General features: G+C 66.3%; 54 protein-coding genes, 1 tRNA gene and 1 pseudogene. 18 read left to right on the plus strand and 38 right to left on the minus strand.

The annotated features are described in order from the left end of the window. From H7828_RS00150 to H7828_RS00190, 9 genes and pseudogenes are all read right to left on the minus strand, one after another. A partial coding sequence (locus tag H7828_RS00150) for an ATP-binding cassette domain-containing protein (protein ID WP_226778912.1) occupies positions 1-221 on the minus strand: 221 nt, incomplete at its 3' end. Between the two features lie 2 nt (positions 222-223). Next, complete coding sequence (locus H7828_RS00155; protein ID WP_226778913.1) at positions 224-832, minus strand: ZrgA family zinc uptake protein; 609 nt, start codon at positions 830-832, stop codon at positions 224-226. A 39-nt stretch (positions 833-871) separates the two neighbouring features. Next, positions 872-1,792, minus strand: a complete 921-nt coding sequence (locus tag H7828_RS00160) for an ATP-binding cassette domain-containing protein (RefSeq protein WP_226778914.1) — start codon at positions 1,790-1,792, stop codon at positions 872-874. After that, positions 1,793-2,035 carry a hypothetical protein gene (locus H7828_RS00165; RefSeq protein WP_226778915.1) on the minus strand — a complete coding sequence of 81 codons (243 nt, stop codon included), beginning with the start codon at positions 2,033-2,035 and terminating at the stop codon, positions 1,793-1,795. After that, positions 2,032-2,301 (minus strand): DUF6525 family protein, encoded by a 270-nt coding sequence (locus tag H7828_RS00170; RefSeq protein WP_226778916.1) that lies wholly within the window; start codon positions 2,299-2,301, stop codon positions 2,032-2,034. Before H7828_RS00170 ends, H7828_RS00165 begins: the two co-directional genes overlap by 4 nt. Further along, a complete protein-coding gene (locus H7828_RS00175; protein WP_226778917.1) occupies positions 2,298-3,506 on the minus strand; it encodes a GTP-binding protein in 1,209 nt (402 codons plus the stop codon). Before H7828_RS00175 ends, H7828_RS00170 begins: the two co-directional genes overlap by 4 nt. Further along, the gene (locus tag H7828_RS00180; protein ID WP_226778918.1) at positions 3,503-3,817 is read right to left on the minus strand and encodes a hypothetical protein; all 315 of its coding nucleotides are present in this window, start codon (positions 3,815-3,817) and stop codon (positions 3,503-3,505) included. Before H7828_RS00180 ends, H7828_RS00175 begins: the two co-directional genes overlap by 4 nt. 437 nt (positions 3,818-4,254) lie before the next feature. Continuing rightward, positions 4,255-4,611, minus strand: a pseudogene (locus tag H7828_RS00185) (IS3-like element IS1133 family transposase); the annotation flags it as partial. A gap of 197 nt (positions 4,612-4,808) precedes the next feature. Continuing rightward, positions 4,809-4,898, minus strand: a tRNA-Ser gene (locus H7828_RS00190). Positions 4,899-5,128: 230 nt separating this feature from the next. Here H7828_RS00190 and H7828_RS00195 point away from each other — a divergent pair. From H7828_RS00195 to gph, 9 genes are all read left to right on the plus strand, one after another. Next, positions 5,129-5,965 (plus strand): SPOR domain-containing protein, encoded by an 837-nt coding sequence (locus H7828_RS00195; RefSeq protein ID WP_226778919.1) that lies wholly within the window; start codon positions 5,129-5,131, stop codon positions 5,963-5,965. A gap of 49 nt (positions 5,966-6,014) precedes the next feature. Then, the gene (locus H7828_RS00200) at positions 6,015-7,181 is read left to right on the plus strand and encodes a D-alanyl-D-alanine carboxypeptidase family protein (protein ID WP_226778920.1); all 1,167 of its coding nucleotides are present in this window, start codon (positions 6,015-6,017) and stop codon (positions 7,179-7,181) included. Further along, on the plus strand, positions 7,178-7,810 hold the full coding sequence (gene tmk / locus H7828_RS00205) for a dTMP kinase (protein WP_226778921.1): 633 nt from the start codon (positions 7,178-7,180) through the stop codon (positions 7,808-7,810). The genes H7828_RS00200 and tmk overlap by 4 nt, the downstream gene beginning before the upstream one ends. Next, a complete protein-coding gene (locus tag H7828_RS00210; protein ID WP_226778922.1) occupies positions 7,803-8,927 on the plus strand; it encodes a DNA polymerase III subunit delta' in 1,125 nt (374 codons plus the stop codon). The genes tmk and H7828_RS00210 overlap by 8 nt, the downstream gene beginning before the upstream one ends. A 7-nt stretch (positions 8,928-8,934) precedes the next feature. After that, complete coding sequence (locus H7828_RS00215) at positions 8,935-9,732, plus strand: TatD family hydrolase (protein WP_226778923.1); 798 nt, start codon at positions 8,935-8,937, stop codon at positions 9,730-9,732. Beyond that, a complete protein-coding gene (locus H7828_RS00220; protein WP_226778924.1) occupies positions 9,729-10,529 on the plus strand; it encodes an MBL fold metallo-hydrolase in 801 nt (266 codons plus the stop codon). The genes H7828_RS00215 and H7828_RS00220 overlap by 4 nt, the downstream gene beginning before the upstream one ends. A gap of 43 nt (positions 10,530-10,572) precedes the next feature. Further along, entirely contained in the window at positions 10,573-11,502 is a 930-nt protein-coding gene (locus tag H7828_RS00225; RefSeq protein WP_226778925.1) for an AEC family transporter, read from the plus strand. Positions 11,503-11,670: 168 nt separating this feature from the next. After that, a complete protein-coding gene (locus H7828_RS00230) occupies positions 11,671-12,210 on the plus strand; it encodes a thioredoxin family protein (protein WP_226778926.1) in 540 nt (179 codons plus the stop codon). Next, on the plus strand, positions 12,201-12,848 hold the full coding sequence (gph, locus tag H7828_RS00235; RefSeq protein WP_226778927.1) for a phosphoglycolate phosphatase: 648 nt from the start codon (positions 12,201-12,203) through the stop codon (positions 12,846-12,848). The genes H7828_RS00230 and gph overlap by 10 nt, the downstream gene beginning before the upstream one ends. Here the strand turns inward: gph and H7828_RS00240 are convergent, their stop codons facing one another. Then, the gene (locus H7828_RS00240; RefSeq protein WP_226778928.1) at positions 12,849-14,324 is read right to left on the minus strand and encodes a caspase family protein; all 1,476 of its coding nucleotides are present in this window, start codon (positions 14,322-14,324) and stop codon (positions 12,849-12,851) included. A gap of 103 nt (positions 14,325-14,427) precedes the next feature. Continuing rightward, positions 14,428-15,309 carry a M15 family metallopeptidase gene (locus H7828_RS00245; protein ID WP_226778929.1) on the minus strand — a complete coding sequence of 294 codons (882 nt, stop codon included), beginning with the start codon at positions 15,307-15,309 and terminating at the stop codon, positions 14,428-14,430. A gap of 169 nt (positions 15,310-15,478) precedes the next feature. On the opposite strand from H7828_RS00245, the gene H7828_RS00250 reads away from it, so the two are divergent. Continuing rightward, entirely contained in the window at positions 15,479-16,045 is a 567-nt protein-coding gene (locus H7828_RS00250; RefSeq protein WP_226778930.1) for an OmpA family protein, read from the plus strand. 43 nt (positions 16,046-16,088) lie between these two features. Further along, positions 16,089-18,215, plus strand: a complete 2,127-nt coding sequence (locus tag H7828_RS00255) for a serine/threonine-protein kinase (protein ID WP_226778931.1) — start codon at positions 16,089-16,091, stop codon at positions 18,213-18,215. Positions 18,216-18,275: 60 nt separating this feature from the next. Here the strand turns inward: H7828_RS00255 and H7828_RS00260 are convergent, their stop codons facing one another. The 18 genes from H7828_RS00260 to tssA form a co-directional block, all read right to left on the minus strand. Next, positions 18,276-18,989 (minus strand): PP2C family protein-serine/threonine phosphatase, encoded by a 714-nt coding sequence (locus H7828_RS00260; RefSeq protein WP_226778932.1) that lies wholly within the window; start codon positions 18,987-18,989, stop codon positions 18,276-18,278. After that, complete coding sequence (gene tagF / locus H7828_RS00265; protein ID WP_226778933.1) at positions 18,986-19,642, minus strand: type VI secretion system-associated protein TagF; 657 nt, start codon at positions 19,640-19,642, stop codon at positions 18,986-18,988. Before tagF ends, H7828_RS00260 begins: the two co-directional genes overlap by 4 nt. Continuing rightward, positions 19,624-23,202, minus strand: a complete 3,579-nt coding sequence (gene tssM, locus H7828_RS00270; RefSeq protein ID WP_226778934.1) for a type VI secretion system membrane subunit TssM — start codon at positions 23,200-23,202, stop codon at positions 19,624-19,626. Before tssM ends, tagF begins: the two co-directional genes overlap by 19 nt. Next, a complete protein-coding gene (icmH, locus tag H7828_RS00275; protein ID WP_226778935.1) occupies positions 23,199-24,575 on the minus strand; it encodes a type IVB secretion system protein IcmH/DotU in 1,377 nt (458 codons plus the stop codon). The genes tssM and icmH overlap by 4 nt, the downstream gene beginning before the upstream one ends. A gap of 63 nt (positions 24,576-24,638) precedes the next feature. Further along, positions 24,639-25,979 (minus strand): type VI secretion system baseplate subunit TssK, encoded by a 1,341-nt coding sequence (tssK, locus tag H7828_RS00280; RefSeq protein ID WP_226778936.1) that lies wholly within the window; start codon positions 25,977-25,979, stop codon positions 24,639-24,641. Positions 25,980-25,992: 13 nt separating this feature from the next. Beyond that, entirely contained in the window at positions 25,993-27,492 is a 1,500-nt protein-coding gene (gene tagH / locus H7828_RS00285) for a type VI secretion system-associated FHA domain protein TagH (RefSeq protein ID WP_226778937.1), read from the minus strand. An 8-nt stretch (positions 27,493-27,500) separates the two neighbouring features. Continuing rightward, the gene (locus H7828_RS00290; RefSeq protein ID WP_226778938.1) at positions 27,501-27,800 is read right to left on the minus strand and encodes a PAAR domain-containing protein; all 300 of its coding nucleotides are present in this window, start codon (positions 27,798-27,800) and stop codon (positions 27,501-27,503) included. Next, positions 27,797-28,408 (minus strand): DUF6931 family protein, encoded by a 612-nt coding sequence (locus H7828_RS00295; protein WP_226778939.1) that lies wholly within the window; start codon positions 28,406-28,408, stop codon positions 27,797-27,799. The genes H7828_RS00290 and H7828_RS00295 overlap by 4 nt, the downstream gene beginning before the upstream one ends. A 10-nt stretch (positions 28,409-28,418) precedes the next feature. Then, entirely contained in the window at positions 28,419-30,560 is a 2,142-nt protein-coding gene (locus tag H7828_RS00300) for a type VI secretion system Vgr family protein (protein ID WP_226778940.1), read from the minus strand. Positions 30,561-30,625: 65 nt separating this feature from the next. Further along, a complete protein-coding gene (tssH, locus tag H7828_RS00305) occupies positions 30,626-33,337 on the minus strand; it encodes a type VI secretion system ATPase TssH (protein WP_226778941.1) in 2,712 nt (903 codons plus the stop codon). Then, positions 33,334-34,389 carry a type VI secretion system baseplate subunit TssG gene (tssG, locus tag H7828_RS00310; protein WP_226778942.1) on the minus strand — a complete coding sequence of 352 codons (1,056 nt, stop codon included), beginning with the start codon at positions 34,387-34,389 and terminating at the stop codon, positions 33,334-33,336. Before tssG ends, tssH begins: the two co-directional genes overlap by 4 nt. Continuing rightward, the gene (gene tssF / locus H7828_RS00315) at positions 34,353-36,230 is read right to left on the minus strand and encodes a type VI secretion system baseplate subunit TssF (protein ID WP_226778943.1); all 1,878 of its coding nucleotides are present in this window, start codon (positions 36,228-36,230) and stop codon (positions 34,353-34,355) included. The genes tssG and tssF overlap by 37 nt, the downstream gene beginning before the upstream one ends. 5 nt (positions 36,231-36,235) lie before the next feature. Continuing rightward, complete coding sequence (tssE, locus tag H7828_RS00320) at positions 36,236-36,733, minus strand: type VI secretion system baseplate subunit TssE (protein WP_226778944.1); 498 nt, start codon at positions 36,731-36,733, stop codon at positions 36,236-36,238. Continuing rightward, positions 36,723-37,529 carry a type VI secretion system accessory protein TagJ gene (locus H7828_RS00325; RefSeq protein WP_226778945.1) on the minus strand — a complete coding sequence of 269 codons (807 nt, stop codon included), beginning with the start codon at positions 37,527-37,529 and terminating at the stop codon, positions 36,723-36,725. The genes tssE and H7828_RS00325 overlap by 11 nt, the downstream gene beginning before the upstream one ends. A gap of 78 nt (positions 37,530-37,607) precedes the next feature. Further along, positions 37,608-38,096, minus strand: a complete 489-nt coding sequence (locus H7828_RS00330) for an Hcp family type VI secretion system effector (protein ID WP_226778946.1) — start codon at positions 38,094-38,096, stop codon at positions 37,608-37,610. A gap of 87 nt (positions 38,097-38,183) precedes the next feature. Beyond that, complete coding sequence (gene tssC, locus H7828_RS00335; protein WP_226778947.1) at positions 38,184-39,677, minus strand: type VI secretion system contractile sheath large subunit; 1,494 nt, start codon at positions 39,675-39,677, stop codon at positions 38,184-38,186. Positions 39,678-39,689: 12 nt separating this feature from the next. Next, positions 39,690-40,202, minus strand: a complete 513-nt coding sequence (tssB, locus tag H7828_RS00340; protein WP_226778948.1) for a type VI secretion system contractile sheath small subunit — start codon at positions 40,200-40,202, stop codon at positions 39,690-39,692. A 68-nt stretch (positions 40,203-40,270) separates the two neighbouring features. Next, a complete protein-coding gene (gene tssA / locus H7828_RS00345) occupies positions 40,271-41,296 on the minus strand; it encodes a type VI secretion system protein TssA (RefSeq protein WP_226778949.1) in 1,026 nt (341 codons plus the stop codon). A 325-nt stretch (positions 41,297-41,621) separates the two neighbouring features. Here tssA and H7828_RS00350 point away from each other — a divergent pair, with 325 nt between their 5' ends. The 4 genes from H7828_RS00350 (at position 41,622) to H7828_RS00365 (ending at position 45,728) form a co-directional block, all read left to right on the plus strand. After that, complete coding sequence (locus H7828_RS00350; protein WP_226778950.1) at positions 41,622-42,374, plus strand: hypothetical protein; 753 nt, start codon at positions 41,622-41,624, stop codon at positions 42,372-42,374. 10 nt (positions 42,375-42,384) lie between these two features. After that, complete coding sequence (locus H7828_RS00355) at positions 42,385-43,035, plus strand: hypothetical protein (protein WP_226778951.1); 651 nt, start codon at positions 42,385-42,387, stop codon at positions 43,033-43,035. A 94-nt stretch (positions 43,036-43,129) separates the two neighbouring features. Further along, positions 43,130-44,215, plus strand: a complete 1,086-nt coding sequence (locus tag H7828_RS00360; RefSeq protein WP_226778952.1) for an OmpA family protein — start codon at positions 43,130-43,132, stop codon at positions 44,213-44,215. A 1-nt stretch (position 44,216) separates the two neighbouring features. Then, on the plus strand, positions 44,217-45,728 hold the full coding sequence (locus H7828_RS00365) for a caspase family protein (RefSeq protein WP_226778953.1): 1,512 nt from the start codon (positions 44,217-44,219) through the stop codon (positions 45,726-45,728). Position 45,729: 1 nt separating this feature from the next. On the opposite strand, the gene H7828_RS00370 is transcribed toward H7828_RS00365, so the two are convergent. From H7828_RS00370 to H7828_RS00390, 5 genes are read right to left on the minus strand one after another with little or no spacing between them, the layout of a single operon-like run. Then, positions 45,730-47,718 (minus strand): hypothetical protein, encoded by a 1,989-nt coding sequence (locus tag H7828_RS00370; protein WP_226778954.1) that lies wholly within the window; start codon positions 47,716-47,718, stop codon positions 45,730-45,732. Then, positions 47,715-48,119 (minus strand): ExbD/TolR family protein, encoded by a 405-nt coding sequence (locus H7828_RS00375; RefSeq protein ID WP_226778955.1) that lies wholly within the window; start codon positions 48,117-48,119, stop codon positions 47,715-47,717. The genes H7828_RS00370 and H7828_RS00375 overlap by 4 nt, the downstream gene beginning before the upstream one ends. Continuing rightward, entirely contained in the window at positions 48,116-48,517 is a 402-nt protein-coding gene (locus H7828_RS00380) for an ExbD/TolR family protein (RefSeq protein ID WP_226778956.1), read from the minus strand. Before H7828_RS00380 ends, H7828_RS00375 begins: the two co-directional genes overlap by 4 nt. Positions 48,518-48,530: 13 nt before the next feature. Further along, a complete protein-coding gene (locus H7828_RS00385) occupies positions 48,531-49,154 on the minus strand; it encodes a MotA/TolQ/ExbB proton channel family protein (protein ID WP_226778957.1) in 624 nt (207 codons plus the stop codon). Positions 49,155-49,158: 4 nt separating this feature from the next. Further along, complete coding sequence (locus tag H7828_RS00390; RefSeq protein WP_226778958.1) at positions 49,159-49,581, minus strand: hypothetical protein; 423 nt, start codon at positions 49,579-49,581, stop codon at positions 49,159-49,161. A 139-nt stretch (positions 49,582-49,720) separates the two neighbouring features. Between H7828_RS00390 and H7828_RS00395 the strand changes: the two genes are divergently transcribed. From H7828_RS00395 to H7828_RS00405, 3 genes are all read left to right on the plus strand, one after another. After that, entirely contained in the window at positions 49,721-50,467 is a 747-nt protein-coding gene (locus H7828_RS00395; RefSeq protein WP_226778959.1) for a glycoside hydrolase domain-containing protein, read from the plus strand. Positions 50,468-50,584: 117 nt separating this feature from the next. Further along, complete coding sequence (gene pth, locus H7828_RS00400) at positions 50,585-51,265, plus strand: aminoacyl-tRNA hydrolase (RefSeq protein ID WP_226778960.1); 681 nt, start codon at positions 50,585-50,587, stop codon at positions 51,263-51,265. A gap of 12 nt (positions 51,266-51,277) precedes the next feature. Beyond that, entirely contained in the window at positions 51,278-51,652 is a 375-nt protein-coding gene (locus tag H7828_RS00405; RefSeq protein WP_226778961.1) for a DUF2237 family protein, read from the plus strand. 62 nt (positions 51,653-51,714) lie between these two features. Here H7828_RS00405 and H7828_RS00410 read toward each other — a convergent pair whose 3' ends face one another. The 4 genes from H7828_RS00410 to H7828_RS00425 form a co-directional block, all read right to left on the minus strand. Further along, positions 51,715-52,227, minus strand: coding sequence for a CarD family transcriptional regulator (locus H7828_RS00410; protein ID WP_226778962.1), 513 nt, complete (start codon positions 52,225-52,227; stop codon positions 51,715-51,717). 286 nt (positions 52,228-52,513) lie between these two features. After that, on the minus strand, positions 52,514-52,852 hold the full coding sequence (fdxA, locus tag H7828_RS00415; RefSeq protein ID WP_226778963.1) for a ferredoxin FdxA: 339 nt from the start codon (positions 52,850-52,852) through the stop codon (positions 52,514-52,516). A 49-nt stretch (positions 52,853-52,901) separates the two neighbouring features. After that, positions 52,902-53,303: an RNA-binding S4 domain-containing protein gene (locus H7828_RS00420; protein ID WP_226778964.1), complete on the minus strand. Its 402-nt coding sequence runs from the start codon at positions 53,301-53,303 to the stop codon at positions 52,902-52,904. After that, positions 53,290-56,331, minus strand: a complete 3,042-nt coding sequence (locus H7828_RS00425) for a helicase-related protein (RefSeq protein WP_226778965.1) — start codon at positions 56,329-56,331, stop codon at positions 53,290-53,292. Before H7828_RS00425 ends, H7828_RS00420 begins: the two co-directional genes overlap by 14 nt. Positions 56,332-56,454 lie beyond the last annotated feature (123 nt).

Raw genomic sequence — 56,454 nt, forward strand, 5'->3', positions numbered from 1 at the left:
ATGGCGCCAAGGTCAGTCCCGTCGACGGATACGCGGCCCCTGTCCGCGGCAACGATGCCGCAGACCAGCGACAAAAGCGTGGATTTCCCCGACCCGCTTGCGCCAAGCAGCAGGACACTTTCGCCCGGGCCCATCTCGAATGTCGGACAGGCGAGCGAGAATCCGCCCCGCCCCGGCCAGGCGAATGCAACCTCTGTCAGGGCGATGGCGGGCTGGTGCATGGTCAGTTCAGCGTCAATTCCGGGGCGTCACGGCCAATCTCGGCCGATCCGGCGCCCGCGTCGGTGACATACTGCGCCTCGATCTGCTGCGCGCTCTTGAAATGGTCGAAGAACGGGAAGCCGATCGTCGTAATCTCTTCGGGATGCGTGCAGGCAAAGCTGTAGCTTGCGTGGAACTCGCTGTGCTCGGCGCTTTGCCCGTGGTCGTGATCCTCGCCTTCGGCATGCTCATCCTCGTGCGCATGATCTTCTCCCTCGGCGTGGTCGTGGTGTTCCTCATCTTCATGCTCATGATCACCAGAGTGCAAATGGGCCAGCACCTCGGTCAATCGGCACTCTGCCGCCTCGGGCAGCGTGACGATGTTCTCCGGCAAAAGCATGACACGAATTGCCGCCGCGACCGCATCCTTGTCGGCATCGGTGCCCGCCTCGTATTCAAAGCCGACGATGTCCATGCCGGGCGCGTGCAGGTTCATCTCGATGACGCTTCCCTCGACGGCAAGTTCAAGCGTGCTGACGCCATGGACATGGACGTCCATCTCGCGCCTTTCCTGCGCGAGAAGCGGCGTTGTGGCAACAGAGGTCAAAAGTGCAAGCTGGATGATCTTCATGGACGTCCCTTTCTTTCAACTAGACGATATATTTGCACATCAGTGCAACGGCGATGCGACATTGCATTCCGCCAAAACGGTGCCCGGGTCACTTTCAGTCTCCGGTGCCTCAAGCGCCAGAACTGTGTCGGCGGCATTCCGTATCAGGGCCGCATCGTGGCTGACCAACACAAGTGCAAACCCATCCCGTTCCGTTGTTTCCGACAAGAGGGCGATCACCCTCTCCTGAGTGATCGGGCCCCGGCGCGACGTCGGTTCATCAGCAAAGATGAAGCTGGGGGTCCTGAGCAGAACCCGGAGGAGCGACAGGCGCTGCCACTCGCCCCCCGAGACCGCATCGGGGCGACGCACCAGAAGGTCCGCCCGAAGGCCGAGCCGATCAAGCAAGGCTTCGATCTCACCCTTGCGCCTGTTTGAAATGGCGCCGGCCGGGTCGGGAATGGTGCCGCAATTGCGCGAGACGAGTCCCAGTTCAAGCGATCCGGCCGCGTGATCGGCAGGAATCCCGGACGAACTGGTGATGTTAATCGTCAGTTCAACGCCGATTGCGCGAAACTGCTGCTCCAGCGCGGCCGCGACAAGCGGCAGCGTGGGCCGGTCGCGGCGCGCACGCGGGTCGCTGAGTTCCGGAAGCGCCGTATTCATCTTCAACAGCTTCGTGCCGGGCATTAGCGTCGTCAGCAATTCGACCGCATCTGTCATGCCAAGGCGCTTCACGCTGGGCGGATCGAGACCAAAGACGAGGTCGGCGTCACCCGATTTATTGCTCAGCGCGCGTGTCTCCACGCGACTCTCGCTCAATGTCATGACAATCTCAATGTCCCGCTCCATCATACCGGTGATCGGCAGGCTGGCCTGCGGCCCCGGTTTGGATCGTGCAATTTCAAGCGCGTTGAATACGGCCTCTGGCGTCATCGGCGCGTCATTGTGAAACGTCACGCCTTCGCGCAGCTTGAACATCTAGGTCAACCTGTCGTCCGATACGCTCCACCAGGTCGCCAGCGCAGGAACCAGTTGGCCATCCGGGTTTGCGCGGACCAGCGTGTCGGCAATTCCCATGCGCCAAAAATCATAACCGACGGTTGAAGGTTCGGGTCCCTGGATCTCAAATTGAGCCAGGACATCAAGCGTGTCGTTCGCCTGCGTCGGCGCCGAGAGGAATGTGAGAGCCGCAACTGTGGCGAGCAAGGATCGTGTCTTCATGCGTTTTCCTGTTGCTGAAAACTGCGCCCGGAATTGCGAACCGGGCTGGTAGCTTTGTCTTTCGCAAGGCACTTTTCCTGCGCACGATCCAATTTTTGCAGGATCGACTCGACCGGCTCACCCCGCGCACTCTCACGCATCCAGATGTGACGACAGGATGCAGGCGACCACGGCAGCGCCGCCTCTGCCAGGCCAACCGTCCCGAGCACGCGCGGATCGTTGCTGCTGTTGATTGCCGTGGCAAAGCGGCGAAGAACCGTCGTCATGCCGCCTCCACGCGCCGCCAGACCGGAAATGGATCTGTCAGGTCGGGCAGCGCCTCCGGCCCCGGCGCCAGATGCTCGGCAACCAAGCACGAATCCAGGCGAGTTTTCAGGGCAGGCCAATCTATCCCCGCCCCGATGAAGACGATCTCCTGCCGCCGATCGCCCCAGGGCTCGGACCAATGCGCAGCCATGTAGGCGCGTGCACTTTCGTGATCCGGCCACTGCGCCTTGGGGACGGCCGCCCACCACGTACCGAGAGGCTTCACGGAAGACAGCGCCCCCGCGAGAGAGAATTCCGCCACCCAGTCAGGCCGCGTTGCGATCCAGAAATGCCCCTTGGCGCGGATAACGCCGGACAAGTCCCCGTTCAGGACCGCCAGAACCTTTTCGGGCTCGAAGGGCCGTCGGGCGCGGTAGACGTAGGATGCCACGCCGTATTCCTCGGTCTCGGGCACATGATCGGTAAAGCCGTAGAGCTCCTTTGCCCACATCGGATGTTCATGCGCCTTGTCGAAATCGAAAAGCCCGGTGTCGAGAATGGCATCCGCCGGCACTTGCGCATGATTTGCCTCGATGATCCGCGCATCCGCATTCAGGCTGCGAATGATCTTGCGGGCCGCGTCGGTGCGCTCGGGGCCTGCCTCCGCAACCTTGTTCAGGATCACGACGTCGGCGAACTCGATCTGCTCGACAAGGAGGTTCAGCAGCGTCCGCTCGTCCTCCTCGCCCAGCGTCTCGCCCCGGTCACGCAGGAAATCGTGGCTGGAATAGTCCTTCAGCAGGTTCACGGCGTCGACGACCGTTACCATCGTATCAAGGCGCGCGACGTCCGACAGGCTCTCGCCGTCTTCGTCCCGGAAGTCGAAGGTCGCGGCGACGGGAAGCGGTTCGGAAATGCCGGTGGACTCGATCAGCAAGTAGTCGAAACGACCCTCGGCAGCGAGACGGCGAACCTCCTGAAGCAGGTCGTCGCGCAGCGTGCAGCAGATACAGCCGTTCGACATCTCCACCAGTGTCTCGTCGGTGCGGGAAAGCTCGGTATCTGCCCGCACGAGATCCGCGTCGATGTTCACCTCGGACATGTCATTGACGATCACCGCGACGCGACGGCCCTCACGGTTGTTCAGCACGCGGTTCATCAGCGTCGTCTTGCCGGCACCGAGGAAGCCGGAAATCACTGTTACGGGAAGGCGGGTGTCGGTCATGCGGCAAACTCCTGTAGCGCAAAGAAATCGGGAAACCGCAGCGAGGCATAGCAGGCGCTGACCGCCTGTGGCCCGTCCGCGAGAGCGAAGTTGTTTCTGGTCATCGGGCGCGCCATGCCACTGGCCGCGAAACCGGCCTGCGCGCCCTTCGCGAGCTTTCCCGTGCCATCGCGAAGCTGAATAGTCGCGCTAGCCGCAGGGTCGTTCCGGAGCAGCGCCAGTGTTTCCCTCAGCGTGTCACCGCTCCATCCAGCCGCAGCATGCGCTGCGGGCACCAAGCGGTTGCGCGGGCGTTCTGCGTCGATCACCAAGGCCCACCCCTCCTCCATCAAAGCCGTAAGGGCCCGGTATACAGTCGCCGGCGCGAGCCCGGCTTCTTCGCTCGTAAGCGCGCCCAGAATCTCACAAGTCGCCACCGGGCGCCCAGTTTTCCGCGGCACAACAGGAAATTCCGTCGGCTGTTGATCGCTCTGTTCTCTCAAATGATCACCCCCGGGATCGCGATTGAAATGATATGTTATCTCATAACAGCTGTGCCCGCAATCCGGTTTTGAAGATCGCGCATCAATCGATCGGTCCGAAACCCGGAAACGCCAAATGATCCGTGCTTTCTGGGATTGCGGCGAGCGACATGCGACACGCCAGCACTTGGTCGACCAACACGGCGTCGTCGTTCAGCACCTCGCCAACCCGCCCCAGCTGTCGGCCGCGAGCGCGCGCGACCGGCGCGTCCAGCGGATGGTCAGGTCATGTCGCGACGCTGGCGATGTGATGGCGGCCTGCGACGCCACGCCCGTAGCCCACAGTCTGAAACCTGCATCAGGCGGCACAAATGCGCATGTGAAAGACCTCCGCGATACTCCGCAATGAATTGAAATCTCGTTGCTTTTGGCTCGCGAAGAAGGTTGCGGCCCTCTTTAACACCCCTCTCCTCCCGCAGAACGCGGTTCTGTTTGCGCAAACGCTCGTTCTCCCGGCGCAGCTCCGCGTCCTCGGCGGCAGCCGGATCGGTCGAGCAATCCCGCATCCACTTGCCCAAGGTCGAAAACCCTACGCCAAGGTCTGAGGCCACTTGTCGGCGTGTCAGGCCGCTGTTCGGCGGCAGAGGATTGAAATCTAATAAGAAAGTGGGCCGAACCGAAACAGGTGAGGTTCGCCCAAACTGAGACTGAGGGTCATTCTGAGCCCAGCTTCGGCTAGGCGGCGCGTCTATGAGGTTCGGTCGGTTTCCGCAAACCCCTTTGATAACACGGAAAAATCCGTGACCGTCAGGGCGGTGTCACTGGTTCGCAATGGGGATAATGGCGGAGAAGGTGGGATTCGAACCCACGGTACGCTTTCACGCACGACGGTTTTCAAGACCGTTGCAATCGACCACTCTGCCACTTCTCCGGTGCGAGGGACTTAGCGGTGCGCGTGCGATTCGGGAAGGGGACAGTGGGGACGGAAATTTGCCGGTGCTTGCGGGCGCACTTTCATTGCCGCGCTCCAGCGGCTAGACTGCGCGCCAGAAAGGTGCGTGACAGGCACCGCGAGTGAGCAGCAACGCCGGTGACCGGCACTTGTGCACGGCAACGTCCGTGCGACGATGGGGGCAACCTATGACATCCAACGTGGTCAGAATGGCCTTACTGACAAGCGCCCTGGCCCTTCTTGCGGCCTGCGAGGAAGGGTTTCGCCTGCCCGGGCAGGGCGCGGAGGCACCCGGGGACGAGGAGGCCGCGCCCCTGGCGCCGCGCACCACCCGGCTTGTCGAACGCGATGTCGAGGCGCCCGAGGTTTTCCAGAAGACAGAGTCGGGCCTCTGGGATGGTCGCCCCTCGCTGGGCGGTGTCTGGGTGGCCCATCCCGACGTGAAAGACCCCGAAAGGGTGATCATCCGCAACGAGGTCAATCAGAAGTTCGTGATCGGCGCCCTCTTCCGGCGCGAGCGTGACAACCCCGGCCCGCGGCTTCAGGTGTCGTCGGACGCGGCCGAGGCCCTGGGCCTTCTGGCCGGTCAGCCCGTCAAGCTGAACGTCACCGCGCTGCGCCGCGAAGAAGTTGACGAAACGCCCCCCGCCACGTCCGAGGCCACGGCGATACTGGAGCAGCCCGACGAGATCGAGGCGCTGTCCCTGGACAGCCCGCCCCGGCCCGAAGCGACCGAGATCGGCGATGCCGCCCCCGCCGCGATCGCGACGCCCGCGCCACCGCCCGCCCCCAAGCCCGCCAAGGCAAGCTCGCTTGACAAGGCCTATGTGCAGATCGGCATCTTCAGCGTGCAGGCCAATGCCGACAACACCGCCACCGCCCTGCGCGGGGCCGGGATGATCCCCACCGTCAGCAAGCAATCGTCCAAGGGCAAGACCTTCTTCAGCGTCATCGTCGGCCCGGCCAGCAATGCCACCGAACGCGCCGCCCTTCTCAGGAAAGTGAAGGGTCTGGGCTTCAACGATGCCTATTTCACCTCGAACTGACCGCCCTTTCCGTGTCACCTTGCCCCCCCGCCACAGCAGGATCGCAGACATGACCAAACGCCTTATCGCCCGCCTTGCCCTTGCGCTGACCATTGCCGTCACCGCCGCCCTGCCCGCCCGGGCCTTCGAAACGCTGGCCACCTCGGCCTATGTCTATGACCTGACCACTGACACGGTGCTTCTGAGCAAGGAGGCCAATGTGCCCCTGCCCCCGGCGTCGATGTCCAAGCTGATGACGATCAACATGCTGTTCGAGGCCCTGCGCGACGGGCGTGTCGACATGGACACCCGGTTCGGCGTGTCGTCACGGGCCACCGACATGGGCGGATCGTCCATGTATCTGAAGGTGACCGACCGCCCCACGGTCGAGGAACTGATCCAGGGCATCATCGTGCAGTCGGGCAACGATGCCTGCGTCGTGGTGGCCGAGGGGCTTTCGGGGTCCGAGGATGCCTTTGCGCGCACCATGAACCAGCGGGCACAGGCCCTGGGGATGACCAAGTCGACCTTCGCCAACGCCAGCGGCTGGCCCAATCCCAACCACCGGATGAGCATGGAGGACCTGGGCATCCTGGCCACCCGGCTGATCAAGGAATTCCCCGAATACTATGGCTATTTCGCGCAGAAGACGTTTGAATTCGACGGCCGCGTGCCCGCCAACCACAACAACCGCAACCCCCTGCTGCACCTCGGGATCGGCGCCGACGGCCTGAAGACGGGCCACACTTCCGAAGCGGGCTATGGCCTTGTCGGGTCGGCCAGCCAGGGCGCGCGCCGCATCGTCTTCGTGATCTCGGGGCTGCAAAGCGAAACCCATCGCGCCGAAGAGGCCGAGCGTCTGGTCAACTGGGCCTTCCGCCAGTTCGTGCAGAAGACCATCGTGAAAAAGGGCCAGGAAGTGACCCGCGCCGATGTCTGGCTGGGGCTTGACCGTCAGGTCGGGCTGGTGGCCGCCGAAGACATCGAGGTGCTGGTGCCCGCCCTGCAACAGGACGCGCTGACCGGCAATGCCATGTTCCGCGGCCCCTTCGAGGCGCCGGTCACCAAGGGCCAGGAGATGGGCGAACTGGTGATCAAGCTTGACGGTCTGCCCGATGCCAGCGTCGCCCTCCTGGCCGACAAGTCGGTCGCGAAAAGCGGGTTCCTGCCGCGGCTGAAACTGGCCGCCGAAACCCTGTTCCGCAAGTTCGCCAGCGAGGCGGCAGAGCTTCGGTGAGCGGGCGGGGTCTGTTCGTCACCTTCGAGGGCATCGACGGGTCGGGCAAGTCCACCCAGGCGCGGATGCTGGCCGAGGCGCTGCGCGCCGAGGGGCGCGACGTGGTGCTGACCCGCGAACCCGGCGGCAGCCCCGGCGCCGAGGAGATCCGCGCGCTGGTGCTTGAGGGCGCGACCGACCGCTGGTCGCCCGAATCCGAGATCCTGCTGTTTACCGCCGCCCGGCGCGACCATATGGAACGCACGATCCGCCCCGCGCTGGCGGCGGGCAAGGTGGTGATCTCTGACCGTTTCGCCGACAGCACCCGCATGTACCAGGGCCTGTCGCGGGGCGATCTGCGCGGGCTGGTCGACACGTTGCACGACCTGATGATCGGGCTCGAGCCTGACGTGACCGTCCTGATCGACATGGACCCGGCCACCGGCCTGTCGCGCGCCCTGTCGCGCCAGACCGCCGAGGAACGGTTCGAAGGCTTCGGCGCCGACCTTCAGGCGCGGATGCGCGCCGGCTTCCTGGCACTGGCGCAGGAGTTTCCCGACCGTTTCGTCACCATCCCCGGCGCGGGAACACCCGAAACCGTCGCCACCCGCGTGCGCGACGCGCTGGCTGGGGCCCTGCCCCATGGCTGACGACGCCCTGCCCGAAGCCGACCGTATCGAGGGCATCGCGCACCCGCGCGAAACCCTTGCCCTGCTGGGACAGACCCAGGCCGAGGCGGCCTTCCTTCAGGCCTGGAACGGCGATCACGCCCACCACGCATGGTTGATCACCGGGCCGCGCGGCGTGGGCAAGGCCACGCTGGCCTGGCGGATCGCGCGCTTCCTGCTGTCGCAACCGCCCCGCGACGGCGGCGGCATGTTCGCGCCCGAACGCCCCGAAACGCTTGATACCCCCGCCGATCACCCGGTGACCCGGCGCACGATGGCTCTGGGCGAACCGGGGCTGTTCCTGCTGCGCCGCGCTTGGGACGACAAGAAGAAGGCACTTAAAACCGTCATCACCGTGGACGAGGCGCGCAAGCTGAAGGATTTCTTCGGCATGTCGGCCCCGGGCGGCGGGCATCGCGTCGTCATCATCGACAGCGCCGACGAGATGAACACCAACACCGCCAATGCCATCTTGAAGCTGCTGGAGGAACCGCCCGACAACTGCACCCTGCTGCTGATCAGCCACGCCCCCGCCCGCCTTTTGCCCACGATCCGCTCGCGGTGTCGCACCCTGCGCTGCGCCCCCCTGTCTCCGGGCGACCTGACCCAGGTGCTGGCCCGGACCGGCGAACAGACCGACGCACCCGAGGCCCTGGGCGAACTGGCCGACGGTTCGGTAGGCGAGGCGCTGCGCCTGCTGCATATGGACGGCATGAAGATCTATCAGACGCTGGTGTCGCTGCTGGAGGGCGCGCCGCAGATGGACCGCCCCCGCCTTCTGGCGCTGGCGGGCACGATGACCGGGCGCGCCGCCGCCGAACGGCTGGACCTGACCCTGCGCCTTCTCGACCGGCTTCTGGCCCGCCTCGCCCGTACCGGTGCCGGGCTGCCCCCCGCGGTCGAGATCACGCGCGGCGAAACCGACATGTTGCACCGTCTGGCCCCCGACCCCTGGGCGGGGCGCGAATGGGCCGATCTGCAACAGGCGCTGTCGGCCCGCGCGGCCCATGGGCGGGCGGTCAACCTTGACCCTTCCGCGCTCATCCTTGATATGGGGCTGACCATCAATCAGACAGCGGCCCGCCTCGCCGGGCGCTAGAGGCGCCATGACCACCCCAGCGATCACCGACAGCCATTGCCACCTGGATTTCCCGGACTTCGAGGGCGAACTGCCCGAGATCATCACCCGGGCCGCCGAGGCCGGGGTGACGCGCATGGTCACGATCTGCACCAGGCTGCGCCAGGAACCCGAGGTGCGCGCCATCGCCGAGGCCCACGCGCCGGTGTTCTATGCCATGGGCACCCACCCGATGAGCGTGGCCAGCGAACCCATGGCGACAACCGAACAACTGGTCGCCCTCGCGGCCCATCCCAAATGCGTCGGCATCGGGGAAACCGGCCTTGATTATCACTACACCTCGGACTCGGCCGAAGCGCAGCAGCAAAGCCTGCGCATCCACATCGACGCCGCCCGCGAAACCGGCCTGCCGCTGATCATCCACGCCCGCGCCGCCGATGACGACATGGCCCGCATCCTGAGCGAGGAACACGCCAAGGGCGCCTATTCCTGCGTGATGCACTGTTTCTCAAGCTCGGCCAAGCTGGCCCGCGCCGCGCTTGACCTCGGGTTCTACCTGTCGATGTCGGGCATCACGGCCTTTCCGAAATCGCAGGAGCTGCGCGACATCTTCGCCGCCGCCCCGATCGACCGCATCCTTGTGGAAACCGACAGCCCCTATCTGGCCCCGCCGCCCCATCGTGGCAAACGCAACGAACCGGCCTTCACCGCCCATACAGCGGCGCGGGGGGCCGAGACCTTCGGCCTGCCCTACCCCGAATTCGCCGCCGCGACCCAGGCCAACTTCGACCGCCTCTTTGCCAAGGCCGCCGCGTGGCAGGCATGAGCGGATACCGCTTCACCATCCTGGGCTGCGGATCGTCCGGCGGGGTGCCGCGCCTTGGCGGGCACTGGGGCGATTGCGATCCGACGAACCCGAAGAACGCGCGCCGCCGCTGTTCGATGCTGGTGGAACGCGACGGGCCGCACGGCACCACCCGCGTGCTGATCGACGCCTCGCCCGACCTGCGCAACCAGCTTCTGGATGCCGGTGTCGGTGCGCTGGACGCCGTGGTCTTTACCCATGCCCATGCCGATCACACCCACGGCCTTGATGATCTGCGGATGATCGTCTTCAACATGCGCAGCCGCCTGCCCGTCTGGGCCGATGCCCCGACCCAGGCCGACCTGCTGGTGCGCTTCCGCTATGCCTTCGTGCAGGCCGAAGGCTCCAGCTATCCGCCGATCTGCGAGATGAACACCATCGACGGCCCGTTGACGATCGGCGGCAAGGGCGGCGCGATCACCCTTTCGCCCTTCCTGGTGAACCACGGCGCCATCGACGCGCTGGGGTTCCGCATCGCGGGCCTTGCCTATCTGCCCGACGTGGCCGACATCCCCGACGCTGCCTGGGCCAGCCTTGAAAACCTGGACATCTGGGTGGTCGATGCCCTGCGCCGCACGCCCCACCCGACCCACGCCCACCTGGCCCGCACGCTGGAATGGATCGAACGCGCCGCGCCCCGCCGCGCGGTGCTGACCAACATGCATATCGACCTCGATCACGACACGGTGGCGGGCGAAACCCCGCCCCATGTCACCCCCGCATACGACGGCATGGTGCTGACGCTTCCCGCCGACTGACGGTTCGGACGCGGCGCGGGCCACAAGCACAAAGGCGCAACGAATGCAGGCACTGCTTGACGTCATCCTGCCGGTCTTCCTGGTGATCGGCTTTGGCTATGTCGCGGTCTGGAAGGGCCTGTTCAGCGATGCCGGGGTCGAAGGGCTGATGAAGTTCACCCAGCATTTCGCCATTCCCTGCCTGCTGTTCCGCGCCATCGCCGGGCTGGACCTGGGGCAGGAGTTCGACCTGTCGCTGCTGTTCTCGTTCTACCTCGGGGCACTTGGCGGCTTTCTGGCCGGGCTTTTCGGCGCGCGGCTGCTGTTCCGCCGCCCCTGGCCCGATTGCGTCGCCATGGGGTTTTGCGGGCTGTTCTCGAACTCCGTCCTTCTTGGCCTGCCGATTGCCGAACGCGCCTTCGGCACCGCCGCGCTGCAATACAACTTTGCCATCATCGCCGTTCACGCGCCCTTCTGCTATGGCCTTGGGGTGACGGTGATGGAGATCGTGCGCAACCCCGGCGGCGCGCCCCTGGACACGGCCCGCAAGGTGGGGCGGGCGATGTTTCGCAACGCGCTGGTGATCGGCATCAGCCTGGGGTTTCTGGCGAATTTCACCGGGCTGGTCCTGCCCGACGTCTTTCAGAGCGCCCTTGACATGATGGTGCGCGCGGCCCTGCCCGCCGCCCTCTTCGGGCTGGGCGGGGCGCTGGTGCGCTATCGCCCCGAGGGCGACATGCGGGCGATCCTCTGGGTTTCGGGCTGTTCGCTGGTTCTGCATCCCGCCATCGTTTTCGTGACCGGAACGGCCCTTGGCCTGTCCACCGGCGCGCTGCGGGCGGCCGTCATCACCGCCGCCATGGCACCGGGGGTCAACACCTATATCTTCGCCGACATGTACGGTGCGGCGCGGCGGGTGGCCGCCTCGGGGGTTCTTCTGGGCACCGCGCTCAGCCTTGGGACGGTCTGGCTCTGGCTGCTGATCCTGCCCTAGGCGGGGCGCGGACCGCGGCCCCCGGCGCGCCATGCCGGCGGTGGGATTTGAGTATTTTCAGCAAGAAAGAGACAGGGGTTCAAGCCCTCGCAGCCGGTTTTCGGGGCTGGACGCGGGGCGCCCCGGTTGGCATGGTCCGCGCCATGGGCAGGGAAACGGGAGAGACGGATGGCCACCCCACCGGTATGCGATTTCGGCTGGCAGGCGCCCGATTTCAGCCTGCCCGACACCGACGGTTCTGCCGGATCGCTGGAAACCTGGGGCGACGGCGCGGCGACGCTGGTGATGTTCATCTGCAACCACTGCCCCTATGTCTTGCGCGCGCTGAACGAGATCCGGCGCACCGCCGACGATCTGGCGCCGCTGGGTGTCGGGGTGATTGCCATCTGTTCGAACGATGCGGCAGCCTATCCCGACGACAGCCCCGAGAACATGAAGCTTTTCCATCGCAAGCACGATCTGCCCTTTCCCTATCTGCACGACGCCGACCAGGCCGTGGCGCGGGCCTGGGGCGCCGTGTGCACGCCCGATTTCTTCGGACTGGACGCCCGCCACCGGCTGCAGTACCGCGGGCGGCTGATGGCGCCTGACGGGCGGCGCGAACTGTTCGAGGCGATGAAACAGATTGCCGAAACCGGGCAAGGCCCGCGCGACCAGGTGGCCAGCATGGGCTGTTCGATCAAATGGAAGGACAGCAATTGGGCCTGATCGTCTTTGACCTTGACGGCACGCTGATCGACAGCGCGCCCGACATCCGCGCCGTGGGCAACCGGGTTCTGGCAGAACAGGGTGCCGCCCCGATGGACCTGGCCGAAACCCGGTCGTTCATCGGCAACGGCGCGCCGGTGCTGGTGCAGCGGATGATCGCGGCGCGCGGCCTTGACCCTTCGCTGCATGCAACGATGCTGACCCGGTTCCTGGCGCTGTATGAAAAGGCGGTGGAACTGACCGTGCTTTACCCCGGCGTCGCCGATTGTCTGGAGACGCTGGCCGGCCAGGGGCACCGCCTTGGCATCTGCACCAACAAGCCCGAGGCGCCGACCCATGCCGTGCTGCGCCATTTCGGGCTGAGCGACCGGTTCCTGGCGGTTCTGGGCGGTGACAGCCTGAAGCAGCGCAAGCCCGATTCGGCGCCCCTGCTGGCCTGTGTGCGTGCCTTGGGCGAGGGTCCGGTGCTTTACGTGGGCGACAGCGACGTGGATGCCGAAACCGCCGAGCGCGCCGCCCTGCCCTTTGCGCTGTTCACCGAAGGCTATCGCAAGGCAGCGGTGAAGGACCTACCCCACGCCCATGCCTTCGACGATTTCACCGCGCTGCCCGACATCGTGGCGCGCCAGTTCGCCTGATCACTCGGACAGGCCATAGGCGGCCCGGATCGCTGACTGGGTGCCGGGGCCGAAATCGCCGTCGATGGCGGCGTCGTAAAAGCCGAACTCGCGCAGCTTGAGTTGCAGTGCCCTGCGGGTTTCGGGTTCGAACATGCGGGGGCGGTCGCGCACCACCTCGTAGACATCCTGCGCCCCGGTGCGCAACGCGCGGTAGAGGTAATTCGCCGCGTCCTGCGGCCCCTTGCCCGGCACGGCGCCGTCGTCGATCAGGGCGGCGAAGTTGTACATGGCTTGGGGCTGGCGCAGGTTTGCGGCCTGTTCGAAATACTCAAGCCCCCGCGCCGGATCGAGCGGTACGCCAAGCCCGCCCTGAAAGTGGATGAACCCCAGATCGTTCAGGGCATCGGCAAACCCCAGCGCCGCGGCACTTTCGTAAAGCTCAAGCGCGCGCTTGTCGTCCTGCGCCACGCCCAGCCCCTTTTCGTAAAGCTGCGCCAGTTCGAACTGCGCCTCGGCCGAACCTGCCTTTGCCGCCCGTTCCAGCAGCCCGGCGGCATCGGTGGGGGCATAGCGGGGATCAGCGGCGTTCAGCCGCATATAGGCCAGCCCCACCATCGAGCGGGTGTCGCCCTGATCGGCCAGGGTGGCAAGCTGGGTTTCCTGGTCGCGCGGAATTTCCGACCAGGCGGTGTCGGGATCGAAGCTGGCGGTCTCGACCGCATCGCGGGCAAGAAAGAACGGCGTGCCCGAGAGCGAGCCATAGGTGTGCGGTTCCTGCCGGTTGCCGGTTTCGCGCAGCACCGCGTCGCGCACCTGCCGGAACATCAGCGAGATCTCCACCGGTTGCGGCAGCGCGTCGATCAGGGCCTTGGCGAAGGGGCTGTGTTCGCCCGCCCCGTCCAGCGCCACCTCGCCATCCCGCGCGGCGAAAGCCACCAGCGTGCCACGGTCGGGCGATGGGGGCGCAAGGCCGCCGTCACCGGCGCCACGGGTGCCGGGGGTCGGCGTCTGCTGATCCTGCAGCGCGTCAAGATCCAGGGCACCGCCGAAGGGATCGTCGCGGCAGGAATCCAGGATCACCACCCGCATCTTGCGCGCACCGTCCACCGCCGCCAGCAGATCGTCCAGCGACAGCGACACCCGCTGGATGTCGCGGTTGGTGGTGATGCTGGCATCGACCGGTATCAGGAAATTCTCGCCCTGCACCTCGACCCCGTGACCGGCGTAGTAGATCAGCGCAAGATCGGCGGTTTCCGAATGAAAGGCGAAATCGCCCACCTCCTTGCGCAGGGTTTCGCCCGGCGTGTCGATCAGGGTGGTGACCTCGAACCCGATCCGTTCCAGTGTTTCACCGATGGCGCGCGCGTCGTTTACCGGATTGTCCAGTGTCGGGACGGTCTGATAGGCGCCCATGCCGATCACCAGGGCGATCCTGTCGGCCGCCGGGGCGGCGATGGGGACGATGCTTATCAGGGCGGCGAACAACAGGCGCAAGGGTTTCCTCCGGTCGGTGGTTGGCATGGCGGCAGGACCGCGCACAGTGTGGCGCGAAGTCGCGCCGTTGGCCACTCAAATCTCTGCCAGCGCCGGGGTCGGCTCAGATCTTGCCCTCGGCGCGCCACTGCTCCAGCATCTGGCGGCTGACCTCGAAATGCATCGAATCCTCGCGGCTGAACCCCGCGCCCCAGACCCAGCCCTCGGCGCGGAAGAAATCGGCCAGGATGGTCAGGCCAAGCTGGGTCTTGCCGTCGCCCAGGGTATCAAGCTTGCCGTCGATGTTCAGATCCACCGCAAGGCCGAAGGAATGGGTGCTGGTGCGCCCCCGCGTGCCGCGGATCTGGCGCACGCAAAGCGAACCGGCGGTGTTGATCCGGGCGTAAAGATCGGGGTCGGTGGATTCGACGTTGGCGAAGACCCGGCGCAGGCTGTCCAGCGCCGGTTGCAGCATCGACACCCGGATCGGCCCGGCCTGTTCGGTCTTCAGCATCGCGCGCAGCTTGGGGTTGGTCATCGGATCGCAATTGTCCGACAGGTTTTCGCGCGGGCGGCCCAGGAACTGTTCCAGAAACCTTGGCCCCGCCACGTTGATCTTGCCGTTCACCTTGCGCCGGTTGGCGATCAGCACGACCTGGGCATAGGCATCTATGATGGTGTTCGGACCGACGTTTTCGGGCGCGTCGTTGGTCGGCTGGCCGCCGAAGGTGGGGGGCGGCGCCGCGGCGGCCGGGCGCTGCTCCAGCGTCTGGATGCGGCTGTCGAGGGTGGCGATCTCCTCGCTCAGGGTTTCGACCTGCTGGCGCAGGAACTCGATCTCGATACGCGCCGCGCTGTCCACCGCCGTGCCGCTGCCGATATCGTCGCCGAATCCGCCCTCGGGGCCATCGCCGGTGTCGGGCGACATCGACGAGACCGCGAACCAGATCAGGCCGGCGGCCAGCAGCACGATCAGGGCGGCAATGGCGATGATGAGGGTGCGCATGAAATTTCCAGCCCGCTGTCCCGCCAAACACTGCGGCAAGCGCCCCGATGTGTCAAACATGACGGCAAACGTCAGGTTTTCCCCACCCCGCGAGACACGCAAGATCATTGGCAGGCGAACGCAAAAGCGTTACCCTAACGTCATCTTGATTGCTGAAAGGGATTTCATCATGAACCGCACCATTCTTGCCCTTGTCTGCGGCCTGGCGGGTCTTGTCCCCCTGGCCCCGCCGGCAACCGCCCAGAACACCGAAATGACCCAGAAAGAGATCGAGGACAGGTTCCGCGCCCAGAAGACCCGCGGCCTTTCCATCGCCCCGGTCGTGACCGAACAGCCCCAGACGACAACCGCGGCCACGCCCACCACCGTTGCCCCCGCCAACATGGCGATCATGCCCAAGGATCAGCAGGTCAACATCAACATCTCGTTCGATTTCGACAGCGCCGCCTTGCGGGCAGATCAGAAACCCAAGCTGACCGCGCTTTGCGGTGCGATGAAGGCGGTCGATACCGAAGCCTTCCGCATCCTGGGCCATACCGATGCCTCGGGGTCCGAAGCCTATAACCAGCGGCTGTCGAAACTGCGCGCCGAAGAGGTGAAACGCTTCCTTGTCACCGATTGCGGCATCGCGCCCGAGCGGCTTGAGGCGACAGGCGTGGGCGAGGCCTTTCCCTTCGATCCCGACGATCCGCGCGCCGACGTGAACCGCCGGGTCGAATTCCAGGTGCTTGGCTGATCGTGATCCGCCTGCCCCGCCCGTTGCGAAAGGTCGCCCGGACATGACCGGCCAGCACACCGATGCCATTTTCCAGATCGGTGATCTGCTGAACAACACCTACCGCATCGAGGCGGTGCTGGGGCGCGGCGGCACCTCCGAGGTTTACCGCGCCCGGTCGGAAATCTCCGGCCAGCCCGTCGCGCTCAAGGCGCTGCGCTCCGAGTTTTCGGGCAACGACGATTTCCTCACCCTGATGACCCGCGAAGAGGCTATCCGCGAGGTGCGCCACGACGCCATCGTGCGCTATTTCCATAACCAGCGCACCGATACCGGCGTCGTCTTCCTGGTCATGGATTATGTCGAAGGCGTGGGCCTTGACCGCAAGATGAAAGAGGGCGGCATGTCGGCGCCCGATCTTCTGACCGTCGCCGCCCGCGTCGCCGAAGGCCTGGCCGCCGCCCATGCCAAGAACATCACCCACCGCGATCTTTCGCCCGACAACATCATCCTGCGCGGCGGCGATCCTGCCGATGCAGTGATCATCGACTTCGGCATCGCGAAAGACAGCAACCCCGGCGCCCAGACCATCGTGGGCAACGAATTCGCCGGCAAATATGCCTATGCCGCCCCCGAACAGCTAAGCGGGAATGCCGATTTCCGCTCGGACATCTACGCGCTGGGGGCCTTGCTGCTGGCCACCTTCCGGGGCAAGGCCCCCGACGTGGGCGCCAACCCGATGGAGGTGATCGCCAACAAGGGCAAACCGCTGGACACCAGCGGCGTGCCCGCCCCCCTGCGACAGTTGATCGACCGCATGACGGCCCCCGACCCGGCCGACCGCCTGCCCGACGCCGCCGCCGTCCTGGCCATGGCGCGCGGCGATGGCGACGACGACGGCGACAGGACGGTGATCGCACCCCTTTCCGCCGCCACCGTCCCCCCGCCAGAGGCCACCGCACCGCCCGCCCCGGCGACGCCAGCGGCAGGGCGCGGTCGCGGCGGGCTGATCGCGGCCGCGCTGGTGGGCGTGCTGGTGCTGGCGGGGGGCGGCGCCTGGTTCGGCGGGTTCTTCGGCACCGCCCTGCCCCGGGCCGATCCCTTCGTGCTCTCCATCGCCCGCTCCGAAGATGCGCCGCCCAAGGCGCAGGGCAACGTCCCCTCGCAGGACATGGCCGAAACCCTGTCGGCCCGCCTGTCCGACATGGGCGGCAGCGCCGATCTGACCCTGGCCCGCGGCGACATCGCCCCCGACTGGCCCGGTGGCGTGCTGACCCTGCTTGACCTGCTGCGCCCCCTCGACAGCTTTTCGCTGGAGACCGCGAACGACACCGCCCGCGTCGGCGGCCTGACCGAAAGCCGCCCGCTTTTCGATCAACTGTCCGCCGCCCTTGCCGACCCCGATATCGCGCCCGGCCTCGTTGTCGAAGCGGCGCTGGAACTGGGGCCGCGGGTGCTCGCGGTGGACCGGGTCGACCGTATCCTCTCCGACGCGGCCGATTGCGGCGAACTCAGCCTGCTGAACCCGCCTGCCACCGGCTATGGCCAGGGGGCCGACGTGGTGGTGATGGGCCGGGTCGCCACCCCCGAAACCCGCGCCGCCCTGCGCGACCGGATCGCCGCCATTGCCGGCACGCGCGAGGTGCGGATCGAAACCGACGTGCTGAACCCCGCGCTCTGCGTGATCGACGAGGCCCTGCCCCGCGCCCCCGCCGCCGGGTTCGACATCGCCTTTTCCCAGGGCGACAGTGGCGCCGAAAATCCCTCGGGGCGGTTTCTCGTCGGGGAAAACCCGGTGATCGACGTGACCATCCCCGCCGATATCACCGATGGCTTTCTCATCGTCTCGGCGCTGGATGTCTCGGGCAACGTGTTTCACCTGCTGCCCAACAAGAACCGCCCCGATGACAGCGTGGAAGGGCTGCGCGATGGGGCCAGCGGGCCGGTCACCGTGCGCGTCGCCTTTCCGCTGTCCGAATCCCAGGCCAGCGGTGGCGAGAAGCTGGCCTTCCTTGTCGACGACACCTCGCTGGGCAAGACCAAGATCATGGTGATCCACTCCGAAAGCCCGATCCTGGGCGGGTTGCGCCCCACCACCGAAAGCGCCGAGGGGTTCGCCACCGCCCTGCGCGAACGCAGCGGCCCGGTCCGCTCGCTCGACAGCCGCATCCTGACGACCGCGCTACCCTGACCGCCCCCCTCTTTCTTGCTGAAAATACTCACTGCGCCGCGCCTGCCACATCCGCCAGGGTCAGAGGGCATCCACCACCACGATCGAGATATTGTCCTGCCCGCCCCCCTCCAGCGCGAGGGTCAGCAGCTTGTCGGCCAGGGTTTCGATGGGCGCACCGGTGACGGCGCGGCGCAGGGTTTCAAAGCCCGCGTATTTGTTCAACCCGTCCGAGCACAGCAGGAACCTATCGCCCGGGCGCACATCGCCGCGGATCTTCTCCAGCCCCGGCGCATCGCCCACCCCGATGGCCCGGGTGATGGCGTTGGATTGCGGGTGCTGCTCGGCCTCGTCCCAGGTCATCTGGCCGGCCTTGACGAATTCGGCCACCACCGAATGATCCGACGTCAGAAGCTCGATCCCGCCGTCGCGGAACCGGTAAAGGCGGCTGTCCCCGGCCCAGAAGGCGGCGAAATGGCCGTTGGCGATGATCAGCGCCACCACCGCCGCGCCCACCGTCGCGCCACCGCGCCGGTCGCTTTCGGCGCGGATCGCGCCGTGGGCCGCCTCAAGCGCCCCGCGCAGGGCCTGCATCCTCTCGCCCGGCGGCAGGTCGGGCGGCAGGGCGGCGACATATTCCACCACCGATTGCGACGCGAAATCCCCTGCCGCATGGCCCCCCATGCCATCGGCCACCAGCCATATCTGCTGATCGGGCAGCGACAGGATGCTGTCCTCGTTCACCCGGCGCACGCGGCCCACATGGGTGACGGCGGAATGGCGCAGGCGGCTCATGGGGTCACCGGCCAAGCGGGGGCGTCCATGTCGAACATCGCGGCAAAGCGCGCGCCCTGCGGCAGCCCCGATCCCTGCATCATCCGCATTCCCCCCGCGCAACTGGCACTCCACAGCGTCGGCGTCGCGAGGTATGGCGCGGCCAGGGCCGGCGCGATGTCGTCACCGCCCGGCATCACCGTCATGCCGCCGGCGGTGACGCTTGCCCTGGCAGCGGGGGGCGGTGGCAGGTCGGCCAGGCGGTCTTTCAAGCGCTCCAGCGGCATGTCGTCCAGCGCCGCCAGCGCCAGATCCTCCAGCGCCTCGAACAGGGGGCGCGCGCCAAGGTGAACCGCCGCGTGCGGCCCGGCGATGGGCGCGGCAAGGGTCAGCGGAAACTGCCGCCCCACCCGATCGACCGAGGCCATGAGGATGCCCGCCATCGCCTGCCCCCCCGCCACGCCGTCGCCCAGCGAGAACCGCCAGATCGGGGCCGACATGTAACAGCCCTGCCACCGCCCGCCCATGGCTTCGCGGGCGCCTGCGATGCCGGTCTGCAACCAGCGGTCCCAGGGTTCGACGAACCCCTTGCCCAGCCCGTGGCGCACGAAATCGCCGGTGGTGGGCAACTTGCCGTATAGCCCCCAGCCCATGGTCAGAACGACGTCGGGCATTTGAACTGCCCCAGCGCCGGAAGCGCGAAGGGGTTCAGCACCGATCCCGATTGCATGCGGAACATCGCCAGCCGCCCGCCGACGTTGAAGATCACCAGCTTGCGGTCCGGCACCGAAGTCTTGCGCAATTGCGCCGCATCCAGAAGCCGGAACCAGGCCCAGGGGCCTTCACGCACCAGCCCGCTTTCCGATCCGGGCGCGGGGGGCAGGTAATTCACCCGCGCCGAACCCACCTGCCCCGGCCAGGTAAAGGCCGAGGGGCGGGGTTGCCCGGTGCCCTGCTGAAAGCCGATCTGCTGGCCGTCGATCTCAAGAACCACCGCCTGGGCCGCCGGGTCCAGGGAATGGGGCGTGATCTGGAACTGGACCGAGGGCGTCGCCCCGCCCGCGAAAAAGGCATCGCGGATGGCGGCGGCGTTCTCGAACTGCTCCAGCACCGCGTTCGAGATGCCAAGATCGGTGTCGTTCACCTTGCGGAAGGTCCAGGGCCGGGTGCGCACGTCGACGAATTGCGCCAGGTTCTCCTTGAAGAAGGTATCCAGCATCCCGTCCGGCGCGAACAGCCGGGTGAAATCCTGCAGGGCGATGTCGTTCTTTGCCCCGCGGTTGAAGGGATAGGCGTTGCCCGTGGCCTGGGAACAGAAGGGCAGGACATTGGCCTGCCACAGCCCGTCGATTCCGGCGCGGGTGTTGCCCGTGGTGATCCCCGACGAGCCGACGGCGATCTGCTGGCTCCAGCGCTCCATCGGGCCGGGCAGCCCCTTTGCCGCCTGCTGAAACCGCGCCAGCGCGGTGCTGTCGCCCTGGGGCGTGCCAAGACCGCCGCCGATGTTCAGCTTGTTAAGCTCCTGGTACACCTCAGTCAGGGTCGCGATCAGGGCGTCAAGCTGGCTGGGCTGGCCATCCTTGCCGCTGACCAGATCATGCAGCCACTGGAACCTGTCGGCAACATAGGCGCCGGGGGGCGGTGGCGGGGCGTTGCCGCTGGCGGTTTCGGCATTGCTCATCGCTTCGAGAAACAGCCGCCCCGACGGTGTCAGCTTGCGATTGACCAGAAGGCCGCCCACCGCCCCCGCCCCCTCGGCCGCGCCTTCCACGGTGGGGTCGGTCTCGGGCACGGCAAGAAGATCGGTTTCCTTCGCCACGCCCTTCAGGATGTTGACGATGGGCGAGGTGGGGCCGGACAGGACGTTCGTCACCTCGACGGCATGGGACAGGCTTTGCATCGGGATGATGTCGATATCCCCCAGCAGCTTGTCATACTGGGCGACGAAATCGTTGTAGTAGAGATCAAGCACATCGCGCGACAGGGCCAGGAGCGCCGCGTCGGAATTCTCGATCTCGCCGCGCGGGCCAAGAACCCAGCTGTCGCGCTGAATCCGGGTGGCAACGCCCAGGGCTTCGTTCAGGAAAACATCATTGAACCCGTCATAGGTATAGATGCCCGGAATGCCATCGGACAGCGCCGCCCCCGATGAGCGCACCATGGCGCGTGGCAGGTTCGGGCCGCCGATGTCGGTCAGGCGGAACTGCGGCACGGCATTGGCGGCGGGGCTGTTGACAATGCCGTTATAGACCCGCTGCGCCTGGGGCAGCGCGGTGAGGATGCCGCGCACCTGTTCCACCAGATCACCGTTCAGCTCGATCCGGTCCATGGGCTGGTTCAGCATCGCATCGAGGTGGCCCGCCAGGTCGGCGCGCAGCTCTTCGCGCTGGGGCCCGGGATAGGACAGCGACCAGTCGACTTCCATCCACTCGGCCACCAGATCGGCGCTCATCGGGCCGACGAGCCCCAGCATGAGATAGATCTTCAGCGCCTCGTACAGAAGGTCGGGGTTGTTGATGTTGCCCTGCATCTGTTCCTCAAGCCGGAACAGAAGGCGCGGCAGGAACATGCGGTTCAGCGCCTCACGATAGGCCAGCGCGGTCTCGTTGCCCACCACCTTGCCCTGATAGAGGCCCCAGGTCAGTTCGGTGGGCGCCGTCACGCTGCCGCCTGCCGGGTTCACCGGCACGTCGCGCAGGATGTTCAGCGCCGGAACCACCGAGGGCAGATCGCTGTCCTTGATCGGGCTGCCGGGAATTTCCGCTGCCGCCGCCTGGAAGGCCGCGGCCCTTTCTTCGATCTGCGCGATCATCTCGCGGTTGCCCATGAAGCTGCGGGTCCAGAGCGCGCCCGCCGCCAGGGCGACGATCAGCGTCGCGGCGATGGCGCCCCACTTGATGACGCGATAGCGGCGTTCGACCTTGTCGTCGGCACTCACCAGCCCGCTTTCACGGAAGATCACCCCGGAAAACAGCCGGGTCAGGAAATAGGACCGCCCCGCGCCCGCGCCGCTGCCGATGGCCTGCCGCCCGATGCCGAAGGTGCGCGCCATGCCCATCATCAGCCGGTCGATGGGCGTGCCCTCTTGCGTGCCCGAGGTGAAATAGACCCCGCGCAGCATCTGGCGGTGTTCGAACCGGTTGTCCTGGAACAGTTCGTTCAGGAAATGCTCGGCCACCGGGCGCACGCTGGCCACCTGCGACGGGAAGCCGGCGATCAGGGCGCGGCGGGCCGGGTCGGTTTCGGCCTGCATGCGTTCCAGCGACTGCTGGTTCAGCCGGTCGATCAGCGCCTGGTATTCCTCGCCAAAGCGGGCCATGGGCGATGCCGCGCCCTTGCCCGTGACCAGCGGCAGGGTGAACCCCCAGACCTGACTGCGATCCTCTTTCCCGAGGTTTTCGAACATCTGGGAAAAGCCGGCCAGAAGATCGGCCTTGGTGAACAGGACATAGACCGGGAACCGCACCCCCAGCCTTTCGCGCAATTCGTGCAGGCGGCGGCGGATGGCGGCGGCATGGGCGGTCTGGGTCTGTTCGTCCTGCATCGACAGGTCCGACAGGGAAATCGCCACGATGGCGCCGTTGATCGGCTGGCGCTTGCGGTGTTTCTTGAGGATGCCCAGAAAGCCCAGCCAGGCGGCGTTGTCGGCCACGGCATCGCTTTCCTGGGTGGTATAGCGCCCGGCGGTATCCACCAGCACCGCGCCATCGGTGAACCACCAGTCGCAGTTGCGCGTACCCCCGACCCCGCCGATGGCGCCCTTGCCCATCTCGTCGGCCAGGGGGAATTGCAGGCCGGAATTGACGATGGCGGTGGTTTTCCCCGCCCCGGGCGGGCCGATCAGGATGTACCAGGGCAGTTCGTACAGCGACCGCTTGCCCAGTTTCGACTTGCGCAGGCGCAGCATGGCCGCCTTCAGCTTGTCGCGCATCTCGCCCAGTTCGGAGGTGACGATTTCGCTGTCGTCCTCGGCTTCGGCGGGTTCGACCGAGGCGACGATATCCTGCGCCAGTTCCTTGTCGCGTGTCTGACGGCGCAGCAGGATGACCAGGATCGTGACCAGCGCGACGATCCAGACAACCCCGATGCCCACCACCCGCCCGGTGACGGAATCGAAGGGACGCGCGGCACCGAAACCCAGGTAGCCGCCCAGGAACCACAGGCACAGCGACAGGATCAGCGACACCATGATGGTGATGCCGATCCCCGAGAAGATGGCCCGCAGCAGCCTCATGGCGTCACCCCCTTGCGCACCAGCAGGATCTCGATACGCCGGTTTTCGGCCCGCCCCTCGCGGGTGTCGTTGCTCGCGATGGGTTCCTTTTCGGCGCGGCCCTCGGGGCGCAGGCGGCTGGCGTCCTCCATCCGGTCGGCGATCAGCTTGCTGACCGATTCCGCCCGCGCCAGCGACAGCGCCTTGTTGGTGGGAAACCGCGATCCTGCGCTGGGGGGCACGTTGTCGGCATGGCCCGCCACGATCACCGGGCCGGTGGTGGCGTTCAGCGCCTCGGCCACCCGGCCAAGGGCGGTGGAGAATTCGGGTTTCACGGTGGGCGATCCGCTGGGAAACATCCCCGCGCCCTTCATGCGCACGGTGATGGTGTTGGCATCCTGGAACACGGTGACAAGCCCCTCTTCGATCTCGGCGGTCAGGAAGCCGGCCACGCGCTTCATCTCTTCCTCGTCGTCGACGATGGGTTCGGGCACCACGGGGGGGGCCGTGCGGTCCAGCGTGGCAACGCCACCGGGGTTCAGCACCGAAATCTTGCCGATCACCCTTTCGGTATCGCGCGACAGCGCATGGGTCAGCCCGGCAAAACCACCCGCCAGAAGCGCAGCAGTGACGCCGACGGCGATCCAGACGGGTTTCCAGGCCGACAACCGCTTGTGCGGCTTGTCCAGCCCCTGCCAATGGGGCGAGAGGTCATGCTCGACCTCGCCCCGCTGGGCGCGGATGATCCGGGCAAGGCCGGCGCGGATGTTCAGGTGCCGCTCGGCACCGTTCTGTTCGACCCGCAGGCGCCCCTCAAAGCCCAGCGACAGGCAGGTGTAGAGGAATTCGAGCAGTTCGATGTTGGTGGCCGGGTCCTGCTCCAGCCGGGTGAGCAGATCGTAGAACCGATCGCCCCCCACGGTTTCGCGGTGGAAGGTGCCCACCATGCTTTGTTGCGCCCAGATGGATTGCCCGCCCCAGGGCGTGTTCAACACCACGTCATCGAGAGTGGCACAGATGGCATAGCGCGCCACTTTCACCTTCTGCGGGTCAACATGGGCCGAAATGGCACGGGATTCGAAGGCGCGCACCTCGGCCACGACGGACCGGCGCAGCGCGTCGGCGTCGGGGTGCTGGGCGCGGTTGCGGATGCGGCTGACCAGCGCAAACAACGTGGCGGCCGCGGCGTTCAGCGGGTTTGCCCCGGTCATCGCGCCCGCCATGGCATCGGGGCCGGGGGTGGCCGGTGCGGGTGATGCGGCCGCGGACTGGGCGGCGGGATGCTGCGGGGCGGCGGGCGCGGGCGTGGCGACGCCGCGCCGCCCGCCCGGATTGGGGCGGATCACCGTGCGGTCGGTGTCGTCGGGTTCCGCGAATGGATCTTCGTCGGCCATGTCCGTTCCTCGCACCTTTCTGCGCCGCGCACTCATCGGTCCCTTGCGGTCCCTCTTCGTGTGTCAGCCCTGCCTGATCGCCCAAAGCTCCATCTTCAGCCCCGGATAATCGCCCGAGACATGCACCGCGATCCCCCCCGAGGTTGTCATCTTGCCCCAATAGGCATTGACCGGGTCCAGTTCGAAATAGACCACCCCCGAGTGATAGGGGATCTGGCGCGGCGCCACCGGCAGCGGGCGCAGGTCGATCCCCGGCAGGGCCGAGTTGACCAGCTGGCGGATGTCTTCGACCGGGCCGATCTTGGCCTGCCCGGCGAAGTGACGGCGCAGTTTTTCGCCCGGCATGTCGGCATTGACCGCCAGCACGAACTGCGCGTTGCCGATCAGCTTGCGGTCGGCGATGATCCCCACCGAAATGCCGAACTTGCGAGGTTCGATGGCAATCGCCACCGCCGTCTGTTCCAGCACCGCCGAGAGATACTGGCGCAGGTCGCGGATCACCGGGCGGAACGTCGCCGTCAGGTCGTGGTGCTGATAGCTGGGATATTGCGAAGGCTTCTTGTCCGGCGCCATGAAGGCCGAAAGCTCGCCCGCCAGCGATACCGCCTCGCGATAGAGCGTGATCGGGTGCAAATGATCGCAGCCGGTGAAATGGCGGAACAGCGGCAGCGCCCGGTTGATCGCCATGAGCAGCAGGAAATCCTGGATCTCGGCCGCGCCCTTGGTGCCAGCCCCCGCCGTCAAACGGCCCGCAAGTGCGGTGATCCGGTGGTTCAGCAACCCCTCAAGCTCGCCCAGAAACCCCGAAAGCGGCCCGGCGGCGCGGATATCCAGGCAGGAGGGCACAAAGCTGTCGTCCAGGATCACCTCCTGATCGGCGCGCACCTCGATGATGCGGGCGATGGGGATGGTCAGCCGGTCGGCCAGATCGTCCACCTCAAGCGCGAATTGCAGCCGCAGCTTGCCCACGGCGATGCGGGCCGATTTGCCGCCCCGCTGGGTGGCGTCGGTCACGTCGATCTCGGCCGGGCGCAGGCGGGCGGCCGAAAGTTCGCTGCCGCTCATCTCGACCTCGGGGGCGCCCTGGCGGCGTTGCGGCACAGACAGGTAGACGACGCAATCCTTGGTATCGCCCGGCACATCCAGCGCGGGGGGATGATCGTCGGCATCGGGCACGCGGAACACGGTGCCGTCCCGGGTCAGCCCGCTGGCCGATTTCAGGGCGAATTGCCCCACCTTCAGGACATCGCGGTCAATCTCGAGTTCGCTGACCCCCCAGCCATAGGGCGTCAACCGCCCGGCCAGTCCGGCGATCAGCGCCTCGGTGTGGCGGTCGGCCTGCTGAAAATGGTGGGGTTGCAGGAACAGCCCCTCGTTCCACAAGACCTTTGCATCCCAGGACATCAGCGCCCTCCCTTCATTTCAGCCGGTCCAGTTGCGCCTGATAGGCGCGGGCGAATTCGCGGCTGAACAATTCGTGGAAATCGGTTTCGGCCTGATCCGAGATCTTCGCGTACATCGTTTCGTAAACGTCCCAATAGCGTGCCTTCTTGCCCTGCAGCAGGCCGGTCAGTCCGCCGCCCTTGGTGATCTGCCCCTCAAGCACCTCGGGGGACAGTTGTTTCAAGATGCCCTTCAGCGCGGCCTCCATGGCGGCCATCACCGCCACCTCGTGCGCCTTGATATCGTCCAGCGCCTGCTGCGCGGCCTGATCGGGCGGCAGGTATCCCTTGGCACGCGGGCGCACCAGGGCCTCGATCGCCTGGTCGGGGCTGATCGAGAATTTCAGAGGGTTGTTGCCCCCTGCCCCGATCATCGTCTGCTGGATGCGGAATTCCGACTTGATGCTGGCGCGGGTCATCAGGATTTCGCGCAGGCCGGTGATCATGGTCTGCATGACCCCGCCAAGGCGCGCCATCGTTTCGGCCAGTTCGGCCTCGGGGATGTCGATGTCGCCTGCGCCGGCGGCGTCCAGAAAGGCGCGGGCGGCGTCGCTGTTCGCCGGGGGCGGCGCGGTGTCTTGCCTGGCCGGTGCCGGCGCGGGGGTGGCGGCTGCCGGCGGCGTGGGGGCGGGGTTTTCCGGCGGCACATCTTCGGCGGGCGGTTCGGGCGCGGCCGGGGGCGGCGCGGCGGGTGGTTCGGGCGCTGCTGCGGGTGGTTCGGGCGGCGCGGCGGGTGGTTCGGGCGGCGCGGCTGGTGGCTCGGCAAAGGGATCGGTTTCGTCCCCGCCCCCCAGCAGGTCGTCGCCCCAATCCTCGGGGATCAGCGGCGTGGCGGGCCGGAAGGCATCCGAGGTCGCGTCGGAATGCTGACCGTCGCTGGCGCCCTGGCTGTCGTCGGCGCGGTCGGTCTGGCCCGGCAGGCCAGCCTCATCCTCGCCCAGCGGGGGCAGCAGGCCATCCTCGCCCAGTTCGGGCCGGTTGACCGAGGCCGGACCGCGCACCGGGGCCGCGCCGCCCAGCAGATCGTCAAGGAAATCGCTGTCATCCCCACCCGAAGCCGGATCGCCGCCCAGCAGATCGTCAAGCCCGGGATCGTCGGGCAAAACCGCCCGCGGCGCCGCGTCGGAGGGGGGCAGCGGGTCGGGCGCGCTGCGGCGGGCATGGACGATCTCGACCAGAAGCTCGTATGATCCGAGCGTCAGGATATCGCCATCGTTCAGGGGGGTCGCCACCGGGCCAAGGGGCACCTTGCTGTAGTTCAGGAAGGTGCCGTTGGTGGACAGGTCGGTGATGACGACATTGCCCGCCTGATCCTCGATCGTGCAGTGGGTCTTGGAGATCACCTTGCCCGGATCGGGCAGGCAGACATCGTTCTCGGCCCCCCGCCCGATGGTCAGCGACGGCCCCGTCATCGCCACCGGCGCCCCGGTGCCGGGCACTGTGCCGGTGGATTGAAAATGCAGCGTGACCCCCATGAAACCCCTCAGCCGCCGACCAGAACCGTGAACATGCCCATGACGATCGTCCCCCCATGGGCTGTCATATCACCCATGCGGGCCTGCGGCATCCCCATTGTGAGAACCGTCGCGCTGCCCATGGCCACCACGTCGGGCGGGCCGACGCAGACGGCCATGTCGCTGATCCGGGCGGCAGGCAGCCCGCCGATCAGGACGGTGGGCGCACAGGGGCCCGAGACCGGCCCGCCCACATGGGGGATGGGCGGCACGCCGGGTGTCACCATGGGGCAGACATGCATGTCGGAAATGCGGGCAGCGGGTTTCATGGAGCGATCCCTTCCGAGGCGCCGGCAGTGTTCAGCCTGCCCGACCCGCCGCGCGCGATGTCCAGCGCCCGGTCGACCAGAAGGGTCGCGCGGGCCTCGACGGTTTCGGCGGTGCTGCTGGCCAGGGATTTGACGTTCTGCCCGAAGATGAAGGTGCCCAGCGCGCCCGCCGGGGCGTCAAGCGCCGACAGATCGCCCAGGCCCAGCTTGCCGTCGCACATCACGACGGCATTGGCGCAAAGGGTGGTTTCGTCGTCGGCATCCGCGGTTTCAAGAGCGGCCTGGGCGGCGGCGCGGCTTTCCTCGGTGGGCTTGAACACCCAGGCGCGCGCTGCTGCCAGGGGGCGCGGCATGGGGGCGTCATCCGCCACCAGATCGCCCGCGGCAAGACAGCCCCACCAGATGCATTCGCGCGCCGGAAGCGCGGCCGCCAGCAGGCGCAGCATGTCGCCATGGGCGCCCTTGCCGGCCAGTTCCGCCAGAACCGTGCCCACCGGGGCGGCCGCAGGCGATTCCAGCGGCGTCACCAGCTTGGCATTGGCCAGCGCCAGCAACCGGCGGGCCGGGTCCTTCGGTATCTTCTTCAGGTTGGCAAATCGTTCGTCCATCCGCCGTCTCCTAGTTGATCATCGTCACGCCGCCCTTGAGCTTCAGCAAGGCATCGCCGGTAACCTCGGTCATCAGCCCCTTGACCGTCGCCTGAAGGCTGCCTTCCATCTTGGCGGTCATCGCGCCCTTGATGGTCACGCCCATCTGGTCGATCTTGATCGAGCTTCCGCCGACCTTCAGTTCGATGGATTGCAGCGCCTCCATGGTGATCTTGCCCGCCGCGCATTTCACCGTGTAGTTGCCCACGCCCAGCTTGGTTTCCATGTTGCCCAGATCCACCTTGTGGGTCACGTCGCCCAGTTTCACGGTTTCCTCGACGCTGCCCATTTCCACGGTATCGCTGACATTGCCCATCTTCACGGTGCGCGTCACGTCCTTGGTTATGGTCTGGGTCGAACCGCCTTCGATGGTTTCATCGACATCCTTCTTCACCTTGATCGTCTGGTTGCCGCTGGCCACGGTGAAGGTGTGGTTGCCTGTCTTGACCGTCTCGCTCAGGTTGCGCTGGACGGTCAGCTTCATGTCGCCCTTGTCCTTGTGCTCCAGCCCCACAGTGATCTCGGCGTCGTTCTTGACGATCTGGCGATAGTCCCGCTCGGCCTGGAAACGGACCAGCTCGGCGTCCTTCTTGTCTTCCATCATCAATTCGTTGAAGCCGCCGCCGCCCTTGGTGCTGTTGGTCTTCACGCCGCTTTGCGTCATGTTTGCGGGCAGTTCCCAGGGCGGCATGGTGTCGGCATTGTAGAGCATCCCGATCACCATGGGGCGGTCTGGGTCGCCCTCCTCGAACTGCACGACGACCTCTTGGCCGATGCGCGGCACCGCCATCATGCCCCAGGACTTGCCTGTCCAGGGCATCATGCAGCGCACCCAGCAGGATGTATTCTCGTCGCGCTTGCCCTTCCTGTCCCAGTGGAACTGAACCTTGATGCGGCCATATTTGTCGGTGTGGATCTCCTCGCCCTTGGGGCCGGTGACCATTGCCGTGTGCACGCCCGAAATCTCGGGCCAGGGGGTGACCAGCGGGGCGCGGTATTGTTCCCCCTTGGGCAGCACCTCGAACAGGATGCGGTAGGGATCGTCGCCCGCGGTATCCAGCCCCATGTCCGACAGGGTGCTTTCCACCTTCAGCGGCGGGCGGTCGCGCTTTGTCAGGCGCATCACATGGGTGGCACGCGACAGCATCCAGTCGCGGTTCTCGCTTTCGCGGGGGTGGTTGGCCAGGGTGAAGGTATCGCCCATGGTTAGGGTTGCGATGGTGCCCGCGCCCCGCGCGGCAAGATGGCGGGCCGCTTCGGCCTCCATGCGCACGCGCACCCGGCGTTCGCCGGTGTCGACATCGCGGAAATGGCCGGGATAATCGTATCCTTCATGATCCTTGCCGGGGTGCCCGCCCTTGGGAATGCTGTTGGAGACCCGCAAAAGCGCGCTGGGGTTTTCGAAATCGTAATCGGTCAGCGTCATCTTGCCGGTGGTCGCGCCCAGCCCGGTCTTCCAGTCGAAGACATGGTCGCCCATGCGGTGGCCCGCCGCATCCAGCGGCAGGAATTCAACTGGATCGGCCGGGTCGATCGGTTGATGGGCGCCGGGGCCATCGGCCAGCACCAGCTTTTCACGCTCGCCCTCGACCCTGAAAAAGAAATAGATCCCCTCCTCCTCCATCAGACGGCGGATGAAATCGAGATCGGTTTCGCGGTACTGGATGGTATAGCCGCGGGGCGGGTATTCACCGCTCAGCCGTTTGTCGACATCACCCCACACGCCGTAATCCGACAGGATCTGTTGCAGGATGTCGGGCGCCGTCATGTCCTGGAAGACCCGGTTTTCCCGCGTCCGCCCCAGGAACCACAGCCAGGGGCGCAACTCGGCGCGGTAATGGGCCGGGCCCGAGGGATTGCCGAGGTATTCGATCGAAACGCAGGTGCCGGGGAAGATGCGCTTGCTGTCATCGGTCGGTTCGATCACCACCCGCAGCGCCGACCCCAAAAGCGGCTTCAGATCGACCTCGCGGTCGGTGCAGACGAATTCCAGCGTCGTTTCGGTCAGAAGGTTCATGCCCTCTTCGACGCGGGCGCCGAGAAGATAGAGGGCATCGGAAAAATCGCCCTCGACACGAAGGGGAAAATTCTCGGGATTGACGGGTCCGGCCATGATCTGTCCTGACTTTGCTTGCACGCTGTGCGGCGGGTGCGGCCCGGCCCCGGGCCGAAGCGCCCCTATTCGAAACGATAGGCGAAATCGCCATTTTCAACAATGATTTCCACCTTTTCCACGGCTTCGCCCTGCATCATCCGCTTGAGGAATTCGGCCGAGATGTCGGGCAGCATGGTATTGGTCACGATGGCGTCGATCATCCGCCCGCCGCTTTCCAGCTCCTGGCAGCGTTCGGTGATCAGGTTCACCACATCGTCGGAATAGGCGAAGGGCACCTTGTGCGCGCCCTCGACCCGCTTCTTGATGCGGTCCAGTTGCAGGCGGGTGATCTTGCCGATCATGTCGGGGGAAAGCGGGTAGTAGGGGATCGTCACCAGCCGGCCCAGAAGCGCGGCGGGGAAGATTTTCAGCAGCGGATCGCGCAGGGCCTTCGAGATGCCCTCGGGTTCGGGCATCAGGTCGGGGTCGGCGCACATGTCCATGATCATGTCGCTGCCCGCGTTGCTGGTCAGCAGGATCACGGTGTTCTTGAAGTCGATCACCCGGCCCTCGCCGTCCTCCATCACGCCCTTGTCGAAGACCTGGAAGAACACCTCGTGCACATCGGGGTGGGCCTTTTCCACCTCGTCCAGCAACACGACGCTGTAGGGTTTGCGCCTGACGGCTTCGGTCAGCACGCCGCCTTCGCCATAGCCGACATAACCCGGGGGCGCCCCTTTCAGGGAGCTGACCGTGTGCGCCTCCTGATACTCGCTCATGTTGATGGTGATCACGTTCTGCTCGCCGCCATACATCACCTCGGCCAGGGCCAGGGCGGTTTCGGTCTTGCCGACGCCGCTTGTGCCCGCCAACAGGAAGACGCCGATGGGCTTGTTGGGGTTGTCGAGCCCGGCGCGCGAGGTCTGGATGCGCTTGGCAATCATCTTCATCGCGTGGTCCTGGCCGATCACACGCCTGGCCAGGTGGGTTTCGAGGTTGAGAACCGTGTCGATCTCGTCGCGCACCATGCGGCCCACCGGAATGCCCGTCCAGTCGCCCACGACGCTTGCCACCGCCTGGGCATCGACGATGGGCAGGATCAGCGGGTCTTCGCCCTGAAGCGTGGTGAGTTCGGCGTTCTTTTCGCGCAACTGCGCCAGCAGCGCCTCGCGTTCCGCGCCGCTCATCGGGCTTGCTTGCGCCGCCTCTTCGCTGGCGGCGTCCGGGGCATCGACCGGCGCGCCCCCCTCGCGCAGCTTGGCGCGCAGATCGAGGATGTCGGCGACGATGGCCTTTTCCGCATCCCATTTGCCGGTGAGGTCGGCAAGCCGCGCCTCTTCGCTCGCCTTCAGCTCGCTTATCAGCATCTTGCGGTCGGCCGCGTCATAGCCGGCGGTTTCATCGCGCCCGATGATCTCAAGCTCGGTATCGAGCGACTCGATCCGCCGGCGCGCATCGTCCACCGCCGCCGGGACCGCGTGTTGCGATACGGCGACGCGGGCGCAGGCGGTATCCAGCACGCTGACCGACTTGTCGGGCAGTTGACGCGCCGGGATATAGCGGGCCGAAAGCGACACCGCCGCCTCGATCCCCTCGTCCAGCACCTGCACCTTGTGGTGCCCTTCCAGCATCGAGGCGATCCCGCGCATCATCAGCGTGGCCTTTTCGACGCTGGGTTCTTCCACCGCGACCACCTGGAACCGCCGGGTCAGGGCCGGATCCTTCTCGATATGTTTCTTGTACTCGGCCCATGTGGTGGCGCCGATGGTGCGCAGGGTGCCGCGCGCCAGCGCCGGTTTCAGCAGGTTCGCCGCATCGCCGGTGCCCGCCGCCCCCCCTGCGCCCACCAGCGTGTGGGTTTCGTCGATGAACATCACGATGGGGGTGGTGGAGGCCTGCACCTCGTCGATCACCTGGCGCAGGCGGTTTTCGAACTCGCCCTTCATGCTGGCGCCCGCCTGCAACAGGCCGACATCCAGCACCAGCAGCCGCGCCTCCTTCAAGGCAGGGGGCACGTCGCCCCGGGCGATGCGCAGGGCAAAACCCTCGACAACGGCGGTCTTGCCCACCCCCGCCTCACCGGTAAGGATCGGGTTGTTCTGGCGGCGGCGCATCAGCACATCGACGATCTGGCGGATTTCCTCGTCGCGCCCGACGATGGGGTCGATCTTGCCATCCCGCGCCTGTTGGGTGAGGTCGGTGCAGAACTGCTGCAACGCTTCCTCTTTACCCATGGCCGCCGGGGAGCGCGCGCCCGACGCCTCGCCCGGCTCGGCCCCGCCGCCGGTGGTGCTGCCATCCTGGGGCGACAGGCGGTCTTCGGGCGATCCGTCGGTGATGCGGTGGAAATTCTCGGACAGATCATCGGGTTTCACCTTGCCGAATTCGCCCGAGATGTTCAGCAGCCCGCCCCGCAGCCCCGGCGTTTTCAGCAGGCCCAGAAGCAGATGCCCCGTGCGCACCTGGTTCGAGGAATAGAGCAGCGAGCCATAGACCCAGGCGCGCTCCATCGCCTCTTCCAGATGGGCCGAAAGGTCGGAAATGCTGGTGGCACCGCGCGGCAGGGCGTCCAGCGCCTTCTGCATGTCGGCGGAAATGCGCGCCGGGTCCAGATCGTAATGCTTGATGATCTTCAGGATGTCGTTGTCCTGCCCCTGCAATATCTGCGCCAGCCAGTGCACGATCTCGACATAGGGGTTGCCGCGCATCTTGCAGAAGACCGTGGCGCCCTCGACCGCCTGATAGCCCACCTTGTTCAGCTTACCGAAAAGCGCGACCCGGCTGATTTCCGTCATGTCGTTTTCCCCCGTTGCGGCGCATTGGCCGTCGATTGCAGGCGCAGGGGTTCGAGATACAGGTCGTCCGCATCCCGCCCCGGCGCCCTTGTGCCGATCCAGCTGGTCTGGCCCAGCCGCGTGGTTCCCCCCAGGCTGGCCGCCGGAACATCGCCCGCGCGCAGCACAAGGTTCACATCCCAATCCAGCGCATCGCCCACATAGCCGCGCACGATGGCCGTCAGCCGCGCCAGGGCATCGCCCCCGGGCAGAAGCGCCTGGTATTCGGCGGCCGACAGCGGCCCGATGTGCAGGCGGAACTTGGCACTGCGCGACCAGACCCTGTCGCCGATGCTGGTGGCCTGGCCCAGCCCCGCGGGCGCGCCCAGTTGCCAGCGGTCGCCCGGTTCCAGCGCCAGCCAGCTTCCGACGAACTGCTGCACCCTGACCGGGGCGCGGAAGAAGGCCGCGAGCATCGCGCCCAGCCCCGCCGCACTGCGCGGGCCGCGCGCCAGGTGGCCGGTGAAATAGCGTTTCGCCATGTCGGGCATGGCATCGCGGTTCTGGAAGGCGTCGCCCTGCATCCCCGACAGCGCCGCCACCTTGCGCGCCATCCGCCCGCGCGGCCCGCGATCAAGGTCGGCGGCGGGCTGACCGGTGGTCCACGCCCGGTAAAGCAGGCTCATGATGCGGTGGGTCAGCATGTCGGCAAAGGCGACGAAGGTGGTGTCGCGCGCATTGCGCTGCCTTTCGCGGGCGTATTCGGTCAGATGCGGCGGCAGGGGGCCGTGAGGGCCGAAAAGGCCGAAGAACAGGTTCTGCAACCGCCCCGGCCCCTGCCCGCCCGGCGGCGTGACGCTGGTGATGGTGGTGCGGGCAAAAGCCATCGAAGGTTCTTGGCCCAGGCGCATCCGGTCCTGGCGCGGCCGGCGGCTTTCGCCGAGGCGCGGTGCGTCGGGAAAGGCGGTTTCGATCACGCGCAGGGCGTGGAAGATGTGGTGTCGTGTGGGATCGTCCAGCAGGGCCTGGAAATGGCCTAGAGGATCGTCCCCAGGCCTTTCTCGGGGCGCCATCGGGCCACCTCTCCGCGTTGGGGGGTTTTCAGAACCGTTTCGGTAAAGGAATTGAGCGAGACGTAATTGGCAAAGAACCGTTGCAGCACGGTGGCCAGAAGGAAGGGCCCCGCGCCTTCGAAATAATCCTCGTCGCAGGTCACGGCGATCTCCAGTCCGCGCACCGCGGTGGACAGCATCCCGTCCGACATCCGCCGCACGATGGGGCGGCTGTCGATGGCGGTGATGCCCTCAAGCTGCTTTGTCACGGCGCGGTCCCCCGTGGGGGCATAAAGGCCGATCAATTCGCGCATGGCCTCGGCGCCGGTGCCGTTTTCGCTGTCGACCAGCGACAGGTAATTCAGCGATAGGTTGGAGATCAGCTTCCAGGCGCTTTCGCCCTGGGCCAGGGTCGGACGCGGCCGCGTGGGCGGCACCGGGGTGGTGATATGGGCGACGGGCCCGCCGCCGGGCAGGTGGAACACGTCGCGCGCACCGGTGGGCAGCAACATGGGCAGATCGCGGTTCGACACCATCGCCTTGACGGCAAGCTGGGTCAGCCCCTCGGGCCAGGGGGCCTGGGCCATGTCGACAAGGGTGACGTAAAGCTCGGACCCCAGGTAATTCGTGCGCGTCCCCTTCAGCCTTTCGCGTTCGGTGCGCTGGCGCATCTTGCGCGACTGGCTGTAAAAGGCGGTGGCCCCGCCCCCGGCCGCGGTGAATTCGGTGGCAGAATAGAATGGGCGGAAGGGCAGATCGTCGTCGCCCTTGCCGCTGATCCCGGTGACCGAAAGCAGCGTGATCAGTTCGTAATCCAGCGGCGCGGTGCGGTCGGCGATGACATGCTGTTCGCTGTCGGCAACCGAGATCAGAACCCGGTCACAGCGCTTTTCGAACAGGTTGATGGCCGGCACGCAGTTCAGCTTGAAAGCCTCTTGCGTGACATTGGCGGCCACGTCGGCGTTGCCGTTGCGCAAGAGGATGTAAAGGTCGATCTCGTCCCCGTCGCTGCGCGCCATGGCCCGGTCCAGCCCGCAGATATCGGCGAAATAGAACCGGTCGGGCAGCGCGAAATACTCCTGCAACAGCCGATAGGCATCGAGCGAGCGGCGCGGTGTCGGCAACAGGGCATCGCCGCGCGACAGACCGCGCTGTTCGATCCCGCCCACAAGGGGCATCACCCAATCGGCCCGCCGGTCGGTGCCGCGCGCCACCACGGCGGAACAATCGCCGCACAAAAGCTCGTGCAGCTTCCAGCCGACGCCGGGATTGCCGCCCATGAACACCGTCAGCCGTTCCAGCGGCAGGTCACCCAGAGGCGCGCCACCGGGCCGGCGCAGCCGCAGGCGGATGGCGGCCCGCGCCTCGACCCCGGGGGCAACGACGCCCGCCGCCACCAGTTCGCCGCGCCCGTCGATATATTCGGCCTCGCTGAATTCGACCGGCCACATCGTCAGGTCATGGGCGGTGGTGAAGACGCAGGCGGTCTGCGTCCCCTCGGCCGCGACCGAGCGAAGCTGGGTGCCGCGCGGCAGGTCGGCGCCCGCCGCCAGCGCCCCGCTGGCCAAGTCGGGGGCAAGCTGGGCGATCATCATCGAGGGCGTGGGGGCCATCAGTTGCGGATAGACGATATCCAGAAGGTGATTGGTGAAGGCGGGATATTGCAGCTCAAGCTCAAGCTGCACGCGTGCGGTCAGGAAGGCCGTGCCCTCAAGCAGGCGCTCGACATAGGGGTCAAGAACCTCGGTGCCGTCCATGCCAAGGCGGGCCGCGATCTTGGGATAGCTCTGGGCGAATTCGCCGCCCATTTCCCGCAGGAAGGACAGTTCGTTTTCATAGTGGCGCAGAAGGCGGGTATCCATGCCGGCTACCTCTTCTCTTCCAGGTCGACTTCGCCGGTCGTCAGGTCGATCTGCGAACGCAGGTAGAGTTCCAGCGGTATGGGTTCGGCCCACATGTCGGCCACGATGTCGAAAACCACGATCGCCTTGCCCTGATCGTCGTCCTTTCGCAGCACGATATCCAGCGTGCCTTCGTTTATGCGCGGTTCGAACCGGCGGATGGCGGCCTGCATCGACTTGCGGATCTCGATCACCCGCTGGCCGGTGGAAAATTCGCCCGACACCTCGCGCAGGCCATAGTTCAGCACGGAATGCGATGCGTTGGGATAACGGGTGGCGTCGATCTCGCTGTCGAGGTTGTTGGCGTTCAGCAGCCAGGCCAGGTCGCGGCGCACGATGTCGCGCAGACGGTTGATGTCGATCACCCGGGCATCGCGGGTTTCGGTCGCCTTGTCGGGCGCCAGGTCGGTCAGCCGGTCCAGCAGGGAGGGCTGAAGCCGTTCGGAGAGGTTTCTATCCGCCACGGGCCGCGTCCATCGTCAGGTTGCGCAGGTCCAGCAGGGCCGTGTCGCCGGTGTCGGTTGTCAGAAGCCGCTGGCCGGTTCCGATCCAGGTCTCGCCGCCCGCATCGGCCCAATGGGTCGCGCGGGAGAGCTTTGCGGAATCGTCGCCGGTTTCGGCCGTTCCGGCATAGCGCGTGGGGATCAGCGCCACCGTGTCGCCGCCATTGTGCAGGGTCAGATGGGCCGCACTCCAGACGCAATCGCGCAGGTCGGTGGGTTCTTCCACGGTCAGGCTGGCGATCGAGGTGAAGGGCAGCCAGAAATACCGCCCGTTGACGATGATTTCCAGAACCGGACCAAGCCGCATGTCGGCATCCGCCACCCATTCGAAGGGCGCATCGTTCAGCGTTCCGGCGCCGGCGGGCGCCATGTCGAAGGCGGCCGCGCGCAGATCGGCGGCACGGGCAGCCTGCCCCGCCGCCAGCGCCTTCAGGGCCTGGCCCAGAAGCGCGATCCATTCCGCCGGTTCACCGAAGACCAGCGGTTCCTTTTCGCCCGAGAACACCTTTTCGCGGAACACCTCGCAGATGATGGCCTCGCGATAGGTCTGGGCCATGGGCAGCGCCATCGGGTCAAGCTCGGCGCAGAGCTTCAGCTGGGTGATGGCGCGTTTCCAGTCGCCCAGCACGCAAAGCAGCTGAAACAGGAAGATCCGCAGTTTCGCATCGGCCGGATCGGCGCGCACCTGCGCTTGCAGGGCAGTCAGGGCGCCGGACAGGTCGCCCTGTTTCAACAGATCGGTTGCATCGCTGTTCACGGGGGTGATCTCCGGGCGTAAGGGGGGTGGGGTTCGCCGGGCAACCCCGGCGAACCCGCGTTGTCGCGCGGTGGGTGCCTACAGCACTTCGTTGGCGGCAATGTCGAACTTGAACGGCACCTGGCTTGCCTCGCCACCCTTCTTGTCCTGTTCCTTGTACAGGATGTCGAAGGCCCCGAAGTTGATCGAGAAGTTCACCGTCAGGCGATCCTCGCCGCCCGAACCACCGGTGCTGACCGAGGTGATGATGCAATCGGACAGCTTGTAGATGATGTATTCCAGCGGCGAGTCACCGGCCTTGCGGCAAGTCATGGTGATCGTTTCGTGGTGGGTGCCCTTGGTCGAGGACTTGATCAGCTCATGGGTGGATTTCTCATAGTAGGTGGTGACGCTCAGGTCCTGGAAGTTGGCCTTTCCCGCGCCCGAACCGCCGCCCATGTGGGTGGTGCCGCTGTTGGAGATACCCCAGGACCAGGCCAGGATATCAAGCTCCTTGGCGTGGGTCTTGTCCTGGGATTCACCGGCAATGACGGGGCCTTCAATCTTCAAAAACATGTCGACGGCCATGTCGAACTCTCCTTCTTTGAAATGCGGCCCTGGGGGCCGACTGGGTTAAAATTCCCGGACGCCCGCGCGGGGCGCCCGGGATCGAAATCAGCCTTTTTCCGACGGCAGCTTCGAAACCAGGCGCAACGAAACGCTGAGCCCTTCAAGCTGGTAATGGGGCCGCAGGAAGAACTTCGAGGTGTAGTAGCCGGGGTTGCCCTCGACCTCTTCCACCACGACCTCGGCGGCCGACAGGGGACGGCGCGCCTTGGTGCCCTCGGACGAGGTTTCCGACTGACTGTCCACGTAATTGAGGATCCAGGAGTTCAGCCATTTTTCCATCTCGGCGCGGGATTTGAATGACCCCACCTTGTCGCGCACCATGCATTTCAGGAAATGCGCGAAACGGCAGGTGGCGAAGAGATAGGGCAGACGCGCCGCAAGGTTGGCGTTGGATGTCGCGTCGGGGTCGTCGTATTCGGCCGGCTTGTGCAGCGACTGGGCGCCGATGAAGGCGGCCATGTCGGTGTTCTTGCGGTGGATCAGCGGCATCAGGCCCAGGTTGGCCAGTTCCGCCTCGCGCCGGTCGGAGATACCGATTTCGGTGGGGCATTTCATGTCGACCCCGCCATCGTCGGTGGGGAAGGTATGGGTGGGCAGATTGGCCACCGTCCCGCCCGATTCAACGCCGCGGATGCGCGAACACCAGCCGTATTCCTTGAAGCTGCGGTTGATGTTGGTGGCCATGCCATAGGCGGCATTGACCCAGGAAAACTTGTCGGATTCGGCGTTGCCGGTGTCTTCCTCGAAGGCGAATTCCTCGACCGGGTTGGTTTTTGCACCGTAAGGGGTGCGGCCCAGGAAACGCGGCATGGTCAGGCCCAGATACTTGGAATCCTCGCTGTCGCGCAGGGATTTCCAGGCGGCGTATTCCGGCGTGCTCTGAATCTTGGCCAGATCGCGCGGGTTGGCCAGTTCCTGCCAGCTTTCGAAGTTCATCAGCGACGGATCGGCGCCGGTGATGAAGGGGGCGTGACAGGCGGCGGCCACCTTGGCCATTTCGCCCAGAAGCTCGACGTCGGGGGCCGAGTGATCGAAGTGGTAATCGCCCACTAGGCAGCCATAGGGCTCACCGCCGAACTGGCCGAATTCTTCCTCGTAGAGCTTCTTGAAGATCGGTGACTGGTCCCAGGCGGCGCCCTTGAACTTGCGAAGGGTCTTGTGCAGATCCTTCTTGCTGATGTTCATCACCCGGATCTTCAGCATCTCGTCGGTTTCGGTGTTGTTCACCAGGTGGTGTAGACCGCGCCAGGCGCTTTCCAACTGCTGGTATTCGGCGTGGTGAATGATCTCGTTCACCTGCGCGCTCAGCTTCTTGTCGATTTCGGCGATCATGGATTGCAGCGAATGCAGCACGTCGTCGGAAATCAGGCTGGCGTTTTCAAGCGCCTGACCGGCCAGGGTCTGTACCGCCTTTTCCACGGCGGATTTGGCATTGTCGCTGCGGGGCTTGAAACTTTTCTGCAGAAGTGAGGCGAAATCGCCCTCGGCGGTTTCGGTCGCGCCTGCGGCGGCTTCGGCTTGGGTTGCTTCTTCGGCCATCGTCGCGCCTCCTTATTCTGCGGGCTTGTCGTCGCCTTCGGGCGCCGGGGCGGCCGCAAGCGATTTCAGCAGTTCGGGGTTGTTCATGGTTTCGGCGATCAGCTCTTCGGCGTCGGGCTTGCCGTCCATGTAGCTCATGAGGTTGGACAGCTCCTGGCGCGCCTCAAGCAGCTTGCGCAGGGGTTCGACCTTCTGGGCGATGGCCGCGGGCGAAAAATCGTCCATGCTTTCGAAGGTCAGGTCGACCGAAAGGTTCCCTTCACCGGTCAGGGTGTTGGGCACCGAAAAGGCGGCGCGCGGCTTCATCGCCTTCATCCGGCTGTCGAAATTGTCGACGTCGATCTCGAGGAACTTGCGGTCGGCGATGCCGGGCTGGGGCACTTCGGACTTGCCGGCCAGGTCGGACATGACGCCCATGACGAAGGGAAGCTGCACCTTCTTCTCGGCGCCGTAGAGTTCGACATCGTATTCGATCTGCACCCTCGGGGCGCGGTTGCGGGCAATGAACTTTTGCGAACTGGACATCTCTGTCTCCCTGAAAGTCGTTTTGTTGGTCTTGTTGGTCGTAGCCTAGTTGCGAAGTTGACGTTGTGTCACTCCGGGTTTTCCATACCTCCGATCAGCTGGACATTCTCAAGCCCGAGCGGCGCAAGATCCTGGATGATGGTCAGGAAATCGGCCCCCACCAGGCGGCGCGCCCGTTCCAGCAGGATCGGCAGCGGGCTGGAGGGTTCGTGCTTTGCGTAATAATCGATGATGCGGCCCAGCGCCTTTTCGACATCGGCGGGCGAGGAAATGGTGCCGGGCGGCGGCGCGGCGGGCCTGGGCGCGTCGGCCTGGCTTTCGGCGGGCGTGGCGGGGCCCTCATCGCCCGCTTCGCTCGGCTCTTCGGGGGCGCCCACCACCGGCGCCAGGATCGACACGGCCTTTTTCAGCATCACCTGCATGGGCCTCAGGTTGGGCCCCTGCCCCGGCAACCGTTCATCAAAGACCGCATTGATCGCCTCGACATCGGCCAGAGCGGCCTGCGCGGCGTCAAGGTTGGCCTTCAGCACCGCGTCGTCGGTATCCTGGAAGGCGGCCGAAACCGTCTGCGCCGAGGGCGGGTTTTCCATGTCGGCGGGCGGTGAAACCTCGCCATCGGCGATGGCGATATCGCGCAGCGACATGCGCCCGAAGGCCGGGCTGAGCGTGAGGGGCGCGTGGCGCAGGGCGCGCAGGGTCGTCGCGGTATCGACCAGCCCCAGCATGGAATTGACCCGCATGGTCGGATCATCGTCATCCTCGGCGTCAAGCTGGGGATGGCAACTGTCCCAGAACTCTTCCAGCGCGGTACGCAGGAAACCCGTCGTCTCGGCCAGGCCCGGCAGCCCCACCAGCCGCAGTTGCGCATAGCCATAGAGGATGGCGGCGCGCAGATCGTTCGAGAGGTCCAGCACCGCCTCGGCCTTTTCGACGATGGCCTTGGCGTCGGGCTCCTGGGCGGCGATGATCTCGTTTCCGGCCTGGCGCTCCTCTTCCGGCTGGGCCGCCAGCAGCAGGTCGGTAAAAACCTTCTCGTACTCCAGATTTTCGCCGCTGGGCGCGTCGTCGGATCGGTGGATAGCGGCAATTGGCATGGAATACTCCCCTGGTGGCGGGCCGCCCTGCCGAAGGGGCAGCCGACGGAAACCGCGGAAAATTTCTTTCCCCGGGCCGTGAAATCCCACCCCGGGACGACCGCTTCACCCTTGAACACCTTCAGGCACGGCGCGAAATCACGCGCCGAAGGCCGTAAATTGACGTTAGGTCAGGGAAATTCGCAAATCAACTGTTTGTCGTGCAGGGCGCCAAGCGTTCCATCCGCACAACAGGATTTGCGCAATTTCGGGGCAATGTCGCATTTCACGTTGACCCAAGGGAATCCCACCTACACTGTCGGGGCAAAACTCACGAGGGACCCCGATGAAACTTCATGGCTGCGCAACGCGCGCTTTCGCCACGCTTGCTGCAACGCTTGCCATCGGCGGCGCGGCCCAGGCGCAGCAGGACGGCGCCCGCCCCAAGAACGTGACCCTTCTGGGCATCCAGTCGGCCACCGTGGCACCCAGCGGGCTGGCCTTTGCGTCGCTCTCGGGAACGACGGACCGCGTCGGACCGGGCGATGACATCGACGGTTCGCTTGCGCTGGGCTTCGGGCTCGGCAATGCGCAGACCGGCATCGGCTTGCAGTTCACCGGCCAGATCACCTCGCTTACCGATTCCTTTGCCGATTCCGGCTATTTCGAGATCAAGGCCTCGCGCCAGATCGTCGGCGGCAGCACCCCGACCTACCTGGGCCTTTCGGTCGACGGTGGCGGTTTCGGCGATGCCTCGGGGCGCGACACCGGCGGCAAGATCACCCTGACATCCTTCCGCCATGCGCAATTCTCGGAGGGGGGCGATTACTTTCCGCTGATGTTCACCCTCGGCGCGGGCACCAACATCCGCAACAATGAAAGCGATCCGGGCATCTTCGGCGGTGTCGGAATCGGGCTCACGCCAAACCTCGGGGTTTCGGCTGCCTGGAGCGGGGAATACGTGAATGTCGGGGCTTCGTTCCGGTTCGACCAGGCACCGAACCTCGAGGTGGCCACAACGCTTTACGATGCCTTCGACCAGGAAAACAGCCGACGACTGGGCATTTCCGTTTCCTATTTCGTGGCCGACCTCTTCTAAGGACATTCCGATGAAACCGATTTCTTTCGCCTCGACAGGACTGGTGCTTTTTCTTTCGCTGGGCCTGTCATCCACCGCCACCGGCGGTGAGGAATCCGTCACGCCCGAAGGCCCGATCTTCACGCCCCCCTCATTTGGTGGGCCGGTCTTCGTGCCGCCGGGCGCAAAGCCCGGTCTTCCCGGAACGGGCAGCGCCCCGGAACTGGAGGAGCAGATGGCGGCGGCCACCCAATCCTTCAGTGAGGCGCGCTATATCTGTGCGCGTCTGCCCAAGGACGGCTATCGCATCGACTGTCTGGCCGACCAACTGGCGCAATATGCCGCCGCCATGCCGCAAACGCCCGAATATGCCGAGGTGCGCCAGATCGTCGAACAGACGGCCACCAAGCTGAACCGCGTGGCCAAGCGCAACGCGTCGAAAACCGCGCCGCCGGCCCGTCTGCGCGAGGACAGGCCCGTCAATCCGCGCCGAAGCTCGCGCCCCATCGTGCCGGTGGCGACCGAAAGCCTGGAAACGGCCACGGCCGAGGCGAACGCCATCCTGGCCGAGGCGGAAACCCTGTTGCTGCGTGCCTCGGAACGCTCGCAACGGCGCAAGGTGGCCTTCAGCCAGGTTGCCGAGGTGGTGGGAAGCTCGACCGTTCTTCTGCGTTCAAGCTGACCTTCGGGGTCGGGTATCCCGGTATGTTAAAGCGGTTCGAAATTTGATAAGGTAGCGCTGATATTTCAGGTCAGTCGAAAGGAATCTCGACGCCATGGGTCATTTGACAATTTTCAGAACCGGTTTTCGCACCCTTACCCTTGCAGGCGGATTGGCAGGTCTCTGCGCAACTGCCGCCCTTGCCCAGGACAACCCCTTTTCCGGCGGTTGGACCCTGAAATCAGACAGTTCCGCCCTGCGGTTCCAATCGGTGAAGAACGCCACCAAGGTCGAGACCAGCAGTTTCGCCAGCTTCGACGGCACCATTTCCGAGGACGGCACGGCGAAAGTGACGATCAAGCTGGATTCGGTGGATACCAAGGTCGATCTGCGCAACGTGCGGATGCGGTTCCTGTTCTTCGAAACCTTCCAGTTCCCCGAGGCGGTGATCACCGCAAGGATCGACCCCGCCGATCTGGCCGACCTGAACGAGGTGCGGCGCAAGATCATCATGCTGCCCTATACGCTGGATCTGCACGGCGTGAAGACCGAGGGCGAGGCCGAGGTTGCCGTCACCCTGATCAGCGACACGCTGGTCGCCGTCGCCTCGAGCACGCCGATTTCGGTCGCCACCGCCGATCACGATCTTGATAACGGCATCCGCAAGCTGGAAGAGGCGGCGAATGTCGAAATCGTGCCCTCGGCCACCGTCAGTTTCGACATGATCTTTGGGCGCGCCGCCCCCGATGCCCCTGCCCCCGCCACGGTTGCCGCCGCTCAGCCCGAAACGCCCCCGGCCAGTGCTGCCGTGGAAACCGCCGGCAACTTCGATCTGGCCGCCTGCAAGGGCCGGTTCGAGATTCTGTCGCGGACCGACAACATCAATTTCCGCTCGGGCTCGGCCACGCTGGAACAGACCAGCTTCTTCCTGCTCGACAGCATCGTCGACATCGTGCGCCGCTGCCCCGGCCTGAAGATCGAGGTGGGTGGTCACACCGACAGCCTCGGGGGCGCGGCCAGCAATCAGCGCCTCTCCGAACGGCGCGCCGCATCGGTCACCGATTACCTGATCAGCAAGGGTGTCGACCGCGCCCAGATCACCAGCACCGGCTATGGCGAGGCGCGCCCCATCGTCGACAACGACACCGCCGAGAACCAGCGCAGGAACCGGCGGATCGAATTTACCGTATTGAATGGATGACATGTTGAACCACCTCCGCACCCTGGCCCTTGGCGCCGTCCTGGCCCTTGCCGCCACCCTGAGCGCCCATGCACAGGCGCGCATCGCGCTGGTGGTGGGCAACGGGGCCTATGGCGCGGTGCCCTCGCTGGACAACCCCACCGCCGATTCCCGCCTGATAGCGCAATCGCTGGAACGGGCCGGGTTCAAGGTGACACTGCTGACCGATGCCGACCAGGTGACGCTGAACCGCGCCATTGCCCAGTTCGGGCGCGAATTGCGCGGTGCGGGCGAAGACACGACCGGGTTGTTCTATTACGCCGGGCATGGCGTGCAGTCCTTCGGCAACAACTATCTTCTGCCCACCGACGTGGCCCTGACCGATGCCGCCGACCTGCCCCTTGTGGGCATTCAGGCGCAGGCGGTGCTGCGCCAGATGGCCAGCGCGCGCAACCGCACCAACATCGTTATTCTCGACGCCTGCCGCGACAATCCGTTCGAGGAAATCGCATCGCTGAACGACAACGGCCTGGCCGAGATGAAGGCGCCCACCGGCACTTTCCTGTCCTACTCCACCGCGCCGGGGGCCGTCGCGCTGGACGGGCTGGAGGGGAACAGCCCCTTCACCGCCGCCCTGGCCCGCCACCTGGAAGAACCCGGCCTGGCCATCGAACAATTGTTCAAATCCGTGCGCATCGACGTGCTGCGCGCCACCAACGGGCGTCAGGTGCCTTGGGATACCTCGTCGCTGACCGGTGATTTCCAGTTCACCCCGGCCCTGCCCGTCGACCCCCAGGAACAGGCCGCCGAGGCGCTGTGGAATTCGGTCAAGAACACCGGCGATCCGGTGCAGATCCTGCTCTTCCTGCGCGCCCACCCCGAAAGCGCAAGGGCGGAAGAGGCGCGCGCGCTGCTGAACCGCCTGATCGCCGCCGAAACCGCGCCCGCCCCCCAGCCCGAGGAAGAGGTCGCCGCCCTGCCCGAGGCATCGCGCGCCACGCCGGTGCCCGAGAAACCGGCCGCCCTGCCCGAGGCCAGCGAACGCGACATGATCGAACGCGCCCGCAGCACCGGCACGCTTGAGGATTATCAGGCCTATCTCGATGCCTACCCCGAAGGCACCTATGCCGAACTGGCGGCCTTCGAGATCTCGATCCTTATGGAAAAGGCCGCCGCCGCCGCGCCCGCGCCGGAACAGCCGACCGCCCCCGCCGAAGAACCGGCGCCCGAACCCGCAGCGGCACCCGTCACCTTCGATACGCCGCTGACCATCGGCGGCGAAGGCGTGGTCGGCAAGACGCTGGAACAACTGATTGCCGGTTCACCGCTGTTTCCCCCGGTCGAGGGCCTGCCCGAGGAATTCTGGAAGGAAAAGACCTGCTCCAACTGCCACGAATGGCACCGCGACAACCTTTGCGATCAGGCGCAGACCTATCTCAAGGCCAATGCCGAACGGGCGCTGACAAAGACGCATCCCTATGGCGGCGGGTTGAAGGCCAACCTGCGCCTTTGGGCCGAGAACGAATGCCGATAGCTCACGGACCGGCGCGGGTTTCCACCAGCACATAGAACCATTCGCCCCGAAACGCCGCATCGGCGGCGCGCGCCTGCGCCACGGCATCGGCCAGTGCGTCCAGATAGGGCGCGGCGGGTTCGTAGACCGGCCGTTCGGCCAGTGGCAGGGGCGAGGACGCGGCAAAGGCCACCAGTATTTCCTTGCCGAAAGGTGCTGTCACGGTGATGGGCCGGCCATCGGGCGCCCTGTCGATCATGATGCTTTCGCCCGGCGCGATCCTGTCATGCAGGGCAATCTCCGCGGGGCGCAGGTGCAGAACCCGCCCCGCCGCATCATAGAAATCGGCATAGAGAAACGCGGGATAGTCCGGCACCTCGATGGGAAAGCCCAGGAACTGCCCTTCGACGAAGCGCGCGATCCGGGTGAAGGGCTGTTCACCCAGAACGCGCGGATCGCCCAGCTGATCGTCCGACTGCGCCAGCCCCACCGCCTCGATCCCCGCGAGGGTGCCGCATTGCGGGCGCGGCAGGACCTGCACGGTATCCACAAGCGGAATTGCCCCGCCCACCCGTGCCGACAGCGCCGCCAGAACCGGGGCGCGCAACCCTTCCTCGGGGATATGGCCGCGCAGTTCCAACTGCCCCGTTTCGGGGTCAAAGACGGTCTGAAGCCGCGCGCAGGGCACCTTGGCCAGCATTGCGCCGATGGCATCGCGCACCCGGGGGCCATCGCCCGAGGGGTCGTCGGCGCGGCTGAAGGCCTGAATCGCGGCCAGCGAAAGATCGTCAAGGGCCGCCGCGCCCGCGCCGCTCCAGGCAAGGGCCGCCGTCTGGCGCGCGCTTTGCGGGGCGACGGGGGCGGCCCTTGGTGCCTCGGGCACCGTCAGGCCCAGCGGTTCAGCGGCGCCGGGTCCGCCCGTCAGCGCCTCGCCGCGCGCCGAAACATCGCCCAGGGCGGGGGCGTCGGGGGCCTTGGCGGACTGGGTCGTGGGGGTCACGGCAGCGGGCTGCACCCGGGCTTCGGCGGGGCGGGTCGGGCGGGTCTGGGTGGCCGGCAAGGGCGCGGCCTGCCCCCTTGGCGCCGACACGGCAAGGCCGGCCAGTTGCACAGGGTCCGCAGAAAGCGCGCCCAGAGTTGCGGCAGGCTTTGGCGCCACGGCCCCGAGGGGCGCCAAAGCGCCCTTGACCGGTTCGGCGCGCAGGCTTGCAACCGGCGCGTCCTGCTCTGCCGCCGGGCGGGCTGGCAGGGCGGTGCCGGTCAGGGGCGGCGCGGGCTCGGGCGACAGGCCGGTCAGGCGCGGCGCAGGGGCGATACCTGCCACCAGCCGCCCGCCCGAAGGCGCGCGCCCCGACAGCGCCGCGCCCTGCGCCCGGGCGGGTTGCACGGTTGCGCCCGGAATGGGACTGGCCGCCAGCAGGGGCGCGCCCGGCGCCACCGCCCGATCTGCGCGCGCCGCCGACACGGCGATGGGGGCAACCGGGTTGGCCACCACCCGGCCGGGCGCCGCCGCCTCAGCCCGGACAGGCGCCTCGGCAAGCCGGGCCTCGGTCGCGGGTGTGGACGGCACGGCCTGCCCTGACGCCGCCCTTGCCGCAACGGCAGCGGCGCGTTCCGTCACCGGGGGCAACCTTTCGCCCCCCGCCACGCCCGCGGCACCGGGCAACCGCTCACCCGCCACCGGGCGCGGCGCGATGGCCTCTGGCGGGCTGATCGGCGCGGCGCGCTCGGCCGTCATGGGCAGGGGCGCGGCGCGTGATTGCGGCACCGCGCGGCCCGTGGCGCGGCGTCCTCCTGTCGCGCCTTCGGAAAGGGCGGGCGCATCCGGTGCGGCCTCGGGCGCCTTGGTCTGCGGCACCTGATAGCTCGAGATGTCGAAGGCCGCCGCGCGCGCCCCCGCCGGGGGCGGCGGATCGGGGGCGACGGCGGCCGCCAGCATCAGGACAAGACCACCGTGCAGCACGACCGAGGCCACCACCCCCCCGCCCCAAAGCGCGGCGCGCGCCGTCATGGCAGACCCGGCGTGAGGACCAGCACCACCTCGTGCGCGCCCAAAGCCTCGATCTCGGCGGCCAGGGGCAGAACGTGGCGCAGCGGCGCGCCCCGGTCAGCGTTCAGCCGCACCAGGGTGTCTGGCGCACCGTCCAGCCGCTCCGCCAGACGCTTCAGCACCCCGACCCGCGCCATCACCCCACCCTCAAGGGCCAGCGCGCCATCGGCCGAAACAGAAACCGTGACCCCGCCCCCGGGCATGTCGGCGCCGCTTTGCGCCGTGGGCGGCAGAACGTCGAAGGGGGCCGAGGCATCCATCCGCCCCACCAGCATGAAGAAGATCAGCAGGAAGAAGACCACGTCGATCAGGGCGATGATGGTTTCGGGCGGCGTGCGGCGCCGGGGACGGCCGAGCTTCATGGCTGCGCCTCCAGCCTTACGATGCGCAACCGCTGCGCCCCGGCCCCGACCAGCACATCCATCAGCCCGGCCAGCGCCTGAACGCTGGCCTGCCCAGAGGGCAGCACGAGGATGTCGAGCGCCGGTTCACGTTCCAGTTCCCGGCGCAGCACCTCGGGGTCGAGCGGCTGACCGCGCAGGAAGGCGCCGCCATCGGCCGACAGCCGCACCAGAACCCGTTCGACCGGCGCATCACCGCCCGCCCCGCCGCCCGGCGCTTCGGCCCCGGCAAGGGGCACCATGTCAAGATCGAGATAGGTCGAGGTGACCATGAAGAAGACCAGAAGGATCATCAGCACGTCGATCATCGCCACCAGCGAGATTGCGGCGCGCGGGCCTGTCGGGCGGGATATCCGCATGCACCGCCCTCCCCTAGGGTTCCAGCCGGTCCTCGATGGCGTAAAGACGGCCCACTGCCGCCTCGGCCTGTTGGCCGGCCCGTTCGACACGCGCCCCCAGAAGACCCGCCGCAAGGGCCGCGGGAATCGCGACGATCAAGCCCGCCGCCGTGGTCAGCAGCGCCTGCCAGATGCCCGCGGCCAGAAGCGCGGCATTGGCCGACCCCTCGGCCAAGGCCAGTTCGCGGAACGCCTCGATCATGCCGAGGACAGTGCCCAGCAGGCCCAGAAGCGGGCTGACCATGGCGATCAGTTCCAGCGCGCGCAGGCCGGTGGACATCTCGGCCAGTTCGGCATTGCCGCGCCACTCCAGGTCTTCGTTCAGCAGCTTGCGCTGTGTCCCGAGGTCGAGGCCCGCCATGGCCTGCGCCAGCAGGCGGTCGGCGGGGGCGCTGCCTTCGGCCAGCGCCGCGCGCGCGCCGGCCCGGTCGCGCCCGGCCCAAAGCTCCAACGCGCGGGCCCGCCGCGCCGCCCCCGACAGGACACCCCTCAGCGCCGCGACCTTGACCACGATCAGCGCCAGCGAGAACAGCGACAGCCCGGCCAACAGCCAGACGATCGGCCCGCCATCGTGCAGAAGGTCAAGCGCGCCCCTCATCCCGTCACTTGGTCAACCGGGCCGACGCGCGGCTGACCAGGTCGAGATTGGCGAAGCAATCCGTCTCGGCTCCGCCCGCGGCCGCGCAGGAGGGGATGTCGTGCAGCAGGATTTCGGAGATGTCATCGCAGGCGATCTCGGGAATCTCGAACAGCTTGAGCGTGGTGCGCCCCACCGGCAGGGGCGCGGCGTCGATGGTCAGCAGCCGGTCGATCACACCTTGCCCGTCAAGGATGGCCAGCGACATCTCGAAGGCGTCAAGCGTGGTAGCGGTGAGGTTGCGGAACAGGAAGAAGGCGCGGCAGCCGCCGGTATCGCCCGGTTCAACCTTGTTCAGTTCGACCGTCAACTGCCCGTCGGCGGCGAAAGCGGGCGCCGCCAGGGCCGTCATGGCCGCGGCGCATGTCGCAAGAAGTGTCTGTCGCATGGTATCCCCCAGCCGTGACGTTTCACCCATGGAACGGCGAAGCTGCCCTTTGCGTCAAGCCATGATTTCCCCACCTTTCCCTTGGCCCGCTGGCGGGGTTGCGCAATGATGGGCCAGATCCGCGACACCGGAGGCGCCGATGATCCGACATTTCGCCCTGGGCCTTTGCCTTGCCGTCACCGCCCTGCCCGCCCCGGCGCAGGTGCGCCGCTCTGACGATTTCTGCCGCGCGGCCAGCGGTGTCGACATGGTCGATACCTCGGCGGTTGTGACGCCCGAGTTCCTGGACCGCATGCGCGAGGTGGGCGTGACCACCATCGGGCGCTACTACGATTACGAGGACGAGACCATTCCGGGCAAGCGGCTGCGCGCCGAGGAGCTGCCGCTGATCGCCTCTTACGGCATGTCGCTGGTGGTGGTGTTCCAGCACAACAACAACCGCGCCGAAACCTTCAACGACTGGCGCAATCGCGGCCCGGCGGACGCGCGCGAGGCGCTGAAGCTGGCCGAGACCTTCGGCCAGCCCCCCAACGGCGCGGTCTATTTCGGGGTGGACGGCGATTTCGTCGGCAACGGCGCGATCTTCCACACCGACGATGTGATCGGCTACTTCGAAGAGGTGAACCGCGTCTTCGACGAGGCGGGCGTGTCCTATCCCGTCGGAGTCTATGGATCGGGCGAGACCTGCATCACGCTGATCACCGAGGGGCTGGCGGGCTTTTGCTGGCTGTCGCATTCCCACGGTTTTGCCGGCACGCAGGAGGCGCTGGCCGGGGGCTTTTTCGATATCGAGCAGTTCCTGCACGGCACCTGCGGCGGGCGGGCGGTGGATTTCAACAAGCTGCGCGAGGGGATCACCGCCTTTGGCCAGTGGCAGCCCGGATGACGCAAGCGCACCGCCTGTGGTGCCTGCGGGATTTTTGAGTATTTTAAGCAAGAAAGAGACAGGGCGCGGATGCGGTGCGGCGACCCCGTCCGATCCTGCGCGATGAGAGGAAAGTGGATGCGACTGTTCGTGGGGCTGGGCAATCCCGGCGCGAAATATGCGGGAAACCGGCACAACATCGGTTTCATGGCCCTTGACCGGATCGCCGGGGACCATGGCTTTGCCCCCTGGCGCGGCAAGTTCCAGGGCAAGGTAAGCGAAGGGGTGCTGGGCGGCGAGAAGGTGGTCTTGCTCAAGCCCGAGACCTTCATGAACCTGTCGGGCCAATCGGTGGGCGAGGCGCTGCGGTTCTACAAGCTGAGTGCGGCGGACCTGGTGGTGTTCCACGACGAAATCGACCTGGCGCCCGGCAAGCTGAAGCTGAAGACCGGGGGCGGGCATGCCGGGCACAACGGCCTGCGGTCGATCCATGCCCATGTGGGGGCCGAGTATGGCCGGGTGCGCATGGGCGTCGGCCATCCGGGCCACAAGGATGCCGTGCCGGGCTATGTGCTGAAGGATTTCGCGAAGGCCGATCAGGATTGGCTGGACGACATGCTGCGGGGCATTTCGGATGGCGCGGCCGACCTGGCCCGGGGCGACGGCGGGGCCTTCACCAACGCGGTCGGCCTGCGGCTGGCCCCCCAGCGCCCCTCGACCGGGAAGAAGGCCCCCCCTGCCCCGGCCCCAAAGGCCGAGCCCACCGCGGACGAGGACAACCGCAGCCCGCTGCAGAAACTGGCCGACCGGTTCAGGTGAAAGGAGAGCGAGATGGAGAAGGACAGCCCCGTGAACGTGCTGGGGGGTGATCTTGCCCCCTGTTCGACCGCGCCGATGACCGGTTACTTCCGCGACGGTGCCTGCAACACCTGCGCCCGCGACCAGGGCAGCCATACGGTTTGCGCGGTGATGACGGCCGAATTCCTGGCCTTTTCGAAATACCTTGGCAACGATCTTTCGACACCGCGCCCCGAGTTCGGCTTTCCCGGCCTGAAACCCGGCGACCGCTGGTGCCTTTGCGCCGGGCGGTTCCTGCAGGCCCATGACGAAGGCTGTGCGCCGCAGATCGTTCTGGAGGCAACCCACCTGCGGGCCACCGACATCGTGCCGCTTGACGTGCTGCGCGCCAATGCCGTCACCGGCTGACGCAACGAAAAACCGCCGCCCGATGGTATCGGACGGCGGCCAGTTCTACGTTTTTCGGCGGATCAGGCGGCGGCGCGGCTGATCAGCACATCGCCGACCTGCTTTTGCGCCATGACCTCGTCACCGCCGGTCACGGCGGCCACTTCGCGGGTCAGACGCTCAAGCGCGGCTTCATAGAGCTGGCGCTCGGAATAGCTCTGTTCGCGCTGATCGTCGGTGCGGTGCAGGTCGCGCACCACCTCGGCGATCGCGATCAGGTCGCCCGAGTTGATCTTCTGTTCGTATTCCTGCGCCCGGCGCGACCACATGGCCTTTTTCACCTTGGCCTTGCCCTTGAGCGTGGTCATCGCCTTGGTCACCACATCGGGCGAGGACAGGGCGCGCATGCCCACCTCGGTCGCCTTGTGGGTGGGTACCCGCAGGGTCATCTTGTCTTTCTCGAACGAGATCACGAACAACTCCAGCGAGATGCCGGCAATCTCCTGCTCTTCGACCGAGACGATCTGGCCGACCCCGTGAGCGGGATAGACGACATATTCGTTGGGACGGAAATCGAGTTTCTTAGACTTGCTCATACAGACACATTCCTCGTAAGGATCCCCAGAATTCGGGCGAAAGAAAAACGCCGGGAACACACAAATCCTCCCGTCGTTCGGTCAATCTGTTATCAGTTCGGCAATGCCGCATCGCGGCAGGCGCCCCCGGGACAGTGTCCATCGCCTTGTTCAACTGTGACCAACATAGCACAAAAAAGCGCCGACTCAAAGACATCGCTGCGTAAGTGGCGAATATCCTTGGAAATAAGGCTTTTAGGGGCGAAGTATTGCCGTTTTTGCCGCACCGCAGAGCGCGCGGGGCGAATCAGCCGCCCTCGCCCGGGGTCTCGCTGAAGTATTTCTCAAGCTTGCCGGTTTCGCCATCGCGTTCCTCGGCCTCGGGAAGCGGGTCCTTCTTGGTGATGATCACCGGCCAGGCCTCGGAATACTTGCGGTTGAATTCCACCCAGGGGTCCATGTCGGGTTCGGTGTCCGGGCGGATCGCATCGGCGGGGCATTCGGGTTCGCACACGCCGCAATCGATGCATTCATCGGGATGAATGACCAGCATGTTCTCGCCTTCGTAAAAACAATCCACGGGGCAGACTTCGACGCAGTCGGTGTATTTGCAGGCGATGCAATTGTCGGTGACAATATAGGTCATAGGTGCGGTCCCATCTCAGATTGCCAATCCCCTAGCCCAGCGGTGCGGATCATTCAAGCGGTCGCCTTGACGCATCCGCCATGCGCGTCATGTCGCGCCGATCTTTCTTGGTGGGGCGCCCGCCACCGTCATAACGGGGTGGCGCCGCCACCGGATCGGGGCGCGGCGCGGGGGGCGGGCTGCGATCGAGGTAAAGCGCCTGCGCCTCGGGGGCGGGGCCGCGCCGGGTGCCGCAGGACAGAACCTCGGCGATGCGGATGGAATCACCCTGCGCGAAGGTCAGGACATCGCCCGCCTTCAGCGCGAAGGCGGGCTTGGTCACCCGGTCACCGTTGACGCGGACATTGCCGGTGGAAACCTGCCGGGTGGCCAGGCTGCGCGTCTTGAAGAACCGCGCGAACCACAGCCATTTGTCCAGCCGGACCGTGCCCGGAGCCTCAGGTCTTGTCACGCAGACCCATGAGTGCGGCGGCGAAGGGGTTGTCGGGGTCGATCGCCTTTTCCTTGCGGGGCGGGCGTGCCTCGAACTTCTTGGCGCCCTGCTTGCCTGCCGGCGCACCGCCCTTGCCCTTGCGCGGGCCACCCTTGCCGCGCGGCTTGCCTTCGCCCTGGGGGCGCTTGCCACCGCCGCCGTCGCGCCGTTGCTGGCCCCGGTTGTTGTCGCGCCCGCCACGGTTGCCGCCCCATGTGAAGGTATAGAACACCTCGGTTTCGAGAGGCGTTGCGTCTGCCGCGACCTCGGGAAGGGCGGCATCGCCCGGTACGGCACTTTCGGTGTCGCCGGGTTTCTGTGCGGCCTCATTGGCGGGCAGATCGGCCTGTTCGCCCACGTCCAGCGCCCGTTCGACCGCAGGGTCCGAGGGGTGCTCCATCGCGCGGTCCACCGGCAGGGCGGCCTCGCTCGGGTCGGCATCGGGGGCGGGCGGGTCAAGCGGCACGTCGCCCGGCACCTCGGCGGGTGGTTCGACCGGCACTTCGCCCGGCGCGGTGTCGGGTTCCTCCACCGGAGTATCGGCGGGGGTTTCATCGGGCGTCTGGTCGGGCACTTCGGCCGGCGGGGGCGAACCTGCCTTGACCTTCGGACGTTCGCCCTTTTCGGCGCGGTATCCCAGCCCCGCCATCAGGCCCGAGAACTGCTCAAGCGTCATGCCGGTGATCGACAGCATGTCCGCCGTCGCCTCGAACCCGGCGCGGCTGTCCTTGGCGCGCAGCATGTCGGCCAGACGCTCCAGCATGTCGATGCGAATCGCCCGTTCGCCCGCCACGCGATAGCCCGACATGCTGGCCGCTTCGGCATCGGTGCCTGCGGGAACGGGGATGGTGACCAGCCCCGGAGGCGGGCTTTCAGGGAATTCGGACAGCCCCTTGGAAAGCGACCAGAGCACGAGGCGCAGGCGCGTGGGGGCGGGTTTCAGAAGCAGCGGCAGGAAGATGGTGAACTGACCGAAGCGGATGCCGTGCTTGCGCAGTGCGCCGCGTGCGTCCTGGTCAAGCTCCTTCACCTCGCCGGCCACCTTGTCGCGGGGCAGGATGCCGAGGTTCTCGATCATGCGGAAGGCAAAGCCCCGGGCCATGCCCGTCAGCGTCTCGTCGCGCTGCATGTTCAGAAGCGGTTCGAAAAGGGTGGCGATCCGGCGGTCGATGAAATGCTGCAACCGGCGCTGCACCTTCTGGGCCACGTCGTGGCCTGCCTCGTCGTCGACGAAGGCCTCGATGCCCGGCTTCATGGGCTCGGGGCCCGCCACCAGCTTGCCCACCGCCTGGTCGCCCCACATGAGGCCGCCCTGTTCGGTAAAGTCGATCTCGGTGTCCGGAGCGTTGTAGAACCGGTCGGCCCGAAGATGGAACTCGGGCCGAAGGGCAGCCACCGCCGCCTGGCGCAACGTCTTCGCCTCGTCCGGTGAGGCGGACGCGTCCTGATGAAAACGGAAGCCCTGCAACCGCCCCAATACCTGACCTTCGACGGTCACTTCACCCTTGTCGTTCACCTCGGCCAAAAGGCTCTCCTTCTGTTTGAGCCGCCGCAGCAGAACACTGGTGCGCCGGTCCACAAATCGTTGGGTCAGCGCACCGTGCAGTGCATCCGACAGTCGGTCTTCTACGGCACGCGTCGCGCCGCGCCAATGGCTTTCGTCATCGACCCAGCCTTTGCGCTGTGCAACGTAGGTCCATGTGCGAATATAGGCCAGTCTTTTACTTAACGCATCAATATCTCCATCGGTTCGGTCGATCCGCTTGATTTGGCGTGCCAGCCAGTCGTCGGGCACCCTGCCCCATTCGCCCAGGAACCCGAAAATCCGTTCCAGCATCCCGGCGTGTTCGCCCGGCGAAATGCCGCGGAAGTCGGGAATGCGGCAGACATCCCACAAGAGTTTCACGCCCCGCGCGTCGGAACAGCGCATGGCCACCTCGGGCAGGGCCGACAGGGTTTTCAGCGCCGAAAGATCATCAGCCTCGCGCGCGCGGGTCAGCCAGTCGCCCGCCCCCTCGGCCTCGAAGCGGGCGCGGTCGGTGGCGGCCTCAAGGCTGGCGATCAGCGCATCGGTGGTGCCGAACTCCAGCCGCGCATTGCGCCAGTTCAGCTTTTTCAGCGGGGTGAAGCGGTTTTCGACAATCGCCTCGGCCACGCCGTCATCCAGCGGCGGCGCCTCGCCGGTCACGCCGAAGGTGCCGTCTTTCATGTAGCGCCCGGCCCGCCCGGCGATCTGGGCCAGTTCGTTGGGGGCCAGGGGGCGCATCCGGCGGCCGTCAAACTTGGTGGTGCCGGAAAAGGCGACGTGGTTGATATCGAGGTTCAGGCCCATGCCGATGGCATCGGTGGCCACCAGGAAATCGACATCGCCGTTCTGGTACATGTCGACCTGGGCGTTGCGGGTGCGCGGGGAAAGCGCCCCCATCACCACGGCCGCCCCGCCCTTCTGGCGGCGGATCAGCTCGGCGATGGCATAGACGTTATCGACCGAGAACCCGACGATGGCACTGCGCGGCTGCATCCGGGAGATCTTTTTCGCCCCGGTGTAAAGAAGCTGCGAAAACCTCTCGCGGCGCACGAACTGCGCCTTGGGGACAAGGGCGGCGATGGCGCCGCGCATGGTTTCGGCGCCCATGAACAGGGTTTCGTGGGTGCCGCGCGCGCGCAGCAGGCGGTCGGTAAAGACATGGCCGCGCTCGGGGTCGGCGCAAAGCTGGATCTCGTCGATGGCCAGGAAATCGGTTCCCATGCCTTCGGGCATCGCCTCGACGGTGCAGACCCAATACTGGGTGCGCTCGGGCACGATACGCTCTTCGCCCGTCACCAGCGCCACCACCGAGGGGCCGCGCGCCGCGACGATGCGGTCATAGACCTCGCGCGCGAGAAGGCGCAGCGGCAGGCCGATGATCCCGCTGCGATAGCCCAGCATCCGCTCGATGGCATAGTGGGTCTTGCCGGTGTTGGTGGGGCCAAGGACCGCTGTGATACGGCCAAGTGAATCGCTCATGCCCGGGCCTTCTTCTGCTGCCTGCGCTTCATAGATGAAGTCTGGCGCAGCTGGACACAACCCGCACCGGCAAAACAAAACGGCGGCACCCGGGGGCGCCGCCGCAGTCGTCGTTACCGCAGG

The organism is Oceaniglobus trochenteri, from assembly GCF_020529025.1.
GTDB classification, from domain to species: Bacteria; Pseudomonadota; Alphaproteobacteria; order Rhodobacterales; family Rhodobacteraceae; genus Oceaniglobus; species Oceaniglobus trochenteri.

Bases quoted from the DNA above. Each gene is read 5' to 3' on its own strand.
- H7828_RS00155 (WP_226778913.1), bottom strand. From the start codon at position 832: ATGAAGATCATCCAGCTTGCACTTTTGACCTCTGTTGCCACAACGCCG.
- H7828_RS00160 (WP_226778914.1), bottom strand. From the start codon at position 1,792: ATGTTCAAGCTGCGCGAAGGCGTGACGTTTCACAATGACGCGCCGATG.
- H7828_RS00165 (WP_226778915.1), bottom strand. From the start codon at position 2,035: ATGAAGACACGATCCTTGCTCGCCACAGTTGCGGCTCTCACATTCCTC.
- H7828_RS00170 (WP_226778916.1), bottom strand. From the start codon at position 2,301: ATGACGACGGTTCTTCGCCGCTTTGCCACGGCAATCAACAGCAGCAAC.
- H7828_RS00175 (WP_226778917.1), bottom strand. From the start codon at position 3,506: ATGACCGACACCCGCCTTCCCGTAACAGTGATTTCCGGCTTCCTCGGT.
- H7828_RS00195 (WP_226778919.1), top strand. From the start codon at position 5,129: ATGGCCTTACTGACAAGCGCCCTGGCCCTTCTTGCGGCCTGCGAGGAA.
- H7828_RS00200 (WP_226778920.1), top strand. From the start codon at position 6,015: ATGACCAAACGCCTTATCGCCCGCCTTGCCCTTGCGCTGACCATTGCC.
- H7828_RS00210 (WP_226778922.1), top strand. From the start codon at position 7,803: ATGGCTGACGACGCCCTGCCCGAAGCCGACCGTATCGAGGGCATCGCG.
- H7828_RS00215 (WP_226778923.1), top strand. From the start codon at position 8,935: ATGACCACCCCAGCGATCACCGACAGCCATTGCCACCTGGATTTCCCG.
- H7828_RS00220 (WP_226778924.1), top strand. From the start codon at position 9,729: ATGAGCGGATACCGCTTCACCATCCTGGGCTGCGGATCGTCCGGCGGG.
- H7828_RS00225 (WP_226778925.1), top strand. From the start codon at position 10,573: ATGCAGGCACTGCTTGACGTCATCCTGCCGGTCTTCCTGGTGATCGGC.
- H7828_RS00230 (WP_226778926.1), top strand. From the start codon at position 11,671: ATGGCCACCCCACCGGTATGCGATTTCGGCTGGCAGGCGCCCGATTTC.
- H7828_RS00245 (WP_226778929.1), bottom strand. From the start codon at position 15,309: ATGCGCACCCTCATCATCGCCATTGCCGCCCTGATCGTGCTGCTGGCC.
- H7828_RS00250 (WP_226778930.1), top strand. From the start codon at position 15,479: ATGAACCGCACCATTCTTGCCCTTGTCTGCGGCCTGGCGGGTCTTGTC.
- H7828_RS00255 (WP_226778931.1), top strand. From the start codon at position 16,089: ATGACCGGCCAGCACACCGATGCCATTTTCCAGATCGGTGATCTGCTG.
- H7828_RS00260 (WP_226778932.1), bottom strand. From the start codon at position 18,989: ATGAGCCGCCTGCGCCATTCCGCCGTCACCCATGTGGGCCGCGTGCGC.
- tagF (WP_226778933.1), bottom strand. From the start codon at position 19,642: ATGCCCGACGTCGTTCTGACCATGGGCTGGGGGCTATACGGCAAGTTG.
- tssM (WP_226778934.1), bottom strand. From the start codon at position 23,202: ATGAGGCTGCTGCGGGCCATCTTCTCGGGGATCGGCATCACCATCATG.
- icmH (WP_226778935.1), bottom strand. From the start codon at position 24,575: ATGGCCGACGAAGATCCATTCGCGGAACCCGACGACACCGACCGCACG.
- tssK (WP_226778936.1), bottom strand. From the start codon at position 25,979: ATGTCCTGGGATGCAAAGGTCTTGTGGAACGAGGGGCTGTTCCTGCAA.
- tagH (WP_226778937.1), bottom strand. From the start codon at position 27,492: ATGGGGGTCACGCTGCATTTTCAATCCACCGGCACAGTGCCCGGCACC.
- H7828_RS00290 (WP_226778938.1), bottom strand. From the start codon at position 27,800: ATGAAACCCGCTGCCCGCATTTCCGACATGCATGTCTGCCCCATGGTG.
- H7828_RS00295 (WP_226778939.1), bottom strand. From the start codon at position 28,408: ATGGACGAACGATTTGCCAACCTGAAGAAGATACCGAAGGACCCGGCC.
- H7828_RS00300 (WP_226778940.1), bottom strand. From the start codon at position 30,560: ATGGCCGGACCCGTCAATCCCGAGAATTTTCCCCTTCGTGTCGAGGGC.
- tssH (WP_226778941.1), bottom strand. From the start codon at position 33,337: ATGACGGAAATCAGCCGGGTCGCGCTTTTCGGTAAGCTGAACAAGGTG.
- tssG (WP_226778942.1), bottom strand. From the start codon at position 34,389: ATGGCGCCCCGAGAAAGGCCTGGGGACGATCCTCTAGGCCATTTCCAG.
- tssF (WP_226778943.1), bottom strand. From the start codon at position 36,230: ATGGATACCCGCCTTCTGCGCCACTATGAAAACGAACTGTCCTTCCTG.
- H7828_RS00330 (WP_226778946.1), bottom strand. From the start codon at position 38,096: ATGGCCGTCGACATGTTTTTGAAGATTGAAGGCCCCGTCATTGCCGGT.
- tssC (WP_226778947.1), bottom strand. From the start codon at position 39,677: ATGGCCGAAGAAGCAACCCAAGCCGAAGCCGCCGCAGGCGCGACCGAA.
- tssB (WP_226778948.1), bottom strand. From the start codon at position 40,202: ATGTCCAGTTCGCAAAAGTTCATTGCCCGCAACCGCGCCCCGAGGGTG.
- tssA (WP_226778949.1), bottom strand. From the start codon at position 41,296: ATGCCAATTGCCGCTATCCACCGATCCGACGACGCGCCCAGCGGCGAA.
- H7828_RS00350 (WP_226778950.1), top strand. From the start codon at position 41,622: ATGAAACTTCATGGCTGCGCAACGCGCGCTTTCGCCACGCTTGCTGCA.
- H7828_RS00355 (WP_226778951.1), top strand. From the start codon at position 42,385: ATGAAACCGATTTCTTTCGCCTCGACAGGACTGGTGCTTTTTCTTTCG.
- H7828_RS00360 (WP_226778952.1), top strand. From the start codon at position 43,130: ATGGGTCATTTGACAATTTTCAGAACCGGTTTTCGCACCCTTACCCTT.
- H7828_RS00365 (WP_226778953.1), top strand. From the start codon at position 44,217: ATGTTGAACCACCTCCGCACCCTGGCCCTTGGCGCCGTCCTGGCCCTT.
- H7828_RS00370 (WP_226778954.1), bottom strand. From the start codon at position 47,718: ATGACGGCGCGCGCCGCGCTTTGGGGCGGGGGGGTGGTGGCCTCGGTC.
- H7828_RS00375 (WP_226778955.1), bottom strand. From the start codon at position 48,119: ATGAAGCTCGGCCGTCCCCGGCGCCGCACGCCGCCCGAAACCATCATC.
- H7828_RS00380 (WP_226778956.1), bottom strand. From the start codon at position 48,517: ATGCGGATATCCCGCCCGACAGGCCCGCGCGCCGCAATCTCGCTGGTG.
- H7828_RS00385 (WP_226778957.1), bottom strand. From the start codon at position 49,154: ATGAGGGGCGCGCTTGACCTTCTGCACGATGGCGGGCCGATCGTCTGG.
- H7828_RS00390 (WP_226778958.1), bottom strand. From the start codon at position 49,581: ATGCGACAGACACTTCTTGCGACATGCGCCGCGGCCATGACGGCCCTG.
- H7828_RS00395 (WP_226778959.1), top strand. From the start codon at position 49,721: ATGATCCGACATTTCGCCCTGGGCCTTTGCCTTGCCGTCACCGCCCTG.
- pth (WP_226778960.1), top strand. From the start codon at position 50,585: ATGCGACTGTTCGTGGGGCTGGGCAATCCCGGCGCGAAATATGCGGGA.
- H7828_RS00405 (WP_226778961.1), top strand. From the start codon at position 51,278: ATGGAGAAGGACAGCCCCGTGAACGTGCTGGGGGGTGATCTTGCCCCC.
- H7828_RS00410 (WP_226778962.1), bottom strand. From the start codon at position 52,227: ATGAGCAAGTCTAAGAAACTCGATTTCCGTCCCAACGAATATGTCGTC.
- fdxA (WP_226778963.1), bottom strand. From the start codon at position 52,852: ATGACCTATATTGTCACCGACAATTGCATCGCCTGCAAATACACCGAC.
- H7828_RS00425 (WP_226778965.1), bottom strand. From the start codon at position 56,331: ATGAGCGATTCACTTGGCCGTATCACAGCGGTCCTTGGCCCCACCAAC.